At 42.3% G+C, this 57,671-nt stretch carries 38 protein-coding genes, 6 tRNA genes and 1 riboswitch (2 of these 45 cut by a window edge); of the genes, 14 read left to right on the top strand and 30 right to left on the bottom strand.

The features are described 5' to 3' along the window. From HCG69_RS11790 to nspC, 25 genes are all read right to left on the bottom strand, one after another. On the bottom strand, positions 1 to 988 hold the 5' portion of the coding sequence (locus tag HCG69_RS11790; protein ID WP_221650203.1) for a TonB-dependent receptor plug domain-containing protein. The gene continues 1,646 nt to the left of window position 1, outside the view; only the first 988 of its 2,634 coding nucleotides appear in the window; its start codon is at positions 986 to 988; its stop codon lies off the left edge, out of view. A gap of 2 nt (positions 989 to 990) precedes the next feature. Next, positions 991 to 1,419, bottom strand: coding sequence for a hypothetical protein (locus tag HCG69_RS11785; RefSeq protein ID WP_221650202.1), 429 nt, complete (start codon positions 1,417 to 1,419; stop codon positions 991 to 993). A gap of 12 nt (positions 1,420 to 1,431) precedes the next feature. Then, positions 1,432 to 3,348 (bottom strand): prolyl oligopeptidase family serine peptidase, encoded by a 1,917-nt coding sequence (locus tag HCG69_RS11780; RefSeq protein ID WP_221650201.1) that lies wholly within the window; start codon positions 3,346 to 3,348, stop codon positions 1,432 to 1,434. A gap of 437 nt (positions 3,349 to 3,785) precedes the next feature. Beyond that, the gene (locus HCG69_RS11775; protein ID WP_221650200.1) at positions 3,786 to 7,973 is read right to left on the bottom strand and encodes a two-component regulator propeller domain-containing protein; all 4,188 of its coding nucleotides are present in this window, start codon (positions 7,971 to 7,973) and stop codon (positions 3,786 to 3,788) included. Between the two features lie 257 nt (positions 7,974 to 8,230). Beyond that, complete coding sequence (locus tag HCG69_RS11770) at positions 8,231 to 10,249, bottom strand: hypothetical protein (RefSeq protein ID WP_221650215.1); 2,019 nt, start codon at positions 10,247 to 10,249, stop codon at positions 8,231 to 8,233. Between the two features lie 327 nt (positions 10,250 to 10,576). Next, positions 10,577 to 12,751 carry an alpha-galactosidase gene (locus tag HCG69_RS11765; RefSeq protein ID WP_221650199.1) on the bottom strand — a complete coding sequence of 725 codons (2,175 nt, stop codon included), beginning with the start codon at positions 12,749 to 12,751 and terminating at the stop codon, positions 10,577 to 10,579. Positions 12,752 to 12,902: 151 nt separating this feature from the next. Further along, positions 12,903 to 15,053 carry a TIM-barrel domain-containing protein gene (locus HCG69_RS11760; protein WP_221650198.1) on the bottom strand — a complete coding sequence of 717 codons (2,151 nt, stop codon included), beginning with the start codon at positions 15,051 to 15,053 and terminating at the stop codon, positions 12,903 to 12,905. Between the two features lie 108 nt (positions 15,054 to 15,161). Continuing rightward, positions 15,162 to 17,090, bottom strand: a complete 1,929-nt coding sequence (locus HCG69_RS11755; RefSeq protein WP_221650197.1) for a glycoside hydrolase family 97 protein — start codon at positions 17,088 to 17,090, stop codon at positions 15,162 to 15,164. A gap of 12 nt (positions 17,091 to 17,102) precedes the next feature. Further along, positions 17,103 to 18,476 carry a glycoside hydrolase family 28 protein gene (locus HCG69_RS11750; RefSeq protein ID WP_221650196.1) on the bottom strand — a complete coding sequence of 458 codons (1,374 nt, stop codon included), beginning with the start codon at positions 18,474 to 18,476 and terminating at the stop codon, positions 17,103 to 17,105. An 18-nt stretch (positions 18,477 to 18,494) separates the two neighbouring features. Next, positions 18,495 to 20,705, bottom strand: a complete 2,211-nt coding sequence (locus HCG69_RS11745) for a DUF362 domain-containing protein (protein WP_221650195.1) — start codon at positions 20,703 to 20,705, stop codon at positions 18,495 to 18,497. A 120-nt stretch (positions 20,706 to 20,825) separates the two neighbouring features. Continuing rightward, entirely contained in the window at positions 20,826 to 22,400 is a 1,575-nt protein-coding gene (locus tag HCG69_RS11740; protein ID WP_255585861.1) for a DUF362 domain-containing protein, read from the bottom strand. A gap of 304 nt (positions 22,401 to 22,704) precedes the next feature. Continuing rightward, complete coding sequence (locus tag HCG69_RS11735) at positions 22,705 to 25,539, bottom strand: glycosyl hydrolase family 28-related protein (RefSeq protein WP_221650194.1); 2,835 nt, start codon at positions 25,537 to 25,539, stop codon at positions 22,705 to 22,707. 131 nt (positions 25,540 to 25,670) lie between these two features. After that, a complete protein-coding gene (locus HCG69_RS11730) occupies positions 25,671 to 26,459 on the bottom strand; it encodes a LytTR family DNA-binding domain-containing protein (RefSeq protein ID WP_002559950.1) in 789 nt (262 codons plus the stop codon). Continuing rightward, positions 26,452 to 27,498 (bottom strand): sensor histidine kinase, encoded by a 1,047-nt coding sequence (locus HCG69_RS11725; RefSeq protein ID WP_221650193.1) that lies wholly within the window; start codon positions 27,496 to 27,498, stop codon positions 26,452 to 26,454. The genes HCG69_RS11730 and HCG69_RS11725 overlap by 8 nt, the downstream gene beginning before the upstream one ends. Before the next feature lie 39 nt (positions 27,499 to 27,537). After that, positions 27,538 to 28,851, bottom strand: coding sequence for a TolC family protein (locus tag HCG69_RS11720; RefSeq protein ID WP_221650192.1), 1,314 nt, complete (start codon positions 28,849 to 28,851; stop codon positions 27,538 to 27,540). Next, positions 28,848 to 31,886 carry an efflux RND transporter permease subunit gene (locus tag HCG69_RS11715; RefSeq protein ID WP_221650191.1) on the bottom strand — a complete coding sequence of 1,013 codons (3,039 nt, stop codon included), beginning with the start codon at positions 31,884 to 31,886 and terminating at the stop codon, positions 28,848 to 28,850. Before HCG69_RS11715 ends, HCG69_RS11720 begins: the two co-directional genes overlap by 4 nt. Before the next feature lie 10 nt (positions 31,887 to 31,896). Further along, positions 31,897 to 32,958, bottom strand: coding sequence for an efflux RND transporter periplasmic adaptor subunit (locus HCG69_RS11710; RefSeq protein ID WP_221650190.1), 1,062 nt, complete (start codon positions 32,956 to 32,958; stop codon positions 31,897 to 31,899). A gap of 107 nt (positions 32,959 to 33,065) precedes the next feature. Then, positions 33,066 to 35,738, bottom strand: coding sequence for an outer membrane beta-barrel protein (locus HCG69_RS11705; protein WP_221650189.1), 2,673 nt, complete (start codon positions 35,736 to 35,738; stop codon positions 33,066 to 33,068). Positions 35,739 to 36,051: 313 nt separating this feature from the next. Continuing rightward, positions 36,052 to 36,124, bottom strand: a tRNA-Gly gene (locus HCG69_RS11700). Positions 36,125 to 36,161: 37 nt separating this feature from the next. Then, positions 36,162 to 36,243, bottom strand: a tRNA-Leu gene (locus tag HCG69_RS11695). Between the two features lie 17 nt (positions 36,244 to 36,260). Continuing rightward, a tRNA-Gly gene (locus HCG69_RS11690) sits at positions 36,261 to 36,333 on the bottom strand. 16 nt (positions 36,334 to 36,349) lie between these two features. Further along, a tRNA-Leu gene (locus HCG69_RS11685) sits at positions 36,350 to 36,433 on the bottom strand. Between the two features lie 37 nt (positions 36,434 to 36,470). Then, positions 36,471 to 36,552 (bottom strand) — tRNA-Leu (locus HCG69_RS11680). Between the two features lie 30 nt (positions 36,553 to 36,582). Continuing rightward, a tRNA-Gly gene (locus HCG69_RS11675) sits at positions 36,583 to 36,655 on the bottom strand. Between the two features lie 117 nt (positions 36,656 to 36,772). Beyond that, on the bottom strand, positions 36,773 to 37,912 hold the full coding sequence (gene nspC, locus HCG69_RS11670) for a carboxynorspermidine decarboxylase (RefSeq protein WP_221650188.1): 1,140 nt from the start codon (positions 37,910 to 37,912) through the stop codon (positions 36,773 to 36,775). A 130-nt stretch (positions 37,913 to 38,042) separates the two neighbouring features. On the opposite strand from nspC, the gene HCG69_RS11665 reads away from it, so the two are divergent. Then, entirely contained in the window at positions 38,043 to 38,591 is a 549-nt protein-coding gene (locus HCG69_RS11665) for an NAD(P)H-dependent oxidoreductase (protein ID WP_221650187.1), read from the top strand. Positions 38,592 to 38,810: 219 nt separating this feature from the next. Here HCG69_RS11665 and HCG69_RS11660 read toward each other — a convergent pair whose 3' ends face one another. Continuing rightward, positions 38,811 to 39,485 (bottom strand): glycine zipper domain-containing protein, encoded by a 675-nt coding sequence (locus HCG69_RS11660; RefSeq protein ID WP_221650186.1) that lies wholly within the window; start codon positions 39,483 to 39,485, stop codon positions 38,811 to 38,813. 57 nt (positions 39,486 to 39,542) lie between these two features. Then, positions 39,543 to 41,906, bottom strand: a complete 2,364-nt coding sequence (locus HCG69_RS11655) for an ATP-dependent helicase (protein ID WP_221650185.1) — start codon at positions 41,904 to 41,906, stop codon at positions 39,543 to 39,545. A 79-nt stretch (positions 41,907 to 41,985) separates the two neighbouring features. On the opposite strand from HCG69_RS11655, the gene HCG69_RS11650 reads away from it, so the two are divergent. From HCG69_RS11650 to HCG69_RS11605, 11 genes are all read left to right on the top strand, one after another. Further along, a complete protein-coding gene (locus HCG69_RS11650; protein ID WP_255585859.1) occupies positions 41,986 to 43,281 on the top strand; it encodes a hypothetical protein in 1,296 nt (431 codons plus the stop codon). Between the two features lie 23 nt (positions 43,282 to 43,304). Further along, the gene (locus HCG69_RS20715; protein WP_255585858.1) at positions 43,305 to 43,697 is read left to right on the top strand and encodes a hypothetical protein; all 393 of its coding nucleotides are present in this window, start codon (positions 43,305 to 43,307) and stop codon (positions 43,695 to 43,697) included. A gap of 84 nt (positions 43,698 to 43,781) precedes the next feature. After that, entirely contained in the window at positions 43,782 to 44,399 is a 618-nt protein-coding gene (locus HCG69_RS11645) for a superoxide dismutase (RefSeq protein WP_221650184.1), read from the top strand. A gap of 432 nt (positions 44,400 to 44,831) precedes the next feature. Continuing rightward, a riboswitch (TPP riboswitch) is annotated at positions 44,832 to 44,923 on the top strand. A gap of 58 nt (positions 44,924 to 44,981) precedes the next feature. After that, on the top strand, positions 44,982 to 45,182 hold the full coding sequence (thiS, locus tag HCG69_RS11640; RefSeq protein WP_002559936.1) for a sulfur carrier protein ThiS: 201 nt from the start codon (positions 44,982 to 44,984) through the stop codon (positions 45,180 to 45,182). 3 nt (positions 45,183 to 45,185) lie between these two features. After that, a complete protein-coding gene (locus HCG69_RS11635) occupies positions 45,186 to 45,806 on the top strand; it encodes a thiamine phosphate synthase (RefSeq protein WP_122201577.1) in 621 nt (206 codons plus the stop codon). Between the two features lie 49 nt (positions 45,807 to 45,855). Next, positions 45,856 to 46,635 (top strand): thiazole synthase, encoded by a 780-nt coding sequence (locus HCG69_RS11630; RefSeq protein ID WP_122201576.1) that lies wholly within the window; start codon positions 45,856 to 45,858, stop codon positions 46,633 to 46,635. A 42-nt stretch (positions 46,636 to 46,677) separates the two neighbouring features. Then, complete coding sequence (gene thiC / locus HCG69_RS11625) at positions 46,678 to 48,372, top strand: phosphomethylpyrimidine synthase ThiC (protein WP_122201575.1); 1,695 nt, start codon at positions 46,678 to 46,680, stop codon at positions 48,370 to 48,372. A 6-nt stretch (positions 48,373 to 48,378) separates the two neighbouring features. Then, the gene (locus HCG69_RS11620; RefSeq protein WP_122201574.1) at positions 48,379 to 48,924 is read left to right on the top strand and encodes a hypothetical protein; all 546 of its coding nucleotides are present in this window, start codon (positions 48,379 to 48,381) and stop codon (positions 48,922 to 48,924) included. Position 48,925: 1 nt separating this feature from the next. Continuing rightward, on the top strand, positions 48,926 to 50,050 hold the full coding sequence (gene thiH / locus HCG69_RS11615; RefSeq protein ID WP_002559931.1) for a 2-iminoacetate synthase ThiH: 1,125 nt from the start codon (positions 48,926 to 48,928) through the stop codon (positions 50,048 to 50,050). A gap of 188 nt (positions 50,051 to 50,238) precedes the next feature. Continuing rightward, positions 50,239 to 50,931 (top strand): HesA/MoeB/ThiF family protein, encoded by a 693-nt coding sequence (locus HCG69_RS11610; protein WP_002559930.1) that lies wholly within the window; start codon positions 50,239 to 50,241, stop codon positions 50,929 to 50,931. Positions 50,932 to 50,991: 60 nt separating this feature from the next. After that, positions 50,992 to 51,600 carry a thiamine phosphate synthase gene (locus HCG69_RS11605; RefSeq protein ID WP_002559929.1) on the top strand — a complete coding sequence of 203 codons (609 nt, stop codon included), beginning with the start codon at positions 50,992 to 50,994 and terminating at the stop codon, positions 51,598 to 51,600. Positions 51,601 to 51,693: 93 nt separating this feature from the next. Here HCG69_RS11605 and HCG69_RS11600 read toward each other — a convergent pair whose 3' ends face one another. From HCG69_RS11600 to ppdK, 3 genes are all read right to left on the bottom strand, one after another. Beyond that, positions 51,694 to 52,305 carry a porin family protein gene (locus tag HCG69_RS11600; RefSeq protein ID WP_002559928.1) on the bottom strand — a complete coding sequence of 204 codons (612 nt, stop codon included), beginning with the start codon at positions 52,303 to 52,305 and terminating at the stop codon, positions 51,694 to 51,696. Between the two features lie 223 nt (positions 52,306 to 52,528). Next, positions 52,529 to 53,047, bottom strand: coding sequence for an outer membrane beta-barrel protein (locus tag HCG69_RS11595; protein ID WP_221650183.1), 519 nt, complete (start codon positions 53,045 to 53,047; stop codon positions 52,529 to 52,531). A gap of 200 nt (positions 53,048 to 53,247) precedes the next feature. After that, positions 53,248 to 55,968, bottom strand: coding sequence for a pyruvate, phosphate dikinase (gene ppdK / locus HCG69_RS11590; protein WP_007485863.1), 2,721 nt, complete (start codon positions 55,966 to 55,968; stop codon positions 53,248 to 53,250). Between the two features lie 197 nt (positions 55,969 to 56,165). Here ppdK and rlmD point away from each other — a divergent pair, with 197 nt between their 5' ends. Further along, positions 56,166 to 57,584 (top strand): 23S rRNA (uracil(1939)-C(5))-methyltransferase RlmD, encoded by a 1,419-nt coding sequence (gene rlmD / locus HCG69_RS11585; RefSeq protein ID WP_221650182.1) that lies wholly within the window; start codon positions 56,166 to 56,168, stop codon positions 57,582 to 57,584. A 10-nt stretch (positions 57,585 to 57,594) separates the two neighbouring features. Then, on the top strand, positions 57,595 to 57,671 hold the start of the coding sequence (locus tag HCG69_RS11580) for an RluA family pseudouridine synthase (RefSeq protein WP_221650181.1). It continues 850 nt past the right edge of the window; only the first 77 of its 927 coding nucleotides appear in the window; the start codon lies at positions 57,595 to 57,597; its stop codon lies off the right edge, out of view.

Genomic DNA, 57,671 nt, shown 5'->3' with positions numbered 1-57,671 from the left:
ACATTACGCTATCCAATGAAGCTTTTACACGATATTTCTGTCCGGCAACCGGAAGAAGGGTAAAAACACCCATCCCGTCATGTTCCGTCCGGATACGGGTAATCGTATCTCCGGCTTCATCCAATAAGAAGCCGTGTATTTCACAACTATGACCGTCTTTTTGCTGAGCTTTAAAAGCTACCCGTTGGCGACTTCCGTCCAACAGGTCACCTCCTTCGGGAAAGAAACTCAGCGCAAATTCTTTCTTCCTGTCTCCCAACAAGGGTACATAAAATGTCTTATCATAATTGTAAAGATCATCCTTAAAAGTAATCTCAATAGCCCGTTCACGGTCCTGCTTTTCGGCAAGCGGTATGTCAAAACTTATTTCGCCCTGTGCATTGGTGCGACGCGAATAGCGTTCGGACTTTTTACGCATCACAGTAAGCCAGCTTTGTACCTGAATGCCAGACAAAGGTTTGTTCGTCTCATCCGTGAAACGGATAACTGCCGTACAATACCCCTCTCTCGAAGAATCTTCATAACGAACGGACGACTGAATGCTTCTGTCGAGCGCATTGCCAATACGCAAACGGCGGTAATAAAAGTACTCCTCACCGGCATTCAGCATCCACTGCGTAAATGCTCTCATGTAGTATTCTCCTGCCGGAATATCTGCCGGTAGCAGAATACTGCCATGAAAGCCTCCTTGTTCTCTTCTTACCTTATACTTACTGATAACTTTGTCATCCCGGTCTATTAATTCTACATATATAAAGTTGCTCTTCGTATACGGAATATGAGATACCGCATCTACCAAATAACCCTTCCAGTAAATTCTCTCACCGGCAGCATAATAAGGCTTATCAAGATGTAAATACAACTTCTCCTGCGGATAGGCTGTATGCAACTGAAAGTAATTGCTTACCTTCTCCTTCAAATCCTGTGCTGCCGTATCTCCGCATATTGCTGTTAGTGCAATGATAAGGATAAAGAGACTCCGTTTCATGGTTACTGTCCTTTAATAACACGAACTGAATAAGCTACTATATTCTTTTTATTATAAGAGGTGACTGTGTAGGTACGCGGACTACTGAAATCAGCCAATACTCCCATCTTCGGACTGATACTTGCTGCCGAAGAGGTGTTGGAAAGCGTACCGACTAATTTCAAATTGGTCACATCTGCTTCCGGTTTTACTGTAATCAGGATCTCCGTATTCGAAGGATCTTTAAGCTGCTCTTGCTTATTAGCATCGGTTATAAGAGTTGGTATATTCGTACTGACAACCACATCATTTCCTTTGGCATCAGTCATTTTCACAGCAGTAAGATAAGCACCGGTATCTATACCGGACACATCAGGGCCTTTCTCTTCAAAATCCACACAGGCGGACAACAGTAGCAGGGTAGCACAAACAAATAACTTCAATGTTTTCATAGTTCTTATTGTTTATTGATTAATTAGTATATTCCGGATGACACATTCGTGTCCTTTACTATTTTCATTCTTCTCTTTAGAGATACGAACCGTCAGCTTATGTTCCCGGTCCGGATCTAACTCCGCTTCCAACACATATGCCCAAGGAAGGTAAAGGTTCTTACTCCACTCGGTATATGTGTCGAGTTTCTTGTAAGGAGCATTGTCCACACTGTACTCCAATATTCCTGAAAAAGGACCGCAGACACAAAACAGACCTACGGCCCTGCCCTTAAATAAAAAACTAAAAGTAGAATTTATGGTATTTGAGTAAAGCATTGGTACATTGACAAATCCCTTACGGGTACGGGCCTCATTATCCGGTTTCCATAAAGCAACGTATTTCCATCCTTTGGAAAGTTGTGCCTGACTGATATCAGCAAATGAAGCATTATAATAGCTGTTCACATCCAATGGAGGTTCGGGTATAGAATGTGCTTCCACTACATCAGAGGCAGACACACGGCTCCACATTTTATCTAACAGATGTGCCAGAGAGGCTGCGTAAATCTTATGTCCCGGTTCTGCCGGATGGATGCCACCAAACTGTTCCCAATCGAATTCACCGGCAGCAATACGATCGGACACTTCATGTGCCAGATGAACAGAAGGAATCAGATAATAATTAGCCACGCGTTCATGATTCAGAATTACATCCGGTGTACGTCCTTGCGGGTACATTTCCAGAAAATGAGTATGGATAAAGTGGAGCATAACAATATCCGTAGCTGGATTTGCCAGTAAAGCATGACGTACTATCCCTTCCATACCGCGCACCTGATCAATGGCACAAAAATAATTGGTATGGTCATTCACAGCCGCTTCTACAAACAAAAGATCAATATCGCCCTGCCGGAGCACATCTTGCTCGAATCTATAAGAATGCGGAGTCGTTCCTGTAGAAGATATGCCGGCATCTATAAACTCAAACTCGGTGAAAGGGAAACGCTGCCGGAGATACTCTTTGGTCAACTCTCGCCAACCATGCATCTCAGTAATAGAACCACCCAGAAAAGCAACCCGCCCTTTGCGTTCTTTCTCAAAGCGGATGAAGGAGTTTTTCAATGTTCCCCGCTCATTCAGATATTGTTTTTCTTGATAATCGGGTTGATTACGGCAGATAAAATCAACCACAGGTCCGGGATTTTCCAGACTATGGGGATGATGATCTGCTCCCGGTTTAATAATCAACTCTACAGGAGCACCCAACTGTTGATAGCGGTCACGTATCAACTTCATATTATCCTTGAAAGGCACCACACGATCACTATCACCGCAAACGGCAATGACAGGAACCCGCTGAGCAGCCAAAGGAGCCAGATTATCAAGAGGATTTCCTTTGAAAGTGTCTCTGTCCACAGAAGTCATTCCCCATTCTTTAAGAAAATCATTCCAGAGTTTACTCTTCTCACCCGGCCAGCTGAACATATCACAAACCGGATTGTCAAGATAGAGACAAGCTACTTTGTCCGGATTAGCTATTGCCCAGTTCAAGGCATAATATCCGCCACGACTAAAGCCTTCAAGAGTTACTTTGGGAGAAAGATGCCAGGCAGCAAGCAGATAGTCATAGAACTTTCTTCCCTGCTCCACTGCCTGAGGACTACCATAACGGTGAGTCATATCATAAAATACCACATGAAAACCTTTCTTCAACAAAGCTTTGTCTACTGACGGGAAAGCATCAAAAAAAGCAGGACGCCATATCCATGGTTTCCCGTTTATTGCAGAATCGGGACACACAATGGTAGCATGTCTTCCATCAAATGTAAAATCATATCGGACATGCCCATTCCATACAGACTGTTGAACATCTATATTTTCAGCATACAGTACAGCTGGCAGGTTTATTAATAAAAAGGATATAAGAATAATTACCTTGTTTTTCATACAACAGGATTACATTGGTTTGTGTACAAAGAAAACCGATTTAATGCGAACTTAGGATAACTATTATTTCAGATACTATCAGAAACATATCATATACGGGAGTGAGACAATAGTGACAACGAAATGAGACAATAGTGACAGGAGAAAGAAGAAGGGAGAATTGAGAGGGGAGAAGGCAAAACTTAATAGTGACCTCCTTACTATTACACGGTGGCATTCATTGGCTAAGTCGGGGAGAAAGATATCCACGGCCGATATACAGAGTTGTTTTACATGTACATGTAAGCAGTGTTAGATGTACATGTAAAACAGTGAACAGTAGACTGCGCATACCTCTTCCCCGCCCCGAAGCGTATCCCCTCTCAGAGGGAGATAGGCTACGCTATCCGCTGCATAGCACTTCTCCCCTCTCCCTTCTTTTCAACTCTCCCTTCAATTCAAATTCCCGCCTGCTTCTTCTGAATAAACTCCGTTGGAGTGTATCCGTAAAAGCTTTTGAAAGAGTTAGAGAAATACGAATGACTGTTGAATCCAAGTAATGCTGCAACTTCGGACACACTCATATCCGATTCTTTCAACATCTTCGCAGCTATTTCAAGACGTTTGTTACGAATCAGTTCGGTAGGTGAGAGTTCAGTAATAGACTTCAATTTACGGTACAGATTGGCCCGGCTGATACCAATTTCCTGGCAAAGCATTTCTACTCCCAGATTCTGATCTGAGATATTCTTTTCAATCACTTCAAACAGTTTCTGTGAGAAGCGTTCATCGGCAGAAACAACTTCTATCCCCATTTCATCAGGAGAGAAACGCTTACCATACAACTTCTTCAGCTTTGCCCTACTCTCCAATAAGCTACGAATACGCAATCGCAACACATCCATATTGAAAGGCTTGATAATATAATCATCCGCTCCGGCAGAGAAACCTTCTTTGATATGCATCACCATAGAGCGCGCCGTCATCAAGATCACAGGAATATGACCGATGCGCACATCATTCTTTATCATAGCACACAGTTCGAGCCCATTGCGTTTAGGCATCATGATATCACTCAATACCAAATCGGGAAAATGACTCACTGCTTTCTCATATCCCCTTACTCCATTGGAAGCTTCTATGATATCATAATCATTCTCAAGGGACTTATGAAGGTACTCACGAACGTCTTTATCATCTTCCACCAACAATATTTTATACTTCTGCCGTGCAAAATCTTCCGGAGCAGAAACACCGGGAGCAGATACAGGAGGAGCAGCAGGTGCCACCGTTACTGATTCTGACATTTCCGTTCCACCATTAGTCATATCCAATGAGTCAGACTGAGAATCCATGATACCCTCTTCACCTGTAGAAGTATCTATTTCTTCTTCTTTAAAAGCCATAGGGCTGATGGGTAATACCACGACAAAACAAGCTCCCGGATGATCCATATCTTCAATAAAAATACCTCCACGGCATAACTTTACAATCGAATACACCAAGCTCAGCCCGATACCTGTACCGGGGACATTAGCAACTGTAGACTCCGGAACCTGATAGAAAGGAATAAATACTTTATCGCGCTCTTCTTTAGAAATTCCCTTACCGGAGTCCTCTATTCGTAACATTAAATAACGCATTTCGTTACAATCAGCTTTATGGCAAACCTCACTCCGGTAACGCTCGTTCAACTCTTCATAAGAGTAACTACGTACCAGCATCTTTATTTCCTTACCGGCAGGAGTATATTTAAAGGCATTGGAAAGTAAGTTGAATACGAGTTTTTCCAATAAAGATTTATCATACCAGGCATCTATCTCCTCCGGTTGGCAATCAAGACGGAAATCTATCTCATTCGTTTGTGCTACCTGACTGAAAGCATAATAGATCTCCTTTATAAACTCACAGACATTCCCTTTACTGGCACGTAGTTGCATATTACCTGTCTGATTCTTCTGTAAATCCATCATCTGATTGACGAGTAATAATAACTTCCGGGCATTCTTATAAATAATCCCCAGACGTTCACGCAGTTCACTGGGTAACCCCACTTGTTTTACCATCTCTTCAAACGGAGTGATAATAAGCAACAATGGCGTACGAAGTTCATGTGAGAAATTAGTAAACAGGCGGAGTTTGGCCTGATGCAATTCTTCCTGCTGCTGTTTTTCAAACTGCTCTACACGAAGGTTCTCACGCAAACGACGGCGGGCATTCATATAGAACAAAATAATATATATCACGCAAGAAAGTAATAATAAGTAAAATACATATGCATACCATGTAGCCCATATAGGCGGATGAACAACGATGTGTAACGATCGACCTTCGTTATTCCACAGTCCGTCATTGTTGGACGCGCGAACATGAAACGTATATTCACCCGGACGCAGATTAGTATAATAAGCCGAAGTACGCCCTCCTGCTTCATTCCAGTCTGTATCATATCCTTCCAGACGATAGGCATATCGATTCATATTGTTAAATACAAAGTTCAGTGCCCAATAATCAATAGATATATTATTCTCATTATAAGAAAGGTGTATTTCGGACATATCATCCAACACACCAGAGAGTATACCGGAAGCATCCCCCGGAGAAACAGGTTGATTGTTAACACTTAACTGTTCCAGTACGATAGGCGGAATATAACTGTTGACCTGCATCCTCAAAGGCTGAAAAGTAATAAAACCATTGTTTGCCGTAAAGCAGATTGTGCCATCGGGCATAGATGTTCCTCCGTGTAGCGTAAATTCACGAACATCGACACCATTCCCTCTCTCGTAATTGTGCACTTTACCAGTCTTAGGATTATAAACAGCCACTCCCAGTGACGTACTCATCCATAAATTACCATCCCTCCCGATAATGAGTTTACAGACATTATTATCCAGCAAACCTTCATGTTTCGTCACACAAAGATCAGCACCATGTTCCGGATTAAAACGGAAAATACCACTGCCATAAGTAGAAATCCAGATATCCCCCGACTTAGTGCGATCTATACTGGAAATATAATTGCCCGGTATGAATCCTTTGTCAGAGGGTAAAGTATCTTTCCGGTAGTTATCCACCACTCCGGTATTCATATCATAACGATAGATTCCGGTAGAACGGGTACCGATCAGCATGACCCCTTCACGCTCCTCAAAAAGGCAACGAATACCGGACATACTTATTTTCCGCCCCTGTGCATCTTTAAAAGTATCTAATACCTTTCCATCTGGTGTAAAACAAGTCAATGCGGATTCACGCCGGATAGTAGATGCCCAGAGATTACCCTTGCTATCACGAAGCAACGAGTAAATCACTGCCGATTCAGGATATTTATAGAATAACGAAAATTTACGAGAACGAAGATCAAAGCGATAAATTTCGCCAAAGGCTGTCCCGCACCAAATGTAATCATCTTCCGGCAATACAGTCTTTATTATATTCGAATTATGAAGGGAAGGACCGGTACGATCAAGCAAATAAAACTCTGTATACAGAGTTTCCGGATTGTAATTCAACAACCCATGTCCTTCTGTGGCAAGCCACAAACTACCATCCTTGTCGGCACAAGCCGTACTATAAATACCGGTTTGTATATTCAGCCTGTATCCGGGATCATGACGTACAAAACGGTTCATCAGCTTTGAAAGCATTGTAATGCCCCCGGAATATGTACCAATCCACAGTATTTTAGCACTCGAAAGACAAAAGGCATAAACTGAAAAATGTCCCAATGAATGCCTGTCTCTACTGTAATCAGCCACCTTCTCTATATTGCGGGTAGTAAGGTTAAGTGCAAAAACACCATCATAAGTACCGATAAGCAACTGTCCGTCCCACTCCACAAGACAACGGACAAAATCATTTTTCAAACCACTGTTTTTACTTGTATAATGAGTTATACGGTTATTGCGCAAGTCAACGCAATTCAAGCCATAGAGGTGACAGCCTACCCATATCTGCTTCAGATGATCTTCATAGATACTTGAAACGGCATTATCAGACAACGCCAGATTAGTCTGTTGCGAATAATGACTGATGACTTGCATTTGTTGGTCGCAGACATAAACCCCATCATCATGGGTACCTATCCAAAATTTACCCGATGAGTCTTCAAATATGACAGAAACACTGATCAATCCATCTTTATCTGCAATTTCAACCGGATAAAAACGATCTTCATCCGGATGATATAGAAAAATCCCCTTACGATTCCCCACCCACACACGTCCGGAGTGGTCAACGAGAACAGATTGGATTGCATCTCTCAACATACCTTTATCGTCCAAATAACGACGAATACGATTCGTGTGCTGGCAAAGACGATTCAGTCCATAACTGGTTCCTATCCAAAGTGCACGACCAGGTTCTTCTGCCAAAGAGAGAATATCGCTATTAGTAAGACTCAATGAGTCAGACGGATTCTCCTGATAGACAGTATACTCTTTTCCATTGTAGCGATTTAATCCATTCTTAGTCCCCAACCATATATAACCTCTAGAGTCCTGATGAATGACTCTGACAGAGAGTTGAGAAAGTCCCTCATTTATATGCGGACTATAATAAAAAGAGTTCCGGATATCCTGTGCCAGGGTATAAGACACACCTGTCAACAACAGGTACATCAACAATAGTGTTTTTCTTAGCATAGTTATAGTTTCGATAGATTAATACATAGCAAATGTAATAAAAACCTATAAATAGCAAAACTCTCCTTTTACATATATTCAAAAAGAGAAATGAAATGAGACGATAGTTATAGAAAAAGAGACAGAAACTATAACTCTGTTTCCGAAAAAAGAGACAAAACCATCGTTCCTATTTAAAAGAAGTACCGGAAAACAAAAATATCCCGGTAAAGAAAGTACATCTTACCGGGATAAAGGAAAAGTGAATGATCAAAGTTTTATAGTTTCACCGTCATAGTTTGTCCTTCACTAATGGTTTTCTTTATAGTTTTCTTTCCATTGATAATTGTAACCGCCAATTTACTACCAGCACGTTTCACCTGTATATCAAAATCAGCACCAAAGGCACGCACATGATTCAAATTGGCATACTCCCACTCTTGCGGAAGACGCGGAGTCATTTCAAAACTACGCAGACCTGTGGGGCGAATTCCAAAAAGCCCTTCTGTATAGATGCGGCAATAAAGACCACTCTCAGCTGAGAGATGACGCTGGTTACCTTCGGGCCACGCCTCAATAGCATACGGCACATGATTACCCAACAAACGGCGATGAGAATACTTCTTGAGAAATGCCATACCACGACCTACTTCTCCTGCAGCAATTGTACCACGAAGTGCATAGAGAGTAGAACGATCCCAGAAAGTTTCCGTACCAGCCTGAGTTAACAGTCCGTCGTCTGTCCAGAGGCGAGGTGAGAAAAGAGCATCAATAGTACCTGCCGCACGAGTATAAATACCCACAGTAAGCGGCATACAGATCCAGGAACGAAGAATATCATTTCCTTCATAGTATCGATAACTGGGAAAACCTTCTATGTCATAGCCAAAGTGTGATTCAATGGCCTGTTCCAAATCATCAGCCTGACGGGTATAGGTTTTGATTTGTGCAGAAGAAATGCCCAGTTCACGTCCCAAAAGAGCAGCAGAACGTAACGCGTCATAATAGAGTGAGGAAGTACAAAGATTGGCATCTCCCGCAGGAAAACGATTTTCAAGTTCATCAGAGTTAGAAGCTACTACACCGGCCGGTGTCAACTTACGATGACAGTATTCCAGACACCATTCGATCAGAGGCCATAACTCCCGGGCTTCTTCTTTATTACCACGGGCAAGAGCATACCGGGCAGCACCGTAAGCAATCATAGCACCATCTCCCCGGTCTTTGGCTCCATGCCAGGTTCCTACTCCTTCGGAGATAATAGAACTGGGAATAGGACGGTATTCGTCATTCATAAAACGGGCAAAATGCCGGAAAGAGTTCAAAGCAGACTCATTACCTATTTCATATCCCAGATAAGGAAAGAAAGGATTGATATACTCAGCCTGGTCATTGGCCCAGATGGCTGCATAGTATGCTTCACCACCGGGACCATGCATCAGACCTCCTTTTGTACGATAGATACTTTCGGCTCCACGCAGCTTGGCAAAAGCGAACATACGATTTAATACAGGATCGGGAGTATCAAGGACAAGATTGTTCCACCATTGATTGATCAGTGCCTGACGTCCGGCACGTTCTGATTCAATATTAATGCGGGCCAATGCTGCATCACCTGCTTTACGACCGGAGAAGATGGCATAGAACTCGAGTTTACCACCTGGTTCCACCTTAAAAGTTCCGTTTTTCGAAAGAGAGGCCTCAATGGTATAAGCACCATAAACTCCGGCTTCCTCGGGAGTATTGTACGTCACTTTCCACTCAGGAACACGCATTGTGACAGGGTGTTCTCCAGCATTGGTAAAAGAATATTCCTCACAATAATAGTCATTATTGGGTGAAGGATACAGGGTCCGGGTCAGTTGAATAGCATTCTCTACTTCTTTCCGGCTACGGATGTAACCAAAAGAACTATGAACGGTCATGATACCATTGAAGGTAATATCGCTGACGCGTTCATTTAACAAAGTCTGATCGTCAATAGTGACCATGGCTGGGATATTGACTTCAAAACGCTGCTTGAGATTGTTTTGTGTTTTATTGGGTTGCATACGAAGCATTGGGAACACAAGGCTGCGATTGAGGTGAAAAGCCCGGTCGGCATCTACTCCGTAACGAAGAACAACGGAAAGACGCTGTCCACTCATTTCAAGATGATCATAATGGGGAATGTCTTCTTTGATTTGCCAACGAATAGAGCCTTCGGGAGTGATATCCCAACGGTCTTTATTCTGTGCCGAAAGGGTTAATCCGGCAAGGACAAAGAAAAGAGATAGAGAAATTAGTTTTTTGTTCATCATAATTATTATTTAATGGGTTATAAATATCATTCAACAGGCAATCTGCCAGTCTCCACTTTGCCTGTTTACAGTCTACGCCTTGCCTGCATGCAATATAGGCGTAGGTTCATGCAGGTAAGGGGTTAACTACAAACAGACTTTACAAGATGTAAACGGAACATCAATTGTGCAAATTACGCAAATAAATTTGTAAGAATTGCGTTCCGTCGAAGATAAATAATGTAACAATCAAACTGCTTTGTGCCGACGTACCTTCCCCCGCCCTTTTGAGCCTTCCTCTTTCCGGGGAAGATGTAACAACACAGCGCAGCCCACTGTCAATTGTCAATTGTCCACTGTCAACAGAATCACTGCACTCTCAAACTGATTGCTGAGCGGATTTGCGATACCAGCTGTCATCAACTCTGCTCCAGTGAAAATCTTACCATTGCCTGCAAAACGGGAAGTCTGTCCTTTCGGAAGGCTCACTTCTGTAATACGATAACGTTTATTGGCATCCAGCCCATTTAATAGAATGGCAGGAACGTTACCATCTTCCGTCTGATAAATATAAACAACCGCACATTCTTTATTTTCAGAAACATAACTCAATGATGCTACCGGCTGTTCATACGGAGAAGCCAAACGGTACAGATCACCCTGCATCACCAACGGACGGATACTTTCTTTATAAAGTTTCACAGCAGCAGCTAGTTGTTCACGCTCTTCGGGAGTAGCTTTATCCAGTGCCAGATCGATACCGAAAGAGCCACTTAATGCCACGTCAATCGCCATCTTCAGATGACGTTTACCCATACGCGTCACATGTGCCGAGATAGTACTTGCCGGAAAAAAGTGAGAAAAGCCCCACTGAATCTTGATACGTCCCAACGGATCAGTATTATCACTCGGCCAGAAACTATGAAAGTATTGCATTGAACCATAATCCACACGCCCCGAACCTCCGGCACAAAGCATTGCCATCACATCCGGAAAACCTTTTGCAAAGCGATCCATCAACCGGTAAAGTGCCCAGTTGTAATCTATCAACAGATGACTTTGCTTGTCCGGCTGCAAATAGGTAGAACCCGGCTGCGTCACATAGCGGTTACAATCCCACTTCACATACGAAATATCCGGATTGGGACGTAGTGTTTTGTCTATCACCTCCCATTCATACTGTTGCACTTCAGGACGTGTCAGGTCGAGTATCTCCTGATGACGCCCCAGAATCGGTTCACGCTTCTGCTGGGTAATAATCCATTCAGGATGTTTATTATAGAGTTCACTTTGCGGGTTTACCATCTCCGGCTCCAACCAGATACCAAAACCAACTTTACGTTTCAAAGCTTCTTTGGCTATATAAGAGAGTCCGCGTGGAAGTTTTTTTGTAGATACTTCCCAATCACCCAGGCCATGTTTGTCGTCATCACGAGAATAGGATCCGTTACCAAACCAGCCATCATCCAATAAAAAGAGTTCGGCACCAATTTGGCGTGCACCATCAAAAAGTCCTTTCAGACGTTCTTCATCAAATGTACAGTGAGTTGCTTCCCAGTTATTGAGTAATACAGGACGTTTTTTTTCCGCATCACGGATACCGTAAGCACGTGCCCAACGATGAAATTTACGACTAATATCACCTTTCCCCTGTTTACTGTAAGCATAAAGAATAGCAGGTGTAATGAAGGTATCACCACGTTCCAGATGATACTGCGAACCGACCGGATTGATACCTGTCAACACGCGAAGATTATTATTCCAGTCAACCTCAAAGGCAAGCTGAAAACTACCCGCCCATTTCAGAGAACCGGCAAGCACTTCGCCCTTATTCTCATCTGCTTCACCATTAAGAGAAAGAAGGAAAGAAGGAATACGCATCTGATTGGCACGTATGCCAAGCTTGGAATCAAGAACTTTAATACCCGTAGTAAGCTCTTCCTCGGCAAGAGTCGCTTCACGTTTATAATTACCTATGAATTGAGTAAGCCGGTAATTCTTTGCTTTCAGTACAGGAGATGCAGAAGCATAGCGATAAAGTATCACCTTGCCTTTTTCGTTGTGTGTGATTGTGTTCCATATCTCCATCATACTGGTAGATTCATAACACTTGATGTAAATATCTACAGAGAAAGGATAAGCAGGATCTTTCAGAGAAATAACGGTTTGCGTAATGCCGTCACCCAATTGCTCCGTCTTATGATTCGTATAGAGCAATTCCGTAGAGGTATTACCGTCTACATGAGTAGCCTGCAAAGCTGGTTCAGTTAGTACACCATTACCGTAAGGCGGAAGAAACTCCCACTCACGCGAAGGCATTTTAACGGGAACTGTTACCTCTTTAGTTACATCACCAAAAGCAAGCTGATAAAGGCGACCGTCAGTACCAACCATAAAAGATAGTTTCAGGTCACCAGAAGTAACATTAAATAATTGTTTCGCTACAGGATTGTCATCTGCTGCCCAAACTAACAGAGGGCATACAGATAAAAAGAAAAAGAGATAGATGTATTTCTTCATTTTAGTTGAAAATTAAAAGTTTATTCAGTTGAAAATTGAAAGTTGAAAATGAGCTGCGCTGTACCGATACACCTCCTCCGCCCTTCGGCCCCCCTCTCAGAGGGGGATGTGCTGCACTATCATCTACATAGCAACTGTCAATTGTCAACTATCAATTGTCAATTGTCATAAATCGCCAAGTCACCTTTCCTACTGAGTCCGGTTTTCCTTTTTCAGCTTTCGAAATAGTACCCTTCAGTTTACCGTTCTTTTCACGTACCACATTAATATCTCTCCATGCGTATACTCCCTTCTCATAATCAAATGTTTCACCATCATCATCATACAGACGATAAGAGCCATTTGCTTTCCCATAGTGACGAATTTCCAGGTTCACTTTTACTCCCGGTTTCGGTGCATGAAGCATCGGCTCCATCATCGGAATGATAGCTCCGTCTTTCACATATACAGGAATACGATCCAGTCCCGGAGTTGCTGTTATTGTCTCTCCATTACCAACATATGCACCGGTATAAAAATCATACCAATCACCCTGTGGCAGTACGACTTTACGCTCCGTCTGCCCCTTAAACATAGGTGCTACCAGTAAATATTCACCTGCCATATATTGGTCTTTTATTTCTTTAGTCACGGCTTCCAGATAGGGATTATCTTCCAAACTCTTCTCCTTCAGTTCTGTTGTTACCGCCGCATCCGGATTGAATCCGGCTTCCAGACTCATACCACGGAAAGGAGGAATACCATCAAAATGATAACGCGCAAATTCCGTATACCAGTAAGGCATCATCTGCATACGAAGCAACGCATACTCTTTCACTTGTTCGGCAACCTCCGGAAATGTCCAGGGTTTCGTACCACTACTCCACGCATTAATCATTGCCATCGGAGAAAAAACAACTGACTGGAAACGGCGTAACCAATCTTCCGCAGACTTGGAGCTACGTACCTCCGGAGTCCACAATACCCCACAATATCCGGAGTTGATCAATGCTGTAATAAAGTCCGGGTGACTATAATAATCATTATAAATAACATAAGGCATAGAAGATGCTCCGGCATTTGATGCACGCACCAAACCGAATGTACGTTGATTGCGTGCCTTGTAAAGCTCAGCTGTTGTGCGCTGTACCCAAAGCCCATAAGTCTGCCTCATCTGTTCGGCAGATACTCCCGAAGGAAAAGTAGCCACATCCGGCCAGAGATAGTAATCATATCCGTCTACTTCGTCTACCTTATAACCACTTACACCTATACCTACATGCTCTTTATTCAGTTTATTTTTCCATAAAGAGCGTGCTTTCTCACCAGCCAAATCGGGAACAATACCGCACCACACCGTATGTGAACCACTTACAGGATACATATCCTTATATAGCTTTGAATCAGGAGACACATACGGGTTTGTCCACAGATTGATACGCACGCCTTTGTCGAGCATGTCCTTTACAAAACCCGAAGGATCGGGATAACGCGTAGCATCCCATTCAAAGGTGCAAGGGTATGCTTTGCTTTGCCATCCCGGCTCCAGACCAATAAAGTCCAATGGATATCCCTGACGTTCAAATTCATCAGCCTCTTGTTTTACTTGTTCGGCAGTGTATAGCTTTTGCGTACGTTGTGTAAAACCGAGTCCCCAACGTGGAGGTAACGTACCGCCACCACAGAAAAGGTTGTAACGACGTACTACATCCATTGGAGTAGGACCGGCAAAAAGATATATCTCTGTCCCCGGTGCAGGTACAAGAATAGAAACCGCATCCGAATAAGGGCGTGACGACCAGGATTTATCCGTATTACGATCTTTCGCTACCGGAGCATTGGGACTGTCTTTCAGTGCACCACTTCCGGCATATACGGTAATATAACGTGCCGAATTAATAAATACACCATAGCCCTGGCTGGAAACATAAAAAGGAACCGGAGCATGCGTACGTCCATTGTCCTTACCACCGTAATGGTCTACATGCAGATTCAGGATTTTACCACGTTGATGTACAGTTTGGAAGTTAAGTCCAAAACCATACAGTTGCTCTTTTCTCTGTAAGGGAATACGCAAAGCTGTCTGACCATCTTGAATATCACCTTTTATTTCAGAAGCAAAAGCAGGTAACGTCACCTCCGGTAAACGGCTGAAACCTTCCATTTTAGGAGTAGTACCTGCCACTTGCAACAATGAATAACTCTCGGGAGTTCCTACAACTCCTTTCCAGACACCGGGAGCCACCTGTTCCCAGCTTATTTGTGCAGCAAGCTGCGCGACTGTCCATATGGACAGGACAAAGGTTACAATGTATCTTTTCATTTTTATAATTATTTAATTCAATTGACAGTGAACAATTGACAGTTGACAGTTACTGTGCAGCGTGACAGCGCAGCCAACTGTCAACTGTCAATTATCAACTGTCAACTATTATCTAATCGTTCCCGCAAACCCACCGTTTGCCAATAACTTCACTTTTACTTTTCCATCTACTACAGAGATTACTTCGTTTCCGAAAGAATCTTTATCTTTCCCATCAGTAATCCACGTAGAAGACAACTCCTTACAAGCCTCCGGTAAAGAGAATTCTAACTCGCGATCTTCATTTTTTCCGTTGATACCACCCACATACCAGACTTTTCCTTTACGACGTGCTACCACTGCAAAATCTGACGGATAACCTGCCAACAATTGGCTTTCGTCCCAAACAGCAGGCACATCTTTCAAGAAGAGTTTGGGCATACGCGGCAATTCTTCATATGCCTCTATTCTATCTGCATAACACTGAAAACCGGATTCAAAGACCACGGCAAGTGCCAGTTGATGTGCTACCGTTGTCTGGCGGATAGCCGGTATCCCCTGCCGTACCTTATCGGAAAAAGTAACGGGTGTATAATCCATTGAACCCACTACATTCCGCGTGAAAGGTACAGTAGCATTGTGTTCTGCTGCCCGGTCACAACGCTCCTGACGTCCTAATGTCTCTGCTCCGCGTATGGCTTCTGTAGTCATCAGATTAGGATAGGTCCGTTCAAATCCACGGGGCAAAGTTGCTCCATGTAAATCAACAAGCAAATAGAATTCAGCAGCATCTTTTAATATAGCCGGATAAAGCTGAATGATACGTTGTTTATCCGTATCGAAGAAATCTACCTTTATACCTCTTACTCCCAACCTGCTGATACGTTCCATTTCTGCCCGACGCAATACAGGATCGGACATCAGACGATGTGTTGGAATGCTATCTGTCTCCCTTCCTGCACCGGAATGATACCATAGCCAAACGCCTACTCCTTTTTCTCCGGCATACTTCACCACATCTTCCATCGTACCTCCATTACCCATTCGCTGCCATCCGGCATCAATCAATACATACTCCCAGCCCATCGCATGATTAAAGTCCACATACTTTATCTGCGTCTTATAATCACGGGTTGTTCCACCGGCATACCACCAACTCCAGGAAGCACGTCCCGGAAGTACCCAGGAATCATCACCTATCACTGACGGCGGATTCAAATGAGCAACCATCTGTGTACGGAAAACCGTATTCAGTTCCTTACCCACGATAATAGCACGCCAAGGCGTATACCAAGGGAATGTAGAAACAGGCTCTACCGCATCCGAAACAACAGGTTCTTCTATCTCAGGAAAACGTATCTTATATGCTTTGTTTTTCCCCGAGTTATCAATATGTGTAGCTGGATAAGAACCGTCCAAATAAGCCTCAGTAATCATCATCCAGCAGTCATTGGTATTAAAAAGCATCGGAAAAGCCCAGCCACGACCGTGGGAAGCTTCGGTGTTGATAGCAATTCCGTTCTTTGAATACTGCTCGTAACTTGGTTTGTGACGTTCATTCCAGTCATACGGATGAATCCATGCTTTGCCGTTGGCAGGTACTGAAAATTCTGTTAACTCATCTGTTATCGTATGTTGTTTCCCATCATCCTCTTGTGTAAAGGCGTAACGGAAGGCAATACCATCATCGTATGCCCGTACAATCAACTGAAAATTGTCAAAAGGAATCGTCATCTCCCGACAAGCATTAACAGTCCGGAGTTGTTTGCCTGCCTTCAGCTCATAAGGTTCATTAATTGTTTTCACTACTGCTTTTCCAACGGGGCGCGCATCTTTCCCATATTCTATCCCATCCATCACAAGCCCGAGACGGGAAGGATTGATTACTAATGAGTCACCACAATAAACGGAATATTGAAGTATAGTTGTCCCTTCACCTTCCGGTACCTGTGTTGCAACAAAGCGTACTGCACCATCGGGTGAAGCCAACGTCCACTCTTTCTCAGCCCGGCATCCCAGACAACAAAAGAGAATTAACGAATAAAAGATTGCTTTCATAATATTTTGTCTTTATTTGTATATTTCCATATCACCATCCTCACAAATAATCTCAGGACGTGCATCGGGATTCTTTAGTTCAAAGGTTACGTTCTTTAGTTTCAATCCGCGTACGTGACGTGCCCAAACACCATAAGCCGGAATCTTCGGGCCAAAGGTTTTTACTTCCGGATACTGGTCTATTGCCTCCGGCACTTTAGAGAGAGCATCTTCGGAAGTTCCCGTACCGAGCAGACGAATCTGTATATTTTCAAGTGTCAGATTAGTGATGTAATGTCCTGGAATACCAGTAATAAGAATACCGGAGGGAGGAGTGAGCTGTGCTTTATCAGCAGCTACAACTTTTACATTCCGGATCGTGACATTTTCAAATACCCCCACCGGTTGTTGTGTATCCTGTCCTTTACGAAATACACTCAAACGGGCACCGAGACGGAAAAGCATCGGAGTGCGTACTTCTTCCATCGTGATATCTGAGATTTCGACATTACGCAGGTGAGCTCCGTCTACCGAGAAAAGCTTGATCCCTCCATTCTTTGTATCATAAATGTGACAGTTACTGATACGAATATTCTCGAAACCAGCCATGGATTCCGTACCCATCTTAATACCAGCCTGATTACTTTTGAGCTTCATATTCTCTACAACGATATCATCACATCCCATTTTACTGGAAGTTGTCTTGAAGCAAAGTGCATCATCACCACTGATTATATCACAATTGCTGATACGCACATGCTGACAACCGTCGATATTAATTCCGTCATTGTGTGCAACCCCGAAACTACGAATCGTTACATTGTCTATCTTCACATTGTGACACTGAAAGTAGTGGGAAGTCCAAGCACCGGCATACTTCAAGGTAACATCACGTACAGTTACCCCTTCGCAACGTACCAGGCGAAGCAAAAAGGGACGAAGTCCCCAACGCTCACCCTCGGGGCGTGTATCCACTTTGATGTGTCTTTCTTTTAGTGCAGAGCCCTGACCGTCGATACTGCCTTCTCCTTCAAGAGTGACATTCTTTGCGTCAACAGCCACCAACAATGCCCAACCGACATCAATGCCCAAGCCTTCCGTAAAAGGATCGAGATTATCATAGGCTTTATAATCCGTAGTACCCAAAATCAAAGCATCCTTTTCCAAATGCAAGGTCACATTATCTTTCAGTACAATCGTAGCCGAAAGATAGGTACCAGCCGGAACGAGTACCGTGCCACCTCCAGCCTTATGGCAGGCATCGATTGCCTTTTGAATAGCAGGAGAATCCAGCTTCTTCCCATTACCACGGGCACCGTATTTCTTCACATTAAAAGTTTCTGCAGATGCACCTGTAATCAGGAACAGCATCGTGAATAGAAAAATACAGAGTCTTTTTGTCGTCATAAGTTGTGAGTTTTTAGTTTATAAGTTTTTTAGTTTCTTCTCTCTCGCTACCGTTACCGAATAAATGCGATTGCTACGTTTTCCCAAATGTTCCAACTTCATAGAATTCTTTCCGGCAGTCAATGTCACCGGAAAAGCAAACTCTCCTTTTTTACTACCCGACGTAGCCAAATAACCAATATTCTCACTTACCAACTGATCGTTAAGGTATAGGTAAGAAGGTACCGGACTACCACCCGAATAAGAAAACAACAAATAATATTCTCCTGTTACAGGTACGTCAATCTGCCATGTCAGCGCTCCTTTAGAACTCCCTTTTTCACCCCGAAACTCTGCAAAGCCTCCGGCTTCAACAACGGCAGAACCTTCGGTTTGTGCTTCTTTTACATCATAACAACGTGTATCTGTAAAACTCCTGACAACCAGTTTCTGTGCAGCTTGCACCATTCCACCTTTCTTCACAACCAGTTCATACATTAATGATGTCTCCGGTTTCACTACACAAGAACCGTTGGCAGCCACAGTCTCTCCGTTCAATAAGACCTCTTCTCCATTTGATGTTTTCCAATACAAAGTGACGGGTTGATCTTCTATTTGGGAAATACAGTCGGAATAAAAATATTCAATAGCGGGACGCCCTGCATCCAGAGGAACACGATAAAGTTCAATCCCTTTGCCTGTCTTCAGATTACGCGAGTACATACGGTCATCCGGGTTGTTCCAGTGTTCATGTACACCCAGGCTCTTCTGTGCCCGTCCTTCATATCTGATTCCTGAAGGAGGATTTCCTATATTCGCCGCTTCATGCATAAAGTTGTCTGCATTGGCAGCAACAGGCATCTCCGAACGTATAAAATCCAGTACCACCGACTCTATAGCTACCTGATCATTGGAAGCCAAAAAACTTGATGTCCATCCGTCATTAAAGGGAGCGCGTTTGAAACGAACAGCACGCCCGTTATGAATAGGATTCACATACATAGCATCTACAATGTATACAAGCGTGTTTCCTCCCAAACGTTCATGTGCCATCAAATCAACAATGCTATTATATGTTCCCATCCCCCGAAACTTAGACCAGTCGCGGATGGACAGATGCAAAGGAGAAACATTGCCAATGGAGCCGAATTGATTTTTACCGGTAGCCGTTATTCCGGTCTGCCCTGCACTGTCCTTCCAATTGTCAGTAGGACGGGAATGCCGCTTCATCAATGCCATATTAATCATATAATCCGCCTCATAGGCAACACGTGCCAAACTCATTGCACCCGGATCGGTTATTTCACTTGAATAGTGAATGATATCGGGTACAAAACCTCCCCAATTCTGATAAACCACATCGGGATAAACCGGTTGCAGGTAAGTATAGATGGCAGAGATACCACGGCGCTGTGCATCATATACCGTAATGCAGTGCTGAGGTACGTTCATTATATCGACCAACTGATGCAGAAGTGCATAAACAGATTGTGGAGTAGCATCTATTATATTGCTTCCGCCATTATCATTCAAATTTACTTTTATAGCTATTTTTTCTCCTTCTTTATATCCTGTAGCCCCTTTACCTTTTTTCTTATTAAAGGTACGGAACAGTTCATCCCAGGCACGGTCTATTGTTTTTTGGTGGGTCAGCGAAATGATGACTCCCTCCATCATGTCACATACACGGGTCTGACTGTTATTATCCGCATCAGAATAAAGTCCGTGTTCACCATCCCAGACCGCTGCCTGCGGATCGTGTGCCCAAGCTACACGTCCCGGATGAATCCCCCGCGCCACTCCCATCGGTGTATTGGGTTTATCTGTCGGAGTAAAAGTACCCATATCCGAACCATTATCTATCTGCTTACCAATCGCCTGTCCGAACAAAGAATTATCTACCGACATTATATATAATGTACCCGAAAGTAAAACACCGGCAAAAAGTACAGCAAGCCCCTTATAGAAATGTCGTGAATTCCGGAGTTGAAGAAATTTCTTCCAGGCCCCCCACCCTAATAATGTACTACTGAAAAAAGCCAGAAAAGAAAAAGCCAGTGGCGCTGCCACTTGCTGACAGGGATAAGCAATGCGTGAAGGTTTAGGTACTACTCGAATGAGAAACCAGATTAGTGCCGTTAACCCCATTAATGGGAAGCAGATTTTAAGAACCACATTCTTTTTATTAATACCCACGATTCGTCCACTTCGGGGACAGGTTTTGAAAAACCAATTCTTTATCTTTTTCATATTATCAGATACATTAAGTTCTCACTTTATTACGTCACAAAAGTAGTTATATAAAAAAGAGACGATTTTAAGTATTCATTCAAATACTATAGAAATCGTCTCATACATCAATAAAAACACTTATTTCTTCTTATATACCAGTTCTATTCCGCCCACTTGTCCTAAATTGCGACTGTACTGTTTATCCACAGGATTATTCCAATGTTCCAATACACCAAGACTATGTACACCTGTTCCGTCCTGTTCGGGATCATAGAAAGTGCCGGATAGCGGATTATCTGCCAATGCTGCCTCCACAAGATACATATCACAGTAATTCACATCTGCCATCCGTGGAAATTCCGCACAAAGAAAATCAATACCTACAGCATCAATTGCTACAGGATCTTGTGAAGCAAACAAAGAACAGGGCCAATTGCCACCAAAGGGTTCCATCTTCCATTTCCCGGAAGGAGCACCATTCACCTTTTCTGATCCATAAAGCCCGTCAATAAGATAAAGCATGGTCTTCTGCCCCAAATCTTTGTGAGCGATATAATCAGTAAACGTCATATATCGCGGACGTCCGCCACGATCCTGATTAAAGTTATTATGCTGATTCTTACGGAAATTACGATCAATATCAGTAACGCCATACCAGTTTTTTGCACAAAGCGTAACACCTTGTCCTCCATGTCCTTTCAATAAAGCCATATTGATAAGATAATCGGCCTCAACAGCACAACGAGCCAGACCGCGAGCCAGTTTTCCATTATCAACCGAGTAAGGTATAGCATCGGAGATATAGGTTGATTTCACCCGTCCGTTACCCCCTTCATTATCCAGATAAGCTACATCAGGAAACTCTGCATGACATTTTTTAAATAAAGTATGAGTGATAAAGCGACTCGCATCAAACACCGTTATCTGTTGTTGAGGAATCCCCCCTTCGTATATCAGGCTACGCAATAAGGAAAGTACAAGATGCGGAGAAGCATTCAGTTCTTCGGAGTCATCATGCGAAAACGTATTGTTCTGATTGATCTTAATGGCAATCTTTTCTCCTTTCCGATATCCTTTACTACCTTTGCCATGTTCACGATTAAAGTAGGAAAACAGAGCATTCCATGCTTTCTCCTCACTTTTCTCACCTGTCAAAGAAAGAAGAGACTGTACCACTAACCAATTTGCATCCGACTGGTTAGTGTAATGGTCTTCATACCAAAAACCAGTACCTTTCTCCCATGTTGCAGCCCCGGGAGCATGTGACCAGACAACACGACCGGGATAAATTCCTTTTGCCGTACCCACCGGGTTATTCTTTCCCCATGCCATCTTCGGTTCACTAACAGGAAGAACGATTTGCGCCAGCATCTCTCCACTGTTCTCTATCATCATCATACTTCCGAAGAATATCAATAAAAAGAAAAACAACGTTGTATAAAGATAATGACGTGCATGCAATGCCTGCTTCATCTTCCGGTAACTGAACCATGCACCTGTAAAAGACAACAGATAGACAACAAAAGCAGACATCACAGGAGCAGCTGCCTGCATACAAGGATAGGTAGCCCGCGAAGGCTTAGGAACCACACGAACCAGAAACCAAACTGTAGAAGAGATACCCAACCCCCAAAAGAGGAAAATGTGATACCACCTGGCTCTGCTACAACTCTCAGCTTTCTGCCTGAAATAGAGATATATCTTCTTTATCATTTCTTTAACTATTAATTATAATAAGTACTGTATCCTAATTAAATGATCGCATCATTGAAACGCAGATTATCACAAATTCACGCAAAGAATATCGTCTCTCAAGTACAGCAAGCTATCTCATTTACGATAATCTGCGATCATTTGCGTTTTAATAAAACGCTATCATAGTATGAATTAAATTTGAAGTATTACTTAAGTAATAATACTTAGTGCTTCGTTACATATATTGTTATGCTCCATTACATATATCGTTATACCTCGTTACATATATTGTTAGGAAGGGTCCGCTCTGATGAGAAGAAAATCACTGTCTTATGTCTTCACAATTTATCAATTTCACTTCATCTTTATCCGATATTCCTTTATCCACCTGTAAGTTTTCTATCTCACCTCCTATCACATCATCCATCACTACAGCATAGCGTCCATCCGGTTGTTCGGAAGTAATATGACAATTTTTCAATAAGAAACCTTTGACGTGGCGTGCCCAAAACCCAAACGCCGGCTGTATCTTCAGGTCCCCTACATTATAGCGACCTACTCCTATCTCCGGTGGATATGCTTTTGCATCTTCCGAAGGGTGTCCTCCCTTTACTTTTAAACTTACATCGTGAAATTGCACATTATTGATATATCCTGTATGGTTCCCATCCGGCAGACGGAATGTCAACCCACCTTCCACTACGTCCGAATCAGGCAGTTTAAACCCTGCAATGATAGGAGTCGCTTTACTTTGTGAGCCGTCATAAGTTTTCCAACGGTCACCACGAAATGAACTACCACCATAGACCTCTTCAATATCCACCCCACAGATAACAATATTCTCTACCTGACCAATGTTAGAATTGGTTACAAGCAACTCCTTACGCACCACCCCATTTTCAGTGAAAGTAAACGGAGCAACATCAGCTCCCAGTACGCGCCCACGATTGGAAATAGAGATAAAGAAGGGTGCTCTTGTACGACGCATTACCGAACGGGAATGTATAGAACCTGTTTTACCGCTATTCAGATAAACATTCTTCACATGGCCACCATCATTGGTAGAAATAGAAAAACCCGCCTTATTAGCACCCAACACATATATATTATCTACATACAGATCCTGAATATCATCTGCCGTTTCTGATCCTATCTGAAAGAGATTACAGTTAGTATCTCCTACAATATTCCTCACCATGTAATGGCGTGCCGGACGGGTAAAGCCCAATGAACAATCCGAACCGGGTTTTACAATATCATCCGAACTTACTTTAGAGTAGATATTCGTTACTGTCACATCATTGCATGCCATAAAATCATAAATATCGCGAGCATTCTTTGTGCTATGTTTTGCAAAGTAAGTATCATGTACATGAATACCATCTGTACCTGTAGCCAACAACACAAAATGCCCTCCCTGATCAATGTGCAGCATTGTACTGTCACTATATAGCCTGTTATCTCCCTCTATATAATAAGGTCTATCTTTTTCCGGATCATACCACATATCCTTCTTTATATCCCATCCGCCAATCTCTACATTCGTACATAACTTTAAAGAAAACATTTTATCACTACGTTTCTCCGGAGAATTATTCATCACCTTATCTGAAGTTACAACATTACCATTACCGGTAATACGCCCCGTACCTACAATTTTTACATTGTCAATTCGTTCTCCAAAGAACATACAATTGCGAAAGAAAGTATGTCCTACATCTTGTTTCGTAAGATAATTTTCCGGGTCGGCATAAGGACGCGGGTCTGTGGGCGAGAGCCCTGAACGATAAGCACGATCACTAAACCAGGTTGTCTCGGGAGCATCGGCACCGGGTAATGCTTGTATCGTAGCATCACTATCCAGATGCAGCCACACATTACTTTGCAAATGGATAGTACGTACATTATAGGTTCCTTTAGTAAACCGAAGTATGCCACCTCCCAGACGGTTCATATTGATAATTGCCTCATTGATAGCTTCCGTATCATCGGTTACTCCATCTCCTTTTACACGATAATCTCTGATATCTTTTCGTCCGGTATAAAACCATACAATGTTGGATTCTCCTTTATTCTGTCCTCCTGTTACACGAAGTTTGAAAGCATACAGGCGATTCGGTTCCAATCCATTCGCAGCTGTTTCACGACTATCAGGAGTTACTTCCGCCCGGGCTGTTGTCCATGTATTCCCACCATCTGCCGATTGAAGCAGTTCTACAGAAGAAGCATTGTGAGGCGGAGTCCAAGAAAAAGAGGCATACGTATATTCCTGTCCGGGACGATACGCAAAATCACGTAACGGAGTACGTACAAGATCAGCAACAGTGGTTATGCCTTCCAGGTCTGCTACAGCAACAGGACTCTGTAACGCTTCCGGCTTCGAAGTTGTATAGATAGCTTCAAAGCGATTTATTCCTTTATGCACCGGAGCTACTCCACGAAAGCAGATCCGCAGATCCGGACCGTTTGAAGGCCGAAAATCAAGGCCACTAAACACAATCACCGTTCCCCGGTCACCTTCATCCCGCAGGATCACATTCCCCACTTTATTATATGAATAGTGAGTTCCGGTACGCCCTATCGATTGTTTAGGCAGATCACGCAATAACACTTCACCACGTCCTATCACGTTCACGGTTGTATTATCAAGTGTCACAACGATACCTGCCGGGACACGTATCTCTACCTTCACCATCGGACTGCGCTGTCCGGCCCGGAAATCAAGAACAATGTTACCCGGCGCATTTACTGTAGCCTGTTCCCGGTGCAATAACAACTGTGCCGGAAGAGCAGCATTTCTTATTCCAATCATCCACCGCCGGGTGACTTTTCCCTGTGGAGAAACTAATTCCATACAATCACCTTCCTGGGGCATTCTATCTACCTTGATATTACCATGCATATCCGTCACCCGGCAAACAGCTTTTTCCGATTCGGAAAAAAGTTCTACTAACTCAGTAACAGAAGGTAAAGTAGAGACCAATCCCTCCCCCTCGGGAGTATCTACTGTATATCGGTACGTCGTTCCGGAAGATAATAATAAAGAATCTGCTTTCAAGACCCAGGGAGTAAGCCCGGAAGCTGCCTGTGCACTCATTCCCAGACAACATAAAGCAAACCAAAGCACAGGTGTTTTTCGTGTAATAGAATTCATCATTCAATCCTCTAAAATAGTTTTAATTCTCAATTAACTTATCACAGCGGCAAAGCTAACGGAAAAAAGAAAAAAGCCTTTGCAGTGTTGTCGCAAAGGCTTTCAATTTTATATCATAAATGTAGAAACAAGAGTCAATAATTGAGCCAAACCTTAAATGAAGCTATCTTCTCCTTACTTACCAATATTTTGTCTTTGAATGGGGGAACGACCTCTACCACTACTTTGTTTTGAAAATAAGGCTCTATTTTACGGATAGCATTTATTTCTACAAGCGTCTGCCGGTTAGTACGAAAAAAGTTATCCGGATCCAATTGTTCTCCCAATTTATCCAATGAGAAATCTACAATATATTCTCTCCCTTGCCGGGTAACGGCGAATGTCACCCGGTTCTCCGAATAGAAATAGGCCACATCACTCACCGGAAGTGTTATCAGTCTTTCGCCCACTGAAATAAGAAAACGGGTACGATAGCGTTTCACCGGACTTGAAAGAGTACGTAACACTTCCAGCATTTCATTCTGATGACTAAATTCATTCTCAGGATACCGACTGTGTAAAGTATCAAATTTATCCAAAGTATCGGCTAAACGTTCCCGGTGAATCGGCTTTAATAAATAATCGATGCTATTGACAGTGAAAGCACGAACGGCATAAGTATCAAAAGCCGTTGTAAACACAATCATACTTTGAGGAGAAGCCCTCTCAATAAAGAGAAAAGAGTTACCATCCATCAACTGAATGTCCAAAAAAAGAATATCGGGATGTGGATTCTCACCAAACCACTCCACAGCCTCTTCAATATTGCCAGGCAACAAGAGTATCTCCCATTCCGGACGAAGTTCTGCCAGCATTCTGTTCAGTAAACGGGCAGCAGGTATTTCATCTTCAATTATAGCTGCCCGGACAATAGGGTTATTCATGCAACAATGGTATTTTAACAAAAAATAAATCGGATGTATGTTCAATAGTTATCTCTCTTCCACATATAAGACGATAACGAGAAGATAAATTTCTCAATCCTATGCCCGAGGACTGTACAGACTTTTTAGGACGAAGGCTATTGCTCACCACCAACCGGTCTTCTGCCTCTGAATAAGTAATAGAAATAACCATAGGATTACGAATAGAAATCATATTATGCTTTATTACATTCTCGGCAAGTAGTTGAAGTGTCAGTGGAGGCAATTTACTTTCCAACAATGATTCATCCAACCGACAATCTACACAGATACAATCGCCCAAACGGACACGATGCAGAAAAATATACGAATTAAGAAACTCCAACTCATCACTCAACGTTGTGAGGCGCTGCTGCTGGCATTGAAGAATATAACGATACACATCGGACAGGTGTTGTGTAAACTGTACGGCATTTTGAGGATTATACTCTATTTCAGAAATCAATGTGTTGAGGCTATTAAATAGAAAATGTGGATTGAGCTGGCTTTGCAAAGCCTGATACTGTGCTTCGATAGAACTTTCTTCCAAACTTCTGTTCCGCTTATAAAGTACAATGGTATGTCGATAGAAATTATTAGTTGCCGTCAATCCGATAATCACCATCTCTACCAACCAAACAAGTAAAAGTAACCGTATACCGGACCAGCGAATATAAAACAGGCGATCGACATCCGCCATCCACTTCAGACCTACGAACAACAGATAGTTCAAAAGAAATAATAATATCCCCAATCCGACATAATACAGTAATACTCTTCTACGCTTTTCAACAAAGAAAAGAAATCCGCGCTTTAACCATGAGTCTACCAGAATAATACAGAAGCCCATTGCATTGAAAGCCAGCATTACGCCAATGATAAAGCCCAATGAAGTAAAATCCAGATCGTCACGTTTAGGTAAATCCGAATAAAGTGCCAGCAGCAAATACGAGAAACATCCTAACCCGGAGAAAAGCAGGACATTCAATAACCGGACATATCGGGGATGAAAAGTTCTCATAAAACACAGGAATAATTATATAAGTACAAAGATAAACATTTATATTGATAACAGTCCCAATGCCCGTACAAATGCCGAATAACTGATCTGAGCGGTCAGACGCGACTGTACAAAATTCATTTGTGCCGTCAGATGAAACATTTGTGCATCCAATACACCATCAACGGACATCTTGCCTTCACGATAACGTTCCAGAGCCATATCTTCGTTCTCCCGAGCTTTCATCAGAGAGTTCTCTGTTAGTGTCACTCGCTCCACAGCCTGCACATAATTGTAGTAAGCCGATTGCACTTCAAGGCTCACCACATCTTTGACCTTACTGAAATTTTCTCTTGCGATAGCTACCCGATACTCTCCCGCTCGTTTCTCATTACGACGTTTTCCCCATTCAAATAAAGGAATACTGACTTTAGCATATACAGCGTAATTAGGATCAAGATCTGCTTTAAAATTATATCCCGGAGAACTATAACTACCATCTACCCCCACATAGAACTGTGGCAGGAACTGCGACTGATTGAGCTTCTGTGCCGATTCCTGTATTGAAATCTTATCTTGTGCCATACGCAATTCCGGCCGATTATTACCTGCCTGATTCATATAAGCAGGCAGACTACCAACCTCATGGATCGGAGATACCAATGTGTCAATCGGTATCATTAAATTATAATCAACTCCTATAAAAGAGTTAAGTGACATACGTGCCACCTCGTAGTTATTCTCTGCCTGCATCAACTGATAACGGGCATCATTCAATTTGACTTCTGCCATCAGCAGATCATTACGGTCTATCAGTTGTACTTCTACCCGCTCACGTACCACCTTGGTTAATTCTTCTACCGATCCGGTAAACCGGCGGGTAACCTTTACCATCTCATTACGTGCCACCGTACTCCAATAGCGTAAATCTGCTTCGTAACAGATATCAGACTTTATCATCTCCGATTGATTAAGAGCCAGACGACTTTCTGCCTCTGCTTTTTTCACTCCTTCGCGGATACGTCCTCCGGTGTACAACGGCTGAGTCAGTGAAACGGAAGCTCCATATTTCATGTGTCGCCCTTCAAATTGGAGTGGATTATCCAGAGAAGGTAAATCTAATGAAAGTTCTATCGGATTACCCGTATAATTGAAATTTGCTCCGGCAGAAAGCTTTGGCTTATATTCTGTTTTGGCAGATTTCTCCAACTCTTTACTTAAAGCAATATTCTTTTCGGCAGCTTTCATGTCCTGATTATATTGCAAAGCACGGTTACGATATTGACTCAGTAACTCGCTATGCTGCCCATAAACGGGAACAACAAAAAACATTGCCGATATTATTAACTGAAACACTTTCTTTTCTATATTCATAATTCCTTTTTTACATTATAAAATACAGCATACAACGCTGGAGTAATAAACAAAGTAAGTAATGTAGCAAATGTCAGTCCGAACACAATAGCTGCAGCCATACCTGCAAATACTACATCAAAAAGAAGTGGTACCATACCCAGTATGGTCGTTACCGCTGCCATCAATACCGGGCGTACACGTGACACGGTAGACTCAATAATAGCTGTATATGGTTTTACTCCGGTACGAAGCTGAATATTTACCTCATCCAGCAATACAATCACATTTTTAATAATCATACCCAACAATCCCAACCATCCTGCTATGCTGAAAAAGCCAAATTCCGTCCCTGTCACCAGCTGACCAAATACGACTCCTATTACTGAAAGTGGCAAAATCAGGAAAGTGATCAATGGCTGACGATAGTTGCGGAACAGGGCTACCAAAATAAGAATCAATAACAATAATGCCAGTGGAAAGAACTTCGTTAATGCAGCCATTCCTTCTTTCTGCGTTTTGTATTGTGCATCCCAAAAGAAAGTGTACCCTTCCGGAAGCTGTATCTTCTCTATCTCGTCTTTTATTTCAGCATGCACTTCCGCCATGGTATGTCCCGGTTGCACGTCACACATGGCCGCCATAGATAGTTGCCGGTTGTAGGTACGTATCAAAGGATATTCCCAGCCGATACGGATGTCTTTGGTTACCTGTGCCAATGGAGCCGAGTGGATTCCGTTCCATACAGCAAGATCTCCCAATTGATCAAGGTTCATTTCACGGGACATGTCCGACTTCAGCAAAACCGGTACTTTTTTCTCATTGTCACGATAAATACCAACCGACACTCCATCCCCAATCGCTTTTGTCGCTTCCATCATATTATCTTTACCGATATTCAACTGCCCCGCTTGTACCGATTCATAATCCGTCTGCACTATCATGGCCATATTTCCCCATTCATTACGGGCATTCGCAACTTTCGGATTGCGACGCATCACACCAAGCGCCAACTCTGTCAATGAATCCAGTATTGCTTCGTCCGGACCACAGAAACGGGCTTCTATCAATGCCTGTGGCACTGTACTCAACTCAAAACGGTTTACTCTCATAAAGACATCCGGGAATTGTCTGCCTACCGTATCACGAAGTACTGCCTGTAACTCACGTGCTTCTTCCGGCGAACGTGCTTCAACAATACACTGTGCATAATTGGGCTGAGGACCAAAAGACGTATTAGCCAAATAAAAACGCGGAGGAGTTTGACCGATAAATGTAGATACCTGCCGGGTTGTTTCAAAGCTTTCCAAGAAGTCGGATATATCTTTAGTAGCAGCTTCCATCTGCTCTATTTTCGTCCCTTCGGGCATCCACATATCAATCGTGAAATATTGCTTATTAAGTTGTGGTGTAAATCGTTTCGGAATAAAATGAAATCCCCATCCCGAAAAGAATAACAAACCGACCATTACTCCCAACAGAAGATACTTCCGCCGAATGGTATATTCCAACATCTTCCGGAACCAATTGTATACTTTCCCCTGATAAAGTTCGCTTTTCAATTCTTCGGGACGAGGACGTCTCACAAACAGTTCGATAAAAAGAGCGTTTTGCGTAATGGCAAATACCCAACTAAACAACAATGATACTGCTATTACAATGAAAAGAGACGAAAGCAGTTCTCCCGTAATATCAGGAGAAAGATAAACCGGCATAAATGTCAGAATGGCAATCACCGTAGCAGCAAGCAAAGGTATGGCTGTATCGGATATTGCTTTCATGATAGCATTACGTTTCCGCATTCCCCGTTCCATATTCATCAATGCCGAATCAAATACTACAATGGCATTGTCTACAAGCATCCCCATAGCAATGATAATAGCTGCCAAAGACATACGTTGCAGAGCGATACCGTTGGCATGCATATAAATAAGAGTTGCCAAAATAGAAAACACCAGTCCGCTCCCTATCAGTACACCATTCTTGAAACCAATAAAGAAAAGCAACACTGCCACCACCGTAATAACAGAAATAATCAGATTCAGAATAAAACCATCATTAGCAACCGCTGATTCATATCCCTGATCATAGATTGGGGTCAGTTTATATCCGTTAGGCATCTCTGTGCTGATACGTTCCACTGTCTCCTTTACAAGAGCAGCCATATCGACTACATTTCCATCCGCCACGGTAGAAATAGCAATACCCAGGGCAGGCGTATTATTAATCTTCATCAGATTACGCGCCGGACGCATATACTCCTCACTGAGGTTTGCCACCTCCTTCAGCCGAAAGTATTCTCCGGTTCCGGAGATAATTGTCATATTTTCAATCTCTTCCAGATTAGTGAAACTACCACGTGCTTCAATACGAAGGCGATTATTCCCATTCTCAACAGCTCCTGCATCCACAACCTTGTTTTGTTTATCGAATGCACGGACTATATCCGCTGTCGTTATGCCCGTCTGAGCCATTAATGAAGGTTGTACCAACACCTCGATTACAGGATTTTGAATACCAAAAACTTCTACTTTAGCTACATTTTTAATTTTAAGCAGTTCATTTTTTATGCTTTTGGCCTGATCTTCCAATTCTCGATACGAATACTTTTCACCATATAAGCCATAGAATACTCCAAGGACATCCCCAAAGTCATCGTTCACTACCGAGGTGGCAGCACCCGCAGGAAGCTTGGATTGTGCATCATTCACTTTACGACGAAGTTTATCCCACAACTGTTGCATTTCATCTGCACGAATTTCTTTCTTGACATATACAGTAATTTTTGATAATCCGGCACGGTTATCCGTTTTCAGATAGTATAATTCGCCCAACGACTGAATAGCCTCTTCAAGCACATCAGTGACCTGTATCTGTACCTCATGAGGTGATGCACCCGGATAAGCAGTAGTCACAAGTGCCTGCTTAATGGTAAAAGGCGCATCCTCCAGTTTACCCATTTTAAAATACGAATAGAGTCCTCCCGCTAATACCAGAAACAAAATCAGCATTGCAAAAGCACGATTCTTCAAAAAGAATGCAACAATTTTTTTCATACCTCTTTGTTTATTTGATAACGTTTACTTCCCGGCCTTCCGAAAGAAATCCAAGCCCGCTTAGTACAACTACATCACCCGCAGAAAGCCCTGATACAACCTCTATTTTGTTATCGTTCTTTAAATCCCCTATATTCACAGGAACAGTCTGTACCCGGTTATCTTCTGTCAGTTTCCATACAAAAGTTCCTGTCGTAGGGCGATGACACACTGCCAATTGAGGAATAAAAACGGATTCCTTTTCTACTGTTGAATCACCAGGAAGTGTGATTGTTAGCGTACCACTCATACCACCCAATAATTCATTATTCCGATTATCGAGAACAGCTGTTAACAGAAAAGAAAGATTATTGGAGGTAGTACTTTTAGACACTTCTACATCCGTAGTAGTATAAACTTTATCTTTCAATGCATCAAAGCGGAACTTTAACCCGCTACCCGAGGAGACAGCAAGTTGTTTTTGCAGAATAACAGCCATATTTTCAGGGATATAAGCCTCTATTTTCAGACGTGAAAGATCTATGAAACTAACCACAGGTTGCGAAGCACGTACCTCCTGATATCGCTCTATATTCACCGTCTGGATATATCCGTCAAAAGGGGCATACAGACGGGTGTCCTCCCATTCATTAGCTGCCGTTTGGTATACGGCACGGGCTATGACACAATCTGCTTTTGCTTTCTCATAAGTACTGGCTGAGATATTTTCCTTCTCATACAATGCAGCGATTCGCTTATATTCTGCTTCTGCCTGTTGATACACAGCTTCCGCTTTCTCTTTACGTACTTTAAAATCGCGGTCGTCAATAGAAGCTATCACCTCTCCTTTACGGAAAAGCTGACCAGACCTGACATCAAAATTCAATACAGGACCACCTACACGAAAAGAAAGCTCGGTAGACTTAAACGGTTGAGACAGGAAAGTAAATTCTCTGTCCGGTTCACTAACTGCCCGTTCGGCACAAAATACTCTCACTGGCATAGCTTCCTCTTTTTTACTTTTCTGCTCTGTGCTACACGAAGCCAGAAAGGTGACAGTGAGGAAGAGATACATTAACTCCTTCATATTCATTGATTACACATTTTGGGAGTAAACGTACGAGTTAGTTTTCTGAAAGAAAGAAAAAGATTTACCGAAACGGAATATTGGAGACTGAAACGGAAAAATAAAGGACTGAGTTACTTACGCTTCACTTTACCGCCCATCTTATTTATTCTCACGATAACATGGAATATAAAGTAACTCCCCAATACGTTGGACTCAGTGTCCCGTATGGAAGTTGCTGTGATAGTACGTGTCAGTGCGTTCTCTTGTTGCAGAATATCATAAATCTTGAATCGCAGCAACAATTGTTTCCGTTTGAAAAAAGATTTGGAGAGTTGTGCGTTCCACATCAGATAATCATTGCCCTCGTTTTGCCCGTATCCCGAACGCAGATTCCACACAGCATCACTATACACTTCAAAACCCCAGGGAAGATAGCATTGTACATTCATTCCCGCCTGATAGTTGAAGGTTTCTGTACGAATACTTTTCACATTATTGTATGAGTTATTGTAGACAACAGAACCCCGGGCACCAATTTCAATCTGTTTGGTTCGATAAGTAAGATTGAGTCTCTCCCGTGCTGTCAGATGGCGGACAGAACTCTTTTGCGGCTCTTCTTTATTAAGTGTAGTATATCCGTTTTTATTACTAAACCGAAGTTGGGAATACGTACGTACCAACCAATTCTTGTTCTTGAAAGGAGTACTCAGTGAAAAAGAGCCCTGTGCTTCCCAATTGCCGTTCATGTTGACTGGTATAGTAGTACGTCCACCGGTTTCACTATCATAAGTAACCTGATTAGTGACGCTGTTCAGCGTATTCTCAGCGGTAAGTTGCAACACCATATTGCGTTGATACTTCACATTATAAGAATTATAATTAAGATTGAAGGTATTGGTATACGAAGGTTTCAACGAAGGATTACCCATGCGGATATTCAACGGATTGGTTTGGTCAGAAATAGGTTGCAAATCACGGACAGAGGGTTGGCGACTCTTTCCACGATACGTTATTTGCAAACGCGTACGTTTGGAAAACTTATACCGGAAACTAACGGTCGGTGAGAAATTGAGTACACTTCGGGGAAGGCTGTATTTCAATACATCCAATACATAACTATCACTAACGGACTTTTGTGGTTCAAGATCAACCCCTACGTTATAGTTATACATTTTCTGTGTAGTGCGGACCGAAAGATTAACGAGATGATTGGAATATTGATTCTCAAAACAGTTACTATTCAGCGTATCCGGATCTTCTGTAAAATCTTCCAACTCCTTATTCCAGTTATAAGCCTTACGATCAGAGTTCGATGTACGATGCTGATAACTATAACGAAGTTGCAGGAAGTGTGCCCAAGGTAACGGTTCTACATATACCAATTGAATACGATAATTATCCCCATCCGTCTTATTATCAATCTTCTGATTCAATATTTTCTCCGTACCGGTTTTAAAATAACGGGTGGTGACATAATTCAAGCGGTCTGATGTAGAAGCATTTGTACCATAATCCAGTTTCAAAGCAACATTACGCCCTCTGGTATTCAGTTTACGGTTCACCTGCAACATCAATGCCAGACTGTATTGCGAACTCTCCGACCAGTTGGAGGACTCTTTTTCGTTCAGTTCTTCCTCTCCCGACCAACTCTTCTGATAACTGGCTCCTCTACGGTCGGCCGTTGAATAGCGAAACGTAGGACGGAATATAAGATTGGTTACCGTATCTATCTTCCATTCCAGATAGGCATTTCCCGTTACTCCGTCATTTCTGTTTCGGCTACTGCTCGTACTGTTGGTTATAGACTTTTCCGCTTTCATAAAATTATCGGTCAGCGTCTTACTCTCCTCCTCACGATCCGTTCCGGAATACTGTACATTTGATCTGAATTTAACATTCCCCCAATCTTTACTGAAGTTAAATCCCAATGAACGGGAAGTCCCCATTCCTGCCCTGCCACGGGTATTTCCTGTAGCATTGGATGACTGTTGCTGAAGTTCCGAAAAGCCCTGATTATTTGTATTGTTCCAATTAGCAATCACTGTGAGCTGGGAGTTCTCACGAATACGGTTCATTGTGTTCGCCACTTCATAACGTTTTTTGCTTCCCATGCCACCAAGAAAATTATCCATCCAGCCCTTCTTCATATCCTTCTTCACAGAGAGATCGAGAATCATCTCTTCTTCACCGTCATCAATTCCTGTAAGACGTGCCAGATCAGACTTCCGCTCGTATGCTTTCAACTTCTCCACCATTTCCACCGGAAGATTCTTCAATGCTGCTTGTGGATCATCCGAAAAGAATTCCTTACCATCCACCAATATCTTTTTCACTTCCTTTCCCTGGATCATCAGCTTACCATCGGCAGTAATCTCTCCTCCCGGCAACTGCTTCACAAGTTCCTCGAGCATAGAACCTTCAGGTGTACGAAAAGCAGAAGAGTTATATACTGTCGTATCATTCTCTGTAACTGCCATCGGAGCCTTGCCCGTAATAACAGTTTCTTCGAGCATAAACCCATCGGGAGCCAGACATATGTCACCGATCTTCCTGTCATTATAATTCAGTGTACGGTCTATTGCCGTATAACCTACATAAGATACATGAATGGATATTTTTACTGCTTTCCGGGCAGTAGCAGAAAGAGAGAAACGACCGTCAGCTCCAGTAGCTCCTCCGGTAATAAACGTACTATCGGGCAATACATAGATCTGAACAGCAGCATAAGGTACCGGTTCGCGGGTCTCTTCGTCAAGAACACGTCCGGTAAACACCACTTTACCGGACTGTGCCTTAATCTTCATTGTTGTGCATGCCAGTTGTAATACACAAAAAATTGAAAGAACCTGAAAGCAACCTATATACCTACTTATATTCAATGGACTTGTATTAGATGTTATTGTTAAATAGTTCCGCCGTTTACAGATTAGAGTTTATAAAGATAACAAGGTTAAAACAGAAGTGTTATTTTTAAGTTTTATTAAAGTTTAGGCTTATATACACAGAACAATTACTCAATTAACAAAGAAGGTACATGCCGATTCGGGGGGGGTAAAGAAAAATAAACAAAAAAAAGAGAGTATCCCGGTTTTATCCGAAATACTCTCTTTAACTCTGAGCGGAAAACGAGACTCGAACTCGCGACCCTAACCTTGGCAAGGTTATGCTCTACCAACTGAGCTATTTCCGCAATTTAGTCTCTCATCAATTGTCTATCAGAAAGACTGTGCCCAGAACAGGACTCGAACCTGCATGCCTCTCGACACACGCACCTGAAACGTGCGCGTCTACCAATTCCGCCACCTGGGCCTTTCTTCTTTTCAATGAGCGGAAAACGAGACTCGAACTCGCGACCCTAACCTTGGCAAGGTTATGCTCTACCAACTGAGCTATTTCCGCATATCTTTAATATTTGTGAAGAGAAGGAGACTCGAACTCCCACGACATAATTGTCACTACCCCCTCAAAGTAGCGCGTCTACCAATTCCGCCACCTCTCCAAATTTATTAAAGTACTTGAACTTATCCATTTCTTTGTGCCCAGAACAGGACTCGAACCTGCATGCCTCTCGACACACGCACCTGAAACGTGCGCGTCTACCAATTCCGCCACCTGGGCAAAGAATGAACTTCCAATATTTCAAAGATGAGCGGAAAACGAGACTCGAACTCGCGACCCTAACCTTGGCAAGGTTATGCTCTACCAACTGAGCTATTTCCGCAATTTTCGTTTGCGGTTGCAAAGGTAGACATTTTCTCTAAACATGCAAACATTCTGCTTGTTTTTTTCGTAAGAAAATAGTCACTTTGCTATACCCGCAAAAAGATTAGTTTGATTATCAACTCATTCGGTCACGATAATCTTCATAAGAGAACTGTTTATATATTTCAGCTGTCCCTCCTTCAGTCCACAAAGCAATAGAAGGGTGATGAATTCCATTAAACATATTTGTTTTCACCATTGTATAATGTATCATGTCTTCAAACACAATCCGTTCACCAATCCGAAGTTCATGATCAAAACTCCAAAGTCCCATATAATCGCCACTCAGACAGGAATTCCCCCCAAGACGATAAACAAATGTACCATTGTCTCCCATTTCGGCTCCACGCACAGCAGGCTGGTAAGGCATTTCAAGGCAATCGGGCATATGACAGGTAAAGCTGACATTGAGAATGGCGGTTTTAATACCACGGCTCTCCACTATATCAACAATCTCAGAAGTCAACACCCCGGTTTGCCAGGTGAATGCCGAACCAGGTTCAAGAATGATCCGAAGATGAGGATAACGGGATTTTAAGCCCTGAAGCAAATGAATGAGATGCTCTGTATCATACCCTTTACGAGTCATCAAATGTCCGCCTCCCAGGTTCAACCACTTTATCTGTGAAAACCAATGGGAGAACTTCTCTTCAATGTGCTGTAAAGTATGTTCCAGTTCAAAAGACGACGACTCGCAATGACAATGACAATGAAAACCCTCAATACCCTGCGGAAGAACTTCGGGCAACAAATCGGCTGTAATACCAAAACGGGTACCAGGAGCACAAGGATTATAAAGTTCAGTTTCCACTTCGGAATATTCGGGATTGATACGAATACCGCAGGAGATGTCACTCCCTTCTGCTAAAACCATTGGATAGAATCGTTGAAACTGTGCCAGTGAATTAAACGTGATATGACTGCTGCAACGCATGATTTCCGGAAAATCCTGTTCGGTGTAAGCAGGTGAATAAGTATGTGCTTTGCTACCAAACTCTTCGAGCGCCAGACGGGCTTCGTAAACAGAACTTGCCGTAGAGTGTGCGATATACTCACGGAATATGGGAAATGAACGCCACATGGCAAATGACTTAAAAGCAAGGATAATTTCCACCCCTGCCTTGTCGGCAACCTGCTTTATCAAACTCAGATTCTTTCTCAACAGTTCTTCTTCCATGATATAGCAAGGAGAAGGAAATTGGGTAAAGTCTATCATTTCAGAATATAGAATTTAGTAGTTAGTAGATAGTAAGTATAGAATAATGATGCAAAAATACGGAATGTTTTCTAATATTTTCTACCTTTACGAAATGATTTGATTCTTCACTAAAAATTAAGAAAACGTTATGGACAGAGATTTAAAGAAAGTAGTGATTCTCCTGGCGCATCCCAACATGAAAGAGTCACAGGCAAACAAGGTATTAGTGGATGCCGTAAAGGATATTGAAGAAGTAGCAGTTTACAATCTGTATGAGTTACAAACTTTCAATGTAGACGAATGGAGCAAAATTATTTCACATGCAGCCGCTATTATCTATCAGTTCCCGTTCTACTGGATGTCTGCCCCCTCACTACTAAAGAAGTGGCAAGATGAAGTGTTCACGTATTTGGCCAAAACACCGGCTGTGGCAGGTAAACCACTCATGGTAGTAACCACCACAGGCTCAGAATTCGACGCATATCGCAGTGGAGGAAGAAATCGTTTTACGATAGACGAATTGTTAAGACCTTATCAGGTAGGAGCTATCCACGCCGGAATGGTATGGAAAACACCTATTATTGCATATGGCATGGGAACAAATGATGCTGCCAAAAACATAGCGGAAGGAGCAAATCTATACAGGCAAACAGTAGAAGCTCTGATAGGAACAGGAAATGCCGGCAATAGCTGGTGATGAATAATGTGCCAATATGTTAATATGCCAATGTGCCAATTAGCTGCGCTGTGTTACCGAAAGGCATTGGCATATTGGTATATTAACACATTGACACATTATTAATTAAAAGTACGTACTTTATTAGTATAAACTATGCATTTTAAGTGTGACTTAAAATGCATATTAAGTCATACTTAAATACGTACTTTTATAAGTAAAAGAATCTACTTCCCGATATCATCTTATTCTCTTCTGTGTTGGCAAAGAAAACTCTTGCCAGTCACACTCCGCATTATCTCCGGCAGCCACGGTTACACGCAGTACCACTTCTCCATTTTTCAGTTTCTCTCCGGCCGATACCGTAGCAGTATAACGTATGCCTTCGCCCGGAGCAATCTGTTCTACCAAAACAGAGGGAGAAATAAATATATGTTTCATTCCGGTAACCTCTTCCACCGCAGGTACGACATCATAAACAGGAGTACGCCCTTCATTGACTATCTCAAAAATAACCTTGCTATTTTCACCGGCATCAATCACATGATTACGATTGTCATCAATAAAACGTATGTTCCGTATCTTCAAATTAGCTACCGCTACCGGACGTTGAGATACAGACTTCTTTCTTTCAATCACCTCCACATACTCATCTTCCTTCTGACGAGGCGTAGATACTGCATTTCCAATAGCCGCACCGGCAACCGTTCCTACAATCGTACCAATAGCAGAGCCACGATACCCGCCTCTCCATCCATGATTATTTTCACCGATAAGACCACCTATCGCACTACCTACCGAACCGCCAATAGAGGCTCCTGCCATAACGGCTCCAGGATTACCGGACATTCGTCCGGTAGCACAACCGCTTAACAGAAAAGCGGGTAAAATCATCCAAGCAATTAATCGTTTCATAACTCACTCTTTTTGTGGTGCTTCCCGCACAGAACATACGGCAAGCGGTTATTGTAATCATCCTATTACTTTAAAACGTGCAAAGCGCAGTAATAGTTGCTTTTCACCTGCATTTTTAAAGCGAATCGTTGCTTTTGCATTGTCTCCTGCTCCTTCTACCTTTACTACCTCTCCCAGGCCGAAACGCTCGTGTTCTATCACCTGTCCTGCCTGTATTCCCGCTATAGAAGCTGAAGAAGCAGACGACGGAATACTATTGCCACTTACCGCACTAACCTTTTTCAGATTTCTTGGCACAGTGGGAGCTATAACTTGTACTTTCGGCCGCTCACGGTCTGAAGTATTTGTACCGAAAGGAACACGTGAAGGAGAAACAGAACGGGCAAAACCTCCTTCAATCTCTCTGCGAAAACGTCCGGCACCTTCATCTACCGAACGGCCGACTCCATCCTCATGCGGTAACTGCAAATAATGAACATCAATATCACGCAAGAAGCGACTGGGACTTCCAAACTCCATCTTTCCATAACGAAAACGGGTTTTAGCGAAAGAGATGAAACAATGTTCCTCGGCACGGGTAATAGCTACATAGAATAAACGGCGCTCTTCTTCCAATGCCCGTGGAGAATCTCCTACCATACCACTTGGAAACAGATTCTCTTCCAATCCCACAACAAATACATTTTTAAACTCCAATCCCTTTGCCGAATGAACCGTCATTAAAGTTACTTTTTCTCCGTCATCGGCTTTATCTGAATCCTGGTCAGTAAGCAAGGCTATTTCCGAAAGAAAATCAGTCAGAGAAATGTTGGGATTTCCCTCTTCCTGCCGCAAAGCGCAGAAATCATTCATACCATTTACCAACTCTTCGATATTTTCCTTACGGCTCAAATTCTCCGGTGAAGTATCCTGGCAAACATCATTGATGATACCGGACTGACGAATGATGTCCGTTCCTATCTCATAGGCATTCTTTTCGGACAGATCGGTTATAAAGCCCTCTATCAGTTCCCGAAAACCTTGCAGTTTTGTATGCGTACCTTTATTAATTGTCAGTCCGTAACTCAACGGTTCACAGAGCACTGCCCAAAGGCTGACCCCATTATCAGTAGCTGCGGATATGATCTTCCCCACCGTAGTATCACCAATACCACGGGCAGGATAATTAATAATACGTTTGAATGCTTCTTCATCACTCGGATTCACCACCAACCGGAAGTAAGCAGTTACATCCTTAATTTCTTTCCGTTGGTAGAATGAAAGTCCGCCATAAATTTTGTAAGGCATACTGCGCTTCCGTAGTGCTTCTTCGAAAACACGGCTCTGTGCATTTGTACGATACAGAATAGCAAATTCAGAATATCCATAAGCGTGTTCACGCCGTAGTTCCGCTATTTTATTGACTACAATATCCCCCTCCTCTACATCGCTATAAGCCTGAAATACACCAATGGCTTCTCCTTTCTCTTTTTCGGAAAAGACCTCTTTGGGTATCTGCCGCTCATTCTTTGCAATCAGACTGTTGGCCGCACAAACAATGGTTTGCGTAGAACGATAGTTTTGCTCCAGCTTAAAAACTTTCGTATTAGGATAAATCTTGGTGAAATAGAGAATGTTATCAATATCTGCTCCCCGGAAAGAGTATATACTTTGAGCATCGTCTCCAACCACACAAACCCGCTGATTCTCTTTTGTCAATTGGAGTACAATACTGTGTTGTGCATAGTTAGTATCCTGATACTCATCTACCAGCACATAGCGGAATTGCTCACTATAACGCGCCCGTACCTCAGGAAAATCACGAAAGAGAATATAAGTATATACCAGTAAATCATCAAAATCCATAGCTCCCGCCTGGCGGCAACGCTCCCAATAGCGACGATATATATCACGAATGGCAGGCATTTTAGCTGCCTGATCTTCAGTGTATGCCTCTTTGTTTGCAGCATAATCGGAAGGCAGCACGAGATGATTTTTAGCTTTGGAAATGCGTCCCTGTACCACACCGGGCTTATAGGTTTTATCATCTAATCCCATTTCTTTAATGATAGAACGCAAAAGGCTCTTGCTATCGGCCGAGTCATAAATGGTAAATTGCGAAGTAAACCCTATGGACTGTGCTTCGGCACGGAGAATACGTGAAAAGACAGAATGAAATGTACCCATCCAAAGATAACGGGCGCGCTGCTCACCCACCTGACGGGCAATGCGTTCTTTCATTTCCCGGGCCGCCTTGTTAGTAAAAGTGAGTGCAAGGATATTCCAGGGATTATAATCGTTTTCGAGTAAATAAGCTATTTTATAAGTTAGCACACGGGTTTTCCCGGAACCAGCACCGGCTATAACAAGTGATGGTCCGTCATTATAAAGTACCGCAGCACGCTGGCTTTCGTTCAATTCTTCGATATAGTTTCTTTCCATAGCGGCAAAATTATAACATTCATTTGACAATATATGTAATTTTATATACTTTTGTGACTTAACATCAAATAAAACAGGTATGATAAAAAAGAGTATCTCTTTAGTTGCCATTCTTCTCATAAATATGACAACAGGAGCCTTACAAGTCATGGCACAGAAACAAGACCGTGTGGGGAAGCTCCTAAAACTCCTAAGTGAAAATGAAACCGAGAAATTTCAAAAAGGCCGCGAGAAGCTGGATGAGAAAACAATCCAGGCATTTGCAGCCGAAGTAGAACTAATGGACATCATGTGCCGCCTGTGGACCCAACCGGACAATAAAAGTGCCGCCGACTACTACCCTACCTACGCTAAAGCCGTCAAAGGAAGCTTGCCCGCTATTTGTAATGAAAACGAAATAGATTTTGCTCCTTTGCGGGAACGTACCAACAAGGTGATAACCGAAGTATTGAATACAACACAAGACAAACTGACATTGAGCAAACAATTAATAGAAGGAGCTAAAAGCGGCAAATACCCCATTTCACATGCACAGATGGATCTCTTCTACATAACAAGAGAAGATGCATTAATGAAAGACTGTGAAGAGAAAAATAACGCCGGCAAATATGAGAATTACTTCAATGAATTTCCGAAAGGCAAATATCTGGTAAAACTCATGAATGAATACAACCAACTCTTATACGACAATGTGAAACGGGCACCCACTCATGCCAATTTCAAGAACTTTTTCGATAATACAACTTTGAACCGTTATTTCAACGGAATGTCCGGCCGTAAATACACTCCGGAGGTACGTGATTTATATGATGATTATCTCTTTTCCATGATACAACAAGCGGGAGCACCGGTATCTAAGAAACAATGCATCAGTGATTATGAGAACGCATCTTATCTGGAAGAAGGCCAGCGCAAATATACCTCTGAACTGGAATACATAAAAGACAGTGTGGACTATGAACTGATGAAACCGGAAGTGAATAGCAACAGTAAACTGGGATTAGTTCGAGATTTTCTGACTACACATAAATACAGAGAGTTTCGCGACAAAGCACAGGACTTGTGCAAGCAGTTCGAAGATTCGGTGATATGGATTACTCCTGCTTCGATCAAATATTACAAAAAAGGAATACTGACGAAAACAGAAGAAAAGCAAAATAATAAAAATACCACAGAGGTATATACTTATCTGAAAAACGGAAAGCCGGCGGGTATAGACATTACTACCGGTAACCTGCAATTCCATACCTCTTTCTTTTACGATGCACAGGATAGATGTATACAGGAAATACAGATAAATAGCAAAACAAAAAAGAAATATATAAGAGGACAAGAACATTTGATACTGATGGAACAATCCAGAGTGATTCACTGAAATATACCGATGGCAGACTGGTATTGAACAGCTACAATCATCAGGGAAAACTAATAGAAGAAAAGGAGTACAATAAAGATGTTATGCTCTCGTCCACAGTGCATCAATATGACAGCAAAGGAAATGAAATAAGGTCACAATATGTATTGCCGCTCCCTAAAAATCCGCTACCGACACAAATCAGTTCACAGACAGATGTATATGAATATGATAAATACGGTTATCTGGCAAAAATCATTTCTACACAAATACTGGTAAACAACGAAAAAAGAGTCTGCTCACAGTATTTCGCGTATGATGAATTTGGGAACCAGATAGATAGCAACATGTATTATGAATACGATCAGGCCGGACGATGGATACGGAAAACAGCAAAGGGAAATCCGGAGATAACGGAACAAATTATAATTAAATAGAACAAACAGATAGATTTTTGATTGTCTCTATAAACATTTATGGGTTTTCGTATGTTAATAGTGTATAGTTAATAACCAAACATTATGAATACATTATTAATGTCTTTAATATTTATAACCATGACTTACGAGATGCCTAAACTTCCGTACGCTAATAATGCGCTGGAACCTGTAATCAGTCAGCAAACTATAGATTTTCATTATGGTAAACATCTGCAAACCTACGTAAATAATCTCAATAGCCTTGTTCCGGGAACCGAGTTCGAAGGTAAGACCGTAGAAGAGATCGTAGCAAAAGCGCCGGATGGTGCCATTTTCAATAATGCCGGACAGGTACTGAATCATACACTCTACTTTTTACAATTTGTAGGAAAGCCTTCAAAGAAAGAACCTTCCGGTAAATTGGCAGAAGCCATCAAACGTGACTTTGGTAGCTTTGAAAACTTTAAGAAAGAATTCAATGCAGCTGCAGTTGGATTGTTCGGTTCAGGTTGGGCCTGGTTGTCAGTAGACAAAAATGGCAAACTGCACATCACTAAAGAAGCCAACGGAAGCAACCCGGTACGTGCCGGACTGAAACCGATTTTAGGCTTTGACGTGTGGGAACATTCCTACTATCTGGATTATCAGAACCGTCGTGCAGATCATGTAAATGCCCTTTGGGACATTATCGATTGGGAAGTAGTTGACAAACGAATGTAATAAACCCCTCAACATTGTAAAAAAGACTATCACTCAAAATTGAGTGATAGTCTTTTTTTTAGGTTCATCCAACAAACGCGGAGTTATCAAAAAAGTAACTACAAGTTTTTTTAAAAGAAGAGATGTGAGATGGGATACGAGTATTCACCTTTATATAACCCACTGATTTTCAAGAAATATAATCCTATTATATAAAGACAAACAAGAGTGTACACTTATCCGAATGTTAATTGTACACTTTTGCCATCCTATATTGTACACTTTTGATATATTAAAGTGTACAATATAGGATAGCATATCCAAAGCGTTAAAAATGGCATTAACAATATTAACAAACTACGTATTTGCCGGATGAACATTTTCTATACATCCATCAAAAAATAATCCTCCGTTTTGCCGTTTTTCTGCATCTTTTTCATTTACTTTGCCCCTGTAAAAACAAAGGGGTGCCCTATAGGGGCTGAGATTATACCCTGGAACCTGATGCAGTTAGTACTGACGTAGGGATTGTGTTACTTTTATCGCCTCCACCATTAGCACTCTCTTTGTATTTACTTTCATTATAATTTTAATTCTGTAACAATGAAAGTACAAGTTAACAACAAAGAAGTAAAAATCACAGATGCTTCTACCATCACCCAACTGACCGAACAGTTGGAACTTTCTTCGCAAGGCATTGCCATCGCGGTAAACAATAAAATGATTCCACGCACAGAGTGGGATAAATTTGTACTGCATGAGAGTGACAATCTGGTTATTATTAAAGCAGCTTGCGGAGGATAAAAAATGATCAATCTACAATTTATTACCCACCAGACAGAAAAGTATTCGTATCTGGACTCGGCACGTATGGCACTCGAAGGCGGATGCAAATGGATACAACTACGAATGAAAGAGGCCCCGCTTGAAGAGGTAGAAGCCGTTGCCCTGCAATTGCAACAAATGTGCCGGGAATACGAGTCCATCCTAATATTGGATGACCATGTAGAACTGGCAATTAAGTTAGAAGTAGACGGAGTACATCTGGGTAAAATGGATATGCCGGTAGCAGAAGCCCGTCAACGAATGGGAGAACAATTTATCATCGGAGGAACAGCCAATACCTTCGAAGATGTAAAAATGCTATATGAGGCAGGAGTTGATTATGTAGGGATAGGCCCCTTCCGCTTTACTACAACTAAAAAAAATCTGAGTCCCGTGTTAGGGCTGGAAGGATACACATCCATTCTTTCACTGATGGAAAAAGAAGATATCACGCTGCCGGTAGTTGCCATCGGAGGAATTACTTTCGAAGATATCCCCGACATTATGAAAACCGGAGTAAATGCTATCGCCCTTTCCGGTACCATCTTGCGGGCAGAAAATCCGATAGAGGAAACCAACCGTATTCTATCAATTAACTTCTAAAAAAGATTCCTCTCGATAATTCATAAATTATAATTCACAAATCACAGATATGGAAAAACTTATTATTGCGGGACGTGAGTTCAACTCCCGTCTTTTCTTAGGAACAGGCAAATTCAACTCTAATGAACTGATGGAACAATCTCTTCTGGCATCGGGCACTGAAATGGTGACAGTAGCTATGAAGCGTATTGATATGGATAACAAAGAAGATGACATGCTGAAACATATCATCCATCCGCATATTCAGTTATTGCCCAATACGTCGGGAGTAAGAAATGCCGAAGAGGCTATATTTGCCGCACAAATGGCACGTGAAGCATTCGGTACAAACTGGCTGAAACTCGAAATTCATCCCGACCCACGTTATCTCCTTCCCGATTCTGTAGAAACCCTGAAGGCAACTGAAGAATTAGTGAAATTAGGCTTTGTTGTACTCCCCTATTGCCAAGCCGACCCTGTGCTTTGTAAACAACTGGAAGAAGCCGGTGCTGCAACAGTAATGCCACTGGGTGCTCCTATCGGAACAAACAAGGGGTTGCAAACGAAAGAATTCCTGAAAATTATCATCGAACAAGCCAATATCCCTGTAGTAGTAGATGCCGGTATCGGTGCTCCAAGTCATGCGGCAGAAGCCATGGAGTTAGGTGCATCTGCCTGTCTGGTCAATACAGCCATTGCGGTAGCAAGTGATCCGTTAGAAATGGCCAAAGCATTCAAGATGGCAGTAGAAGCCGGACGTATGGCTTATGAAGCTGGTTTAGGCATGCAAGCGGATAACCTCATAGCAGAAGCAAGCTCTCCGCTTACAGCATTTCTAAACATACAATAAATACCTGCGACATCGACGCACTGTAATTTAACAACTAAGTATATGGAACAAAAAATAAAATTCCCACGCTCTGAGAAAGTGTATATGCCCGGCAAATTATTCCCCGAAATACGGGTAGCTATGCGTAGAGTAGAACAAGTGCCAAGCACAACTTTCGATGGTAACGAGAAGATTATAACACCCAATCCAAAAGTTTATGTATATGACACCAGTGGCCCTTTCAGTGATACCAATGTATCTATCGACCTGAAAAAAGGCTTACCACGCTTGCGTGAAGCATGGATTCTGAAACGGAACGACGTAGAACAATTACCCGAAATTACTTCTGAATATGGCCGTATACGCCGGAATGACAAAGGATTAGATCATCTGCGCTTTGAGCATATCGCTCTACCCTACCGGGCAAAGAAAGGTGAACACATCACTCAAATGGCATATGCCAAACGTGGTATCATCACTCCGGAGATGGAATACGTAGCTATCCGTGAAAATATGAACTGCGAAGAATTGGGTATAGAAACATACATCACTCCTGAATTTGTCCGTCAGGAAATAGCCGAAGGACGTGCTGTATTACCTGCTAATATTAATCACCCGGAAGCAGAACCTATGATTATCGGACGTAACTTCCTGGTGAAAATCAATACGAATATCGGAAACTCTGCCACAACCTCCGGTATTGACGAAGAAGTGGAAAAAGCCGTATGGAGCTGCAAATGGGGCGGCGACACACTTATGGATCTCTCAACAGGAGAAAATATCCATGAAACACGCGAGTGGATCATTCGTAATTGCCCGGTACCGGTAGGTACTGTACCCATCTATCAGGCTCTGGAGAAAGTTAATGGGAAAGTAGAAGACCTTACCTGGGAACTTTACCGCGATACTTTGATTGAACAATGCGAACAGGGTGTAGACTATTTCACCATCCATGCAGGAATTCGCCGTCACAATGTACATCTGGCAGAAAAACGTCTTTGTGGAATTGTAAGCCGTGGGGGAAGTATTATGAGTAAATGGTGCCTTGTACATGACCGTGAAAGTTTCCTCTACGAGCATTTTGATGACATCTGTGATATTTTAGCACAATATGATGTAGCCGTTTCATTGGGAGACGGCCTTCGCCCCGGTTCTATCCACGATGCTAATGATGAAGCACAATTTGCCGAGCTCGACACCATGGGAGAGCTTGTAGTGCGTGCCTGGGAAAAGAATGTGCAGGCATTCATTGAAGGGCCCGGACATGTACCTATGCACAAAATCAAAGAAAACATGGAACGTCAGATAGAAAAATGTCACAATGCTCCTTTCTATACCCTCGGTCCGTTGGTTACAGACATCGCTCCCGGATATGACCATATCACATCGGCTATTGGTGCTGCACAGATTGGTTGGTTGGGCACAGCAATGCTCTGCTATGTCACTCCGAAAGAACATCTTGCTCTGCCCGACAAAGAAGACGTACGTGTGGGAGTGATCACTTACAAAATTGCTGCTCATGCAGCCGATCTTGCAAAAGGACATCCCGGTGCACAAGTACGTGATAATGCACTAAGCAAAGCCCGTTATGAATTCCGTTGGAAAGACCAGTTCGACCTTTCACTTGACCCCGAACGTGCTTTCTCCTATTTCCATGCCGGGCGGCATACAGACGGAGAATATTGTACGATGTGCGGTCCTAACTTCTGTGCCATGCGTCTGAGTCGTGAACTCAAAAACACAAAGAAAGAAGAATAAACAGATATGGAAAGAATCGACGAGTTTCGTAATGCCCTGTTGGTGCATATCTCTGAATTGAACATTGAACCAATGGTAAAATCTCTCAGCCTTCATCCGGAGGAATTACCGGATATGTACAAACTCACTTTCGACAGCAAACGCCTCGTTTCATGGCGTGCATTATGGGTTTGCGAAAAGCTAAGCGAGGTTCATCCCGGTTGGTTTGTCCCGTTACGGGAAGAACTGACAGGACGCTTGTTGAGTTGTACACACGACGGTTCAAAACGCCTGCTTCTTTCCATTCTCTTCAATCTTCCGGTACAGGAACCTATATCTGTTCCTCTGCTGAATTTCTGTTTCGACCGTATGTTCTCGCCCGCTGAAAGTATCGGAGTACAAGCTTTGTGCATCAAGACCGCTTACCGGCTCTGCCAGAAAGAGCCAGAACTGTTGGGTGAATTACGTATCATTCTCGAAAGTGTTGAAACAGAATTCTTTTCAAAAGGAGTAACAACAACAATCCGGAATACACTGAAGAAAATAAATCAGACTACTAAAAGAAAAAAATAAAATGTTTTCAGATGAATTAGATAAAATATCCTGGGAGGAGACGACGAAAGCCATCTATTCCAAGACAGATGCCGATGTACGTCGGGCATTAGGAAAAGAACATTGTGACGTTAATGACTTTATGGCATTAATCTCACCAGCCGCAGCCCCTTATCTTGAGGTCATGGCACGGCTTAGCCAAAAATATACAATGGAGCGTTTCGGAAAGACGATTTCCATGTTCGTGCCTCTCTATCTTACCAACTCATGTACCAACTCATGCGTCTATTGCGGTTTCCACATCAGCAACCCGATGAAGCGTACTATATTAACAGAAGAAGAGATGGTAAATGAGTACAAAGCCATCAAAAAACTGGCTCCTTTCGAGAACCTGCTGTTGGTGACAGGAGAAAACCCGGCTGCCGCAGGAGTACCGTATATAGCACGGGCACTCGATCTGGCAAAACCCTATTTCAGTAATTTGCAAATAGAAGTTATGCCACTGAAGGCAGAGGAATATGAAGAACTGACCCATCACGGTCTGAATGGCGTTATTTGCTTTCAGGAAACCTACAACAAAGCAAACTATAAAACCTACCATCCCCGTGGCATGAAGTCTAAATTTGAATGGCGCGTTAATGGTTTCGACCGCATGGGACAGGCAGGTGTTCACAAAATAGGCATGGGCGTACTTATAGGGCTGGAAGAATGGCGTACCGACGTGACAATGATGGCATACCACCTGCGCTATCTGCAAAAGCATTACTGGAAAACCAAGTATAGTGTGAACTTCCCACGTATGCGCCCTTCCGAAAATGGCGGTTTTCAGCCAAACGTTGTTATGAACGACCGTGAACTGGCACAACTCACCTTTGCCATGCGTATCTTCGATCACGATGTAGATATCTCCTACTCCACCCGTGAGAGTGCGGAAATCCGTAATAATATGGCAACATTAGGTGTAACTACTATGAGTGCCGAAAGCAAAACAGAGCCGGGCGGATATTACAGCTATCCACAAACGCTCGAGCAATTTCATGTCAGTGATGAGCGCAAAGCCACAGAGGTAGAAAAGGCTCTGAAAAAGCTGGGGCGCGAACCGATATGGAAAGACTGGGATCAGACTTTTGATTATAAACAACAATGAGAATTTAATATATTTACGATTGAACGATTTACAATTTACGATTGAAATTAGTCCTCCCACTTATATATATCCAATATAGAAAATCATTTTTCAATTGTAAATCGTAAATTGTCTAATCGTAAATATATTCATGTAAACCCAAGTAATTTCAATCGTAAATCGTAAATTGTCCAATAGTAAATATATCCATGCGTTACAACAGACAAATAATTCTTCCGGAAATTGGAGAAGAAGGACAAGCCAAGCTAAAAGCCGCTAAAGTTCTGATAGTCGGTGTGGGAGGACTCGGTTCTCCTATCGCCCTTTATTTAGCAGGAGCAGGAGTCGGTACACTGGGACTCGTAGATGACGATGAAGTAAGTATCAGCAATCTGCAACGGCAAGTATTATACACAGAAGATGAATTAGGCGATTTTAAAGCAGTATGCGCCGCTATGCGCCTTACAGCACTCAATAGTGAAATTACAGTAAACTCCTGCCCGGGCCGGTTGAGCAAAGAAAATGCCAAAGACCTTATCAGTGACTATGATATTGTTGTGGATGGTTGTGACAACTTTGCTACACGATATCTGATCAATGATGTCTGTGCAGAACAAGGCAAGCCCTATGTCTACGGAGCCATCTGTGGCTTTGAAGGTCAGGTATCTGTATTCAACTATGGCAAGACCAAAAAGACATACCGGGATTTATACCCCAACGAAGAAGAGATGCTCCGTATGCCTCCTCCACCTAAAGGAGTAATAGGTGTCACACCTGCCATTACCGGAAGTGTAGAGGCTACCGAAGTTTTAAAGATAATCTGCGGTTTTGGAGAGGTTTTAGCCGGTAAACTATGGACAATTGACTTGCGGACATGGCAATCTAACATATTTTCACTATAAACGTTGGTCTCGCAAATAGTTAATTACTAACTTTGCTAAACAAACTGTTTAACATAAAAAATGAAGCTTATTGTAGTTACCACCCCCACCTTCTTCATTGAAGAGGATAAAATAATTACTGCTCTTTTTGAAGAGGGTCTGGATATCCTACATCTTAGAAAACCGGAAACGCCCGCTATGTACTCAGAACGTCTTTTGACACTCATACCGGAAAGATATCACAATCGTATCGTAACACATGAACATTTCTATCTGAAAGAAGAATTCAATCTGATGGGAATTCATTTGAATAGTCGTAACCCTAAAGAACCGCATGATTACGCCGGACATGTAAGTTGTTCATGCCATTCAGTAGAAGAAGTAAAAAATAAAAAGCATTTTTACGACTATGTGTTCATGAGCCCTATCTACGACAGTATTTCAAAAGTCAATTATTACTCTACATACACTGCCGAAGAACTTCGCCAGGCACAAAAAGATAAAATTATAGACTGTAAAGTCATGGCCCTTGGAGGCATCAACGAAGATAATTTACCGGAAATAAAAGATTTCGGCTTCGGTGGTGCTGTAGTATTGGGAGACGTATGGAATAAATTTGATGCCTGTTGTGACCGTGATTATCTGGCGGTAATAGAGCATTTCAAGAAACTGAAAAGACTGGCTGATTAAGAGAGCATAGTCATTCTATAAAAAAACTCCCACTTCATTCTTGAAGAATAAGGTGGGAGCTTCGTTTATTAATAAAAACAGTCAGGGGTTATCTTAAAATTTATATCCTAAAGTAATAGCACAGTTTATATTTTTTGGATTGGAGTCAATGTTCATATCCATCAACTTCACCAAACCAAACTGCCCGTCGAGTCCTACTATAATCCGACCAAACTCAGCCGCAACACCAACTCCTAAGCCTGCATCAAAACGATCAAAAGCATCACTACCAAAAGTGTTTTCTTTTATATCTGTCTTCGCTCCTCCAATCCTCATTTTTGTTCTGGTTTTCCCTCCTACTCCATAAGCCATATACGGACCGGCACTTACCACAATATTTGTATTATTAGCCACATTAAAACGTGCTGCCATCATAATTGGTAATTCAAAATACATAGCGTTGAATTTCACATCAGCTTCATCGCCAGAAACAGTTGCACTAAACTTAGCCCCCTTCTGGGATAAGAATAAGGAAGGTTGTAATAACCATGTATCATTAAAGGCATATTCCATTCCTACCCCTAATTTAACACCAACTTTTGCACTCACATCCAGATCACCTGTAAAGTTGCTAATATTCATACCGACTTTAGCATTCCATGAAACCTGTGAGAAACCTGCTACCGATAATAAAGCAAACATCACTAACAAAATACTTTTCTTCATGATTTTAGTGTTTTAATTAATAAAAAGTCATTTAGCCTCTGTATCTAACAACAATATACAAATGTATAATCTAATTACACACAAAACAAATATTAAGTCAACAATTACAAAACAAATAGATATTACATACATAAAAAAGGGAATTCCCTATTTACCGGAACTCCCTTCCCTATTTTTATTAGAAAATAAAGAATCTTCGCTCTAAATTTTCAAAATTGGTTTATTAAAATTCATAGTGGAAACCAAAGCTCAGATCTTCACTACGTAAGCTGATACCAAAGCCATCTTCTTTTACTGTATAATCATCTCTGAAACCAACAAAGCCACATTTAGCAACAAGACTAAAACTCTTGTTCAGTTTAAGAGCGATACCCGGTTGTAATCCGATTTCATAACCGTTCATTGCATCATCAGCATCTTTCACGCGGCTTGTAGAAAATCCCAAACCACCGTCAACAAACAGTCTTACAATCTTATTCTCATAATATGAAAAACGAGCATAAGGTGCAATAGCAACACTATTTGTCTTCAATCCCTTCAAATAGTCATGAGCATACGAGAAAGTTACACCTACCGCCCATTTCTCACTGAGGTTATAACCAACTTCCGGAGCTATTGTAAAATTTGTTCTATTGGCATCAGTATTACGCCATAAATTGAATGTACCACCCATGTAAATATCCTGCGCATTCACAGACAAAGTTGCAACCACAACAAACAAAAATACTAATAGTTTTTTCATTTTTCTTTTTATTTTAAATTAAACATAAAATAGGCAAGCATCCGGTGTCTATTTATTTTCGGGGCGCAAAGGTATAACAAGAGTTCTGATTATACAATTTTTTAGTTAGTTTTTTATAAAATACCCAAACAAGGAAAATAAAAGAGGGAAACCTGTTTGAATGGCTTCCCTCTCTCAAAATTAATATACAGTACTAATTATCAATCTTCTATCGCTGCTTGTGCGGCTGCAAGTCTTGCAATAGGTACTCTGAACGGAGAACAGCTCACATAGTTCAATCCCACTCTATGACAGAACTTCACAGAAGATGGTTCACCACCATGTTCACCACAAATACCACATTTCAAGTCCGGACGAACAGCACGGCCTTTTTCTGTTGCCATACGTACCAATTGGCCTACACCCTTCTGATCGAGTACCTGAAATGGGTCTACTTTCAGAATCTTCTTTTCCAGATAGACTGGAAGGAAGGAAGCGATATCATCACGAGAATAACCAAAGGTCATCTGAGTCAGGTCATTTGTACCGAATGAGAAGAACTCGGCAGAAGAAGCGATACGGTCGGCAGTCAGGGCAGCACGTGGAATTTCAATCATTGTACCTACCTTGAAGTCGATACGATCACCTACTTCAGCAAACAGTTTTTCAGCTTCCGCACGAATCACGTCTTCCTGTTGTTTAAACTCATACAAGATACCGGTCAGAGGCACCATGATTTCAGGATGAGTCTCAACCCCCTCTTTCTTCAATTCAAGTGCAGCACCTAAAATAGCACGTGTCTGCATCTGAGTAATTTCAGGATATGTATTTCCTAAACGGCAACCACGGTGGCCCAACATCGGATTGTGCTCACAAAGTGACTCTACACGCTGTTGAATATATTGCAGGCTTACCCCCATGGTATTTGCCATTTCCTGCTGTCCTTTCAAATCATGCGGTACAAACTCATGCAAAGGAGGATCAAGCAGACGTACAGTCACCGGACAACCTTCCATTGCCTTGAATATTCCCTTAAAGTCAGCCTGCTGGTACGGAAGGATTTTAGCCAATGCCTTACGACGTCCCTCGGCATCTTCTGCCAGAATCATTTCACGCATTGCCTTAATCTTTTCTCCTTCAAAGAACATATGCTCCGTACGGCAAAGCCCAATACCAACGGCACCAAAATCACGGGCTACTCTCGCATCATGCGGAGTATCGGCATTAGTACGTACCTGAAGTTTTGTATATTTATCGGCCAATGCCATCAATTCGGCAAAGTCACCGGAAAGTTCAGCAGCTTTGGTTTCTACCTTACCCTGATAAACTTCACCCGTACTACCATTCAATGAAATATAATCACCTTCTTTCAGCAAAACACCATCTACTTCAACCGTGCGTGCTTTATAGTCAATATTTAATGCACCTGCACCTGAGACGCAACATTTACCCATACCACGAGCCACAACAGCAGCATGTGAAGTCATTCCACCACGTGCAGTAAGAATACCCTGTGCCACAGCCATACCTGCAAGGTCTTCAGGAGAAGTCTCAACACGTACCATAACCACTTTCTTACCCCCTGCAGCCCATTCGGCAGCATCATCAGCAAAGAAAACGATCTGTCCGGTTGCAGCTCCCGGAGAAGCCGGCAAACCACGAGTCAATACTTTCGCTTGTTTCAAAGCATTTTTATCGAATACCGGGTGAAGAAGTTCATCCAGTTTATTGGGTTCAACACGCATCAAAGCTGTTTTCTCGTCAATCATTCCCTGATGGAGCAAGTCCATAGCAATTTTCACCATAGCCGCACCGGTACGTTTTCCGTTACGAGTCTGCAGGAACCACAATTTACCTTCCTGTACAGTGAACTCCATGTCCTGCATATCGCGATAATGATTTTCCAGTTTAGTCTGCAATTCATCCAATTGCTTATAAATTTCGGGCATTGCCTCTTCCATTGAAGGGAATTTAGCAGCACGAATATCTTCGGTCACACCAGCCAGTACGGCCCAGCGTTGAGAACCAATCTTAGTAATCTGTTGCGGAGTACGAATACCTGCTACAACGTCTTCACCCTGTGCATTAATCAAATACTCACCATTGAAGAGATCTTCACCGGTAGCGGCATCACGTGAGAAGCAAACACCCGTAGCAGAAGTTTCACCCATATTACCGAATACCATAGCCTGTACACTGACAGCTGTACCCCATTCATCAGGAATTCCCTCCATCTTACGGTAAAGGATCGCACGTTCGTTCATCCATGAATTAAATACTGCACATACGGCACCCCAAAGTTGTTCGTAGGCACAAGTCGGGAAATCTTTTCCGGTCTGTTCTTTTACAGCAGCTTTGAAACGTTTTACAAGTTCTTTAAGATCCGCCACTTCAAGTTCATTGTCCAGCTTCACTCCTTTTGCATGTTTCACGTCTTCGATGATAGCTTCAAACGGATCCACGTCTTCCTTGTTCACAGGTTTCATACCCAACACCACATCACCGTACATCTGTACAAAACGGCGATAAGAATCCCATGCAAAACGGGCATTCCCGGTCTTACGGGTCAATCCTTCCACTACCTCGTCATTCAACCCCAGATTAAGAATCGTATCCATCATACCCGGCATAGAAGCACGTGCTCCGGAACGAACGGAAACCAGCAAAGGGTTCTCAATATCGCCGAACTTCGACTTCATCAAGACTTCAATATTCTCAATTGCTTTTTCTACTTCATTTTTCAGGAGAGCTACGACTTTATCTTGTCCCAGTTCATAATATTCGGTACAAACGTCTGTTGTGATAGTAAATCCGGGAGGAACAGGAACCCCGATAAGGTTCATTTCTGCAAGATTGGCACCTTTGCCACCTAATAAATTCTTCATGTCGGCCTTGCCTTCTGCCTGGCCATTACCAAAAGTATAAACTCTTTTTTTGTCCATAATATGTATTTAAAGTTGTCTATTGGGTTTTTCTGTTCGCAAATCTAAGTATATTTCGTAAACCAAAAAACTTTTAGCGAAAAAAGTTTCTGCTAAAATGCAATTTCGACATTGCAATCTTTATTATTTCAAAGGATAGAGATAAATCCCGAAAAAATGCCTATTTTTGCGAAATAATTTATTAGACTGGTGTAAAAGTGGCAAGAAAGAGAAAAGAGCTTCCCCTACTGGAGAAGATAACAATTACGGATGTGGCTGCCGAAGGAAAAGCCATAGCAAAAGTAGACGACCTGGTGATTTTTGTTCCTTACGTAGTACCGGGTGATGTAGTAAACCTGCAAATCAAACGTAAAAAGAATAAATATGCCGAAGCAGAAGCAGTGAAGTTTCACGAACTCTCTCCGATACGTGCCGTTCCTTTCTGCCAGCACTATGGTGTATGCGGTGGCTGCAAGTGGCAAGTGTTGCCTTATGCAGAGCAAATAAAATTCAAGCAGAAACAAGTAGAAGATAATCTGAGACGTATTGGTAAAATTGAACTGCCGGAGGTATCTCCTATCCTGGGTTCTGCCAAAACCGAATTCTACCGGAACAAACTGGAGTTCACTTTCTCCAACAAGCGCTGGCTCACCAACGAAGAAGTAAAACAGGATGTGAAATACGATCAGATGAATGCTGTAGGTTTCCACATTCCCGGAGCATTTGATAAAGTATTGGCAATAGAAAAATGCTGGTTGCAGGATGATATATCCAATCGTATCCGCAATGCAGTACGCGATTATGCCTACGAACACAATTACTCATTCATCAACCTGCGTTCTCAGGAAGGTATGCTTCGCAACATGATTGTCCGCACATCATCTACAGGAGAATTGATGGTAATTATCATCTGCAAGATTGTAGAAGAGAGCGAAATGAAACTTTTCAAGCAACTGTTGCAATACGTAGCAGATACATTCCCCGAAATAACTTCCCTCCTATACATTATTAATAATAAGTGTAACGATACTATCAATGATCTGGACGTACACGTATTCAAAGGCAACGATCATATGTTTGAAGAGATGGAAGGACTGCGCTTCAAAGTAGGACCGAAATCATTCTACCAGACAAACTCGGAGCAAGCATACAATCTATATAAAATAGCCCGTAACTTTGCCGGATTGACCGGAAACGAACTGGTCTATGACCTTTATACAGGTACGGGAACCATCGCTAACTTCGTATCACGTCAGGCCCGCCAGGTAATTGGTATCGAATATGTGCCCGAAGCCATTGAAGATGCAAAAGTAAATGCAGAAATCAATGACATCCATAATGCACTGTTCTTTGCAGGAGACATGAAAGATATGCTGACGCAGGATTTCATCAACGAATACGGACGTCCGGATGTGATTATAACCGATCCTCCCCGTGCCGGAATGCATCAGGATGTGGTAGATGTTATCTTGTTTGCCGAACCCAAACGGATTGTATACGTTAGTTGTAATCCGGCCACCCAAGCACGCGACTTACAGCTGCTTGATGTGAAATATAAGGTGACAGCCGTGCAACCGGTCGATATGTTCCCACATACGCACCATGTAGAAAATGTAGTATTGCTTGAACTCAGATAAAAGAGAAAAAATGGCTAAAGAAAAAAGACCCAGAAGAACCCCGGCTGAGAAAGCCCGGGCGCAATATACCGGTTATCTGGTGAAGGA

The sequence above is a fragment of the Bacteroides sp. K03 genome (genome assembly GCF_019734355.1).
In the GTDB taxonomy this organism is placed as follows: Bacteria; Bacteroidota; Bacteroidia; order Bacteroidales; family Bacteroidaceae; genus Bacteroides; species Bacteroides nordii.
Note: the sequence above shows the minus strand (reverse complement) of the source record. Positions and strands in the feature narration are given on the sequence as shown.

Bases quoted from the DNA above. Each gene is read 5' to 3' on its own strand.
- HCG69_RS11785 (WP_221650202.1), bottom strand. From the start codon at position 1,419: ATGAAAACATTGAAGTTATTTGTTTGTGCTACCCTGCTACTGTTGTCC.
- HCG69_RS11780 (WP_221650201.1), bottom strand. From the start codon at position 3,348: ATGAAAAACAAGGTAATTATTCTTATATCCTTTTTATTAATAAACCTG.
- HCG69_RS11775 (WP_221650200.1), bottom strand. From the start codon at position 7,973: ATGCTAAGAAAAACACTATTGTTGATGTACCTGTTGTTGACAGGTGTG.
- HCG69_RS11770 (WP_221650215.1), bottom strand. From the start codon at position 10,249: ATGAACAAAAAACTAATTTCTCTATCTCTTTTCTTTGTCCTTGCCGGA.
- HCG69_RS11765 (WP_221650199.1), bottom strand. From the start codon at position 12,751: ATGAAGAAATACATCTATCTCTTTTTCTTTTTATCTGTATGCCCTCTG.
- HCG69_RS11760 (WP_221650198.1), bottom strand. From the start codon at position 15,053: ATGAAAAGATACATTGTAACCTTTGTCCTGTCCATATGGACAGTCGCG.
- HCG69_RS11755 (WP_221650197.1), bottom strand. From the start codon at position 17,090: ATGAAAGCAATCTTTTATTCGTTAATTCTCTTTTGTTGTCTGGGATGC.
- HCG69_RS11750 (WP_221650196.1), bottom strand. From the start codon at position 18,476: ATGACGACAAAAAGACTCTGTATTTTTCTATTCACGATGCTGTTCCTG.
- HCG69_RS11745 (WP_221650195.1), bottom strand. From the start codon at position 20,705: ATGAAAAAGATAAAGAATTGGTTTTTCAAAACCTGTCCCCGAAGTGGA.
- HCG69_RS11740 (WP_255585861.1), bottom strand. From the start codon at position 22,400: ATGATAAAGAAGATATATCTCTATTTCAGGCAGAAAGCTGAGAGTTGT.
- HCG69_RS11735 (WP_221650194.1), bottom strand. From the start codon at position 25,539: ATGATGAATTCTATTACACGAAAAACACCTGTGCTTTGGTTTGCTTTA.
- HCG69_RS11730 (WP_002559950.1), bottom strand. From the start codon at position 26,459: ATGAATAACCCTATTGTCCGGGCAGCTATAATTGAAGATGAAATACCT.
- HCG69_RS11725 (WP_221650193.1), bottom strand. From the start codon at position 27,498: ATGAGAACTTTTCATCCCCGATATGTCCGGTTATTGAATGTCCTGCTT.
- HCG69_RS11720 (WP_221650192.1), bottom strand. From the start codon at position 28,851: ATGAATATAGAAAAGAAAGTGTTTCAGTTAATAATATCGGCAATGTTT.
- HCG69_RS11715 (WP_221650191.1), bottom strand. From the start codon at position 31,886: ATGAAAAAAATTGTTGCATTCTTTTTGAAGAATCGTGCTTTTGCAATG.
- HCG69_RS11710 (WP_221650190.1), bottom strand. From the start codon at position 32,958: ATGAATATGAAGGAGTTAATGTATCTCTTCCTCACTGTCACCTTTCTG.
- HCG69_RS11705 (WP_221650189.1), bottom strand. From the start codon at position 35,738: ATGAAGATTAAGGCACAGTCCGGTAAAGTGGTGTTTACCGGACGTGTT.
- nspC (WP_221650188.1), bottom strand. From the start codon at position 37,912: ATGATAGACTTTACCCAATTTCCTTCTCCTTGCTATATCATGGAAGAA.
- HCG69_RS11665 (WP_221650187.1), top strand. From the start codon at position 38,043: ATGGACAGAGATTTAAAGAAAGTAGTGATTCTCCTGGCGCATCCCAAC.
- HCG69_RS11660 (WP_221650186.1), bottom strand. From the start codon at position 39,485: ATGAAACGATTAATTGCTTGGATGATTTTACCCGCTTTTCTGTTAAGC.
- HCG69_RS11655 (WP_221650185.1), bottom strand. From the start codon at position 41,906: ATGGAAAGAAACTATATCGAAGAATTGAACGAAAGCCAGCGTGCTGCG.
- HCG69_RS11650 (WP_255585859.1), top strand. From the start codon at position 41,986: ATGATAAAAAAGAGTATCTCTTTAGTTGCCATTCTTCTCATAAATATG.
- HCG69_RS11645 (WP_221650184.1), top strand. From the start codon at position 43,782: ATGAATACATTATTAATGTCTTTAATATTTATAACCATGACTTACGAG.
- thiS (WP_002559936.1), top strand. From the start codon at position 44,982: ATGAAAGTACAAGTTAACAACAAAGAAGTAAAAATCACAGATGCTTCT.
- HCG69_RS11635 (WP_122201577.1), top strand. From the start codon at position 45,186: ATGATCAATCTACAATTTATTACCCACCAGACAGAAAAGTATTCGTAT.
- HCG69_RS11630 (WP_122201576.1), top strand. From the start codon at position 45,856: ATGGAAAAACTTATTATTGCGGGACGTGAGTTCAACTCCCGTCTTTTC.
- thiC (WP_122201575.1), top strand. From the start codon at position 46,678: ATGGAACAAAAAATAAAATTCCCACGCTCTGAGAAAGTGTATATGCCC.
- HCG69_RS11620 (WP_122201574.1), top strand. From the start codon at position 48,379: ATGGAAAGAATCGACGAGTTTCGTAATGCCCTGTTGGTGCATATCTCT.
- thiH (WP_002559931.1), top strand. From the start codon at position 48,926: ATGTTTTCAGATGAATTAGATAAAATATCCTGGGAGGAGACGACGAAA.
- HCG69_RS11610 (WP_002559930.1), top strand. From the start codon at position 50,239: ATGCGTTACAACAGACAAATAATTCTTCCGGAAATTGGAGAAGAAGGA.
- HCG69_RS11605 (WP_002559929.1), top strand. From the start codon at position 50,992: ATGAAGCTTATTGTAGTTACCACCCCCACCTTCTTCATTGAAGAGGAT.
- HCG69_RS11600 (WP_002559928.1), bottom strand. From the start codon at position 52,305: ATGAAGAAAAGTATTTTGTTAGTGATGTTTGCTTTATTATCGGTAGCA.
- HCG69_RS11595 (WP_221650183.1), bottom strand. From the start codon at position 53,047: ATGAAAAAACTATTAGTATTTTTGTTTGTTGTGGTTGCAACTTTGTCT.
- ppdK (WP_007485863.1), bottom strand. From the start codon at position 55,968: ATGGACAAAAAAAGAGTTTATACTTTTGGTAATGGCCAGGCAGAAGGC.